The 57,671-nt window shown below is 57.9% G+C and carries 51 protein-coding genes, 4 tRNA genes and 1 pseudogene (1 of these 56 cut by a window edge); 11 read left to right on the forward strand and 45 right to left on the reverse strand.

The window, feature by feature from the left end; genetic code table 11:
- Positions 1-313: pseudogene (locus tag NV64_RS24050) on the reverse strand (alpha/beta fold hydrolase); the annotation flags it as partial.
- Positions 314-426: 113 nt separating this feature from the next.
- On the opposite strand from NV64_RS24050, the gene rhtB reads away from it, so the two are divergent.
- Entirely contained in the window at positions 427-1,050 is a 624-nt protein-coding gene (gene rhtB, locus NV64_RS12695) for a homoserine/homoserine lactone efflux protein (protein WP_056234792.1), read from the forward strand.
- Between the two features lie 81 nt (positions 1,051-1,131).
- Here the strand turns inward: rhtB and recQ are convergent, their stop codons facing one another.
- Both recQ and pldA read right to left on the reverse strand, forming a co-directional pair.
- Complete coding sequence (gene recQ / locus NV64_RS12700) at positions 1,132-2,964, reverse strand: ATP-dependent DNA helicase RecQ (protein ID WP_101506057.1); 1,833 nt, start codon at positions 2,962-2,964, stop codon at positions 1,132-1,134.
- 306 nt (positions 2,965-3,270) lie between these two features.
- On the reverse strand, positions 3,271-4,149 hold the full coding sequence (gene pldA / locus NV64_RS12705) for a phospholipase A (RefSeq protein WP_056234787.1): 879 nt from the start codon (positions 4,147-4,149) through the stop codon (positions 3,271-3,273).
- A gap of 173 nt (positions 4,150-4,322) precedes the next feature.
- Here pldA and NV64_RS12710 point away from each other — a divergent pair, with 173 nt between their 5' ends.
- Positions 4,323-4,793, forward strand: a complete 471-nt coding sequence (locus NV64_RS12710; protein ID WP_056234867.1) for a thioesterase family protein — start codon at positions 4,323-4,325, stop codon at positions 4,791-4,793.
- Positions 4,794-4,856: 63 nt separating this feature from the next.
- The gene (rarD, locus tag NV64_RS12715) at positions 4,857-5,756 is read left to right on the forward strand and encodes an EamA family transporter RarD (protein WP_056234786.1); all 900 of its coding nucleotides are present in this window, start codon (positions 4,857-4,859) and stop codon (positions 5,754-5,756) included.
- Between the two features lie 127 nt (positions 5,757-5,883).
- On the opposite strand, the gene corA is transcribed toward rarD, so the two are convergent.
- From corA to NV64_RS12790, 15 genes are all read right to left on the reverse strand, one after another.
- A complete protein-coding gene (gene corA, locus NV64_RS12720) occupies positions 5,884-6,837 on the reverse strand; it encodes a magnesium/cobalt transporter CorA (RefSeq protein WP_056234783.1) in 954 nt (317 codons plus the stop codon).
- 293 nt (positions 6,838-7,130) lie between these two features.
- Complete coding sequence (gene uvrD, locus NV64_RS12725) at positions 7,131-9,293, reverse strand: DNA helicase II (RefSeq protein ID WP_056234781.1); 2,163 nt, start codon at positions 9,291-9,293, stop codon at positions 7,131-7,133.
- 54 nt (positions 9,294-9,347) lie between these two features.
- A complete protein-coding gene (yigB, locus tag NV64_RS12730; protein ID WP_056234779.1) occupies positions 9,348-10,064 on the reverse strand; it encodes a 5-amino-6-(5-phospho-D-ribitylamino)uracil phosphatase YigB in 717 nt (238 codons plus the stop codon).
- Positions 10,064-10,972, reverse strand: a complete 909-nt coding sequence (xerC, locus tag NV64_RS12735; protein ID WP_101506058.1) for a tyrosine recombinase XerC — start codon at positions 10,970-10,972, stop codon at positions 10,064-10,066. The genes yigB and xerC overlap by 1 nt, the downstream gene beginning before the upstream one ends.
- On the reverse strand, positions 10,969-11,685 hold the full coding sequence (locus tag NV64_RS12740; protein ID WP_101506059.1) for a DUF484 domain-containing protein: 717 nt from the start codon (positions 11,683-11,685) through the stop codon (positions 10,969-10,971). The genes xerC and NV64_RS12740 overlap by 4 nt, the downstream gene beginning before the upstream one ends.
- A complete protein-coding gene (dapF, locus tag NV64_RS12745; protein WP_056234864.1) occupies positions 11,682-12,506 on the reverse strand; it encodes a diaminopimelate epimerase in 825 nt (274 codons plus the stop codon). The genes NV64_RS12740 and dapF overlap by 4 nt, the downstream gene beginning before the upstream one ends.
- Positions 12,507-12,533: 27 nt before the next feature.
- Complete coding sequence (locus NV64_RS12750; RefSeq protein WP_101506060.1) at positions 12,534-12,728, reverse strand: lipoprotein; 195 nt, start codon at positions 12,726-12,728, stop codon at positions 12,534-12,536.
- 89 nt (positions 12,729-12,817) lie between these two features.
- Positions 12,818-13,786 (reverse strand): hypothetical protein, encoded by a 969-nt coding sequence (locus tag NV64_RS12755; protein WP_056234768.1) that lies wholly within the window; start codon positions 13,784-13,786, stop codon positions 12,818-12,820.
- Positions 13,787-13,843: 57 nt separating this feature from the next.
- On the reverse strand, positions 13,844-14,479 hold the full coding sequence (locus NV64_RS12760; RefSeq protein WP_072166333.1) for a hypothetical protein: 636 nt from the start codon (positions 14,477-14,479) through the stop codon (positions 13,844-13,846).
- A 2-nt stretch (positions 14,480-14,481) separates the two neighbouring features.
- Entirely contained in the window at positions 14,482-15,018 is a 537-nt protein-coding gene (locus NV64_RS12765) for a hypothetical protein (protein ID WP_101506061.1), read from the reverse strand.
- On the reverse strand, positions 15,019-15,513 hold the full coding sequence (locus NV64_RS12770; protein WP_101506062.1) for a hypothetical protein: 495 nt from the start codon (positions 15,511-15,513) through the stop codon (positions 15,019-15,021). It abuts the gene before it with no gap.
- Positions 15,510-16,202 carry a pilus assembly protein gene (locus tag NV64_RS12775; protein ID WP_101506063.1) on the reverse strand — a complete coding sequence of 231 codons (693 nt, stop codon included), beginning with the start codon at positions 16,200-16,202 and terminating at the stop codon, positions 15,510-15,512. Before NV64_RS12775 ends, NV64_RS12770 begins: the two co-directional genes overlap by 4 nt.
- Positions 16,203-16,204: 2 nt before the next feature.
- A complete protein-coding gene (locus tag NV64_RS12780; protein WP_158239895.1) occupies positions 16,205-18,430 on the reverse strand; it encodes a TcfC E-set like domain-containing protein in 2,226 nt (741 codons plus the stop codon).
- Between the two features lie 122 nt (positions 18,431-18,552).
- Positions 18,553-19,092: a CS1 type fimbrial major subunit gene (locus tag NV64_RS12785; protein WP_056234753.1), complete on the reverse strand. Its 540-nt coding sequence runs from the start codon at positions 19,090-19,092 to the stop codon at positions 18,553-18,555.
- Between the two features lie 528 nt (positions 19,093-19,620).
- The gene (locus tag NV64_RS12790; protein WP_101506065.1) at positions 19,621-22,173 is read right to left on the reverse strand and encodes a class I adenylate cyclase; all 2,553 of its coding nucleotides are present in this window, start codon (positions 22,171-22,173) and stop codon (positions 19,621-19,623) included.
- A gap of 301 nt (positions 22,174-22,474) precedes the next feature.
- Between NV64_RS12790 and hemC the strand changes: the two genes are divergently transcribed.
- The 4 genes from hemC to hemY are packed head-to-tail and all read left to right on the forward strand — an operon-like array spanning position 22,475 to position 26,563.
- Positions 22,475-23,416: a hydroxymethylbilane synthase gene (hemC, locus tag NV64_RS12795; protein WP_056234749.1), complete on the forward strand. Its 942-nt coding sequence runs from the start codon at positions 22,475-22,477 to the stop codon at positions 23,414-23,416.
- Positions 23,413-24,159: a uroporphyrinogen-III synthase gene (gene hemD / locus NV64_RS12800; RefSeq protein ID WP_056234746.1), complete on the forward strand. Its 747-nt coding sequence runs from the start codon at positions 23,413-23,415 to the stop codon at positions 24,157-24,159. Before hemC ends, hemD begins: the two co-directional genes overlap by 4 nt.
- Positions 24,160-24,185: 26 nt before the next feature.
- A complete protein-coding gene (hemX, locus tag NV64_RS12805) occupies positions 24,186-25,370 on the forward strand; it encodes a uroporphyrinogen-III C-methyltransferase (protein WP_101506066.1) in 1,185 nt (394 codons plus the stop codon).
- A 2-nt stretch (positions 25,371-25,372) separates the two neighbouring features.
- A complete protein-coding gene (hemY, locus tag NV64_RS12810) occupies positions 25,373-26,563 on the forward strand; it encodes a protoheme IX biogenesis protein HemY (RefSeq protein WP_101506067.1) in 1,191 nt (396 codons plus the stop codon).
- Between the two features lie 1,032 nt (positions 26,564-27,595).
- Here hemY and NV64_RS12815 read toward each other — a convergent pair.
- The 16 genes from NV64_RS12815 to trxA form a co-directional block, all read right to left on the reverse strand.
- Positions 27,596-27,672 (reverse strand) — tRNA-Pro (locus NV64_RS12815).
- Between the two features lie 35 nt (positions 27,673-27,707).
- Positions 27,708-27,794, reverse strand: a tRNA-Leu gene (locus NV64_RS12820).
- A 28-nt stretch (positions 27,795-27,822) separates the two neighbouring features.
- A tRNA-His gene (locus tag NV64_RS12825) sits at positions 27,823-27,898 on the reverse strand.
- A gap of 78 nt (positions 27,899-27,976) precedes the next feature.
- Positions 27,977-28,053 (reverse strand) — tRNA-Arg (locus NV64_RS12830).
- A gap of 180 nt (positions 28,054-28,233) precedes the next feature.
- The gene (gene wecG / locus NV64_RS12835; RefSeq protein WP_056234737.1) at positions 28,234-28,974 is read right to left on the reverse strand and encodes a lipopolysaccharide N-acetylmannosaminouronosyltransferase; all 741 of its coding nucleotides are present in this window, start codon (positions 28,972-28,974) and stop codon (positions 28,234-28,236) included.
- Positions 28,975-29,002: 28 nt separating this feature from the next.
- Positions 29,003-30,370, reverse strand: a complete 1,368-nt coding sequence (wzyE, locus tag NV64_RS12840) for an ECA oligosaccharide polymerase (protein WP_056234735.1) — start codon at positions 30,368-30,370, stop codon at positions 29,003-29,005.
- On the reverse strand, positions 30,367-31,443 hold the full coding sequence (locus NV64_RS12845) for a TDP-N-acetylfucosamine:lipid II N-acetylfucosaminyltransferase (RefSeq protein ID WP_101506068.1): 1,077 nt from the start codon (positions 31,441-31,443) through the stop codon (positions 30,367-30,369). The genes wzyE and NV64_RS12845 overlap by 4 nt, the downstream gene beginning before the upstream one ends.
- Positions 31,440-32,690, reverse strand: a complete 1,251-nt coding sequence (gene wzxE, locus NV64_RS12850; RefSeq protein ID WP_101506069.1) for a lipid III flippase WzxE — start codon at positions 32,688-32,690, stop codon at positions 31,440-31,442. Before wzxE ends, NV64_RS12845 begins: the two co-directional genes overlap by 4 nt.
- Position 32,691: 1 nt before the next feature.
- Positions 32,692-33,822 carry a dTDP-4-amino-4,6-dideoxygalactose transaminase gene (gene rffA, locus NV64_RS12855; RefSeq protein WP_056234727.1) on the reverse strand — a complete coding sequence of 377 codons (1,131 nt, stop codon included), beginning with the start codon at positions 33,820-33,822 and terminating at the stop codon, positions 32,692-32,694.
- Positions 33,819-34,514, reverse strand: a complete 696-nt coding sequence (rffC, locus tag NV64_RS12860; RefSeq protein ID WP_056234725.1) for a dTDP-4-amino-4,6-dideoxy-D-galactose acyltransferase — start codon at positions 34,512-34,514, stop codon at positions 33,819-33,821. Before rffC ends, rffA begins: the two co-directional genes overlap by 4 nt.
- 27 nt (positions 34,515-34,541) lie before the next feature.
- Entirely contained in the window at positions 34,542-35,804 is a 1,263-nt protein-coding gene (gene wecC / locus NV64_RS12865; RefSeq protein ID WP_056234722.1) for a UDP-N-acetyl-D-mannosamine dehydrogenase, read from the reverse strand.
- Entirely contained in the window at positions 35,801-36,931 is a 1,131-nt protein-coding gene (gene wecB, locus NV64_RS12870; RefSeq protein WP_056234719.1) for a non-hydrolyzing UDP-N-acetylglucosamine 2-epimerase, read from the reverse strand. Before wecB ends, wecC begins: the two co-directional genes overlap by 4 nt.
- Before the next feature lie 49 nt (positions 36,932-36,980).
- On the reverse strand, positions 36,981-38,009 hold the full coding sequence (gene wzzE, locus NV64_RS12875) for an ECA polysaccharide chain length modulation protein (protein ID WP_056234716.1): 1,029 nt from the start codon (positions 38,007-38,009) through the stop codon (positions 36,981-36,983).
- A 39-nt stretch (positions 38,010-38,048) separates the two neighbouring features.
- Positions 38,049-39,137 carry a UDP-N-acetylglucosamine--undecaprenyl-phosphate N-acetylglucosaminephosphotransferase gene (wecA, locus tag NV64_RS12880; protein WP_056234714.1) on the reverse strand — a complete coding sequence of 363 codons (1,089 nt, stop codon included), beginning with the start codon at positions 39,135-39,137 and terminating at the stop codon, positions 38,049-38,051.
- A gap of 240 nt (positions 39,138-39,377) precedes the next feature.
- Positions 39,378-40,637: a transcription termination factor Rho gene (gene rho, locus NV64_RS12885; protein ID WP_056234711.1), complete on the reverse strand. Its 1,260-nt coding sequence runs from the start codon at positions 40,635-40,637 to the stop codon at positions 39,378-39,380.
- A 361-nt stretch (positions 40,638-40,998) separates the two neighbouring features.
- The gene (gene trxA, locus NV64_RS12890) at positions 40,999-41,328 is read right to left on the reverse strand and encodes a thioredoxin TrxA (protein WP_056234709.1); all 330 of its coding nucleotides are present in this window, start codon (positions 41,326-41,328) and stop codon (positions 40,999-41,001) included.
- A gap of 132 nt (positions 41,329-41,460) precedes the next feature.
- On the opposite strand from trxA, the gene rhlB reads away from it, so the two are divergent.
- Both rhlB and gppA read left to right on the forward strand, forming a co-directional pair.
- Positions 41,461-42,753 (forward strand): ATP-dependent RNA helicase RhlB, encoded by a 1,293-nt coding sequence (rhlB, locus tag NV64_RS12895; protein WP_056234707.1) that lies wholly within the window; start codon positions 41,461-41,463, stop codon positions 42,751-42,753.
- A 6-nt stretch (positions 42,754-42,759) separates the two neighbouring features.
- On the forward strand, positions 42,760-44,244 hold the full coding sequence (gene gppA, locus NV64_RS12900; RefSeq protein WP_056234705.1) for a guanosine-5'-triphosphate,3'-diphosphate diphosphatase: 1,485 nt from the start codon (positions 42,760-42,762) through the stop codon (positions 44,242-44,244).
- A 44-nt stretch (positions 44,245-44,288) separates the two neighbouring features.
- Here the strand turns inward: gppA and NV64_RS12905 are convergent, their stop codons facing one another.
- The 9 genes from NV64_RS12905 to NV64_RS12945 form a co-directional block, all read right to left on the reverse strand.
- Complete coding sequence (locus tag NV64_RS12905; RefSeq protein WP_056234702.1) at positions 44,289-45,671, reverse strand: SGNH/GDSL hydrolase family protein; 1,383 nt, start codon at positions 45,669-45,671, stop codon at positions 44,289-44,291.
- 132 nt (positions 45,672-45,803) lie between these two features.
- On the reverse strand, positions 45,804-47,822 hold the full coding sequence (rep, locus tag NV64_RS12910) for a DNA helicase Rep (RefSeq protein ID WP_056234700.1): 2,019 nt from the start codon (positions 47,820-47,822) through the stop codon (positions 45,804-45,806).
- Between the two features lie 149 nt (positions 47,823-47,971).
- Positions 47,972-48,553, reverse strand: coding sequence for a DoxX family protein (locus tag NV64_RS12915; protein ID WP_056234696.1), 582 nt, complete (start codon positions 48,551-48,553; stop codon positions 47,972-47,974).
- Between the two features lie 9 nt (positions 48,554-48,562).
- On the reverse strand, positions 48,563-49,267 hold the full coding sequence (locus NV64_RS12920) for a putative DNA-binding domain-containing protein (RefSeq protein ID WP_056234692.1): 705 nt from the start codon (positions 49,265-49,267) through the stop codon (positions 48,563-48,565).
- Entirely contained in the window at positions 49,227-50,096 is an 870-nt protein-coding gene (locus NV64_RS12925; protein ID WP_101506070.1) for a DUF692 domain-containing protein, read from the reverse strand. The genes NV64_RS12920 and NV64_RS12925 overlap by 41 nt, the downstream gene beginning before the upstream one ends.
- Entirely contained in the window at positions 50,084-50,398 is a 315-nt protein-coding gene (locus tag NV64_RS12930; protein ID WP_072166331.1) for a hypothetical protein, read from the reverse strand. Before NV64_RS12930 ends, NV64_RS12925 begins: the two co-directional genes overlap by 13 nt.
- 10 nt (positions 50,399-50,408) lie before the next feature.
- Complete coding sequence (locus NV64_RS12935; RefSeq protein ID WP_056234859.1) at positions 50,409-51,344, reverse strand: MBL fold metallo-hydrolase; 936 nt, start codon at positions 51,342-51,344, stop codon at positions 50,409-50,411.
- Positions 51,345-51,480: 136 nt separating this feature from the next.
- Positions 51,481-51,573 (reverse strand): cytochrome bd-I oxidase subunit CydX, encoded by a 93-nt coding sequence (gene cydX / locus NV64_RS12940; RefSeq protein ID WP_072166330.1) that lies wholly within the window; start codon positions 51,571-51,573, stop codon positions 51,481-51,483.
- Positions 51,574-51,669: 96 nt separating this feature from the next.
- Positions 51,670-53,229: a cytochrome ubiquinol oxidase subunit I gene (locus NV64_RS12945; RefSeq protein ID WP_101506077.1), complete on the reverse strand. Its 1,560-nt coding sequence runs from the start codon at positions 53,227-53,229 to the stop codon at positions 51,670-51,672.
- Positions 53,230-53,813: 584 nt separating this feature from the next.
- Here NV64_RS12945 and ppiC point away from each other — a divergent pair.
- The gene (ppiC, locus tag NV64_RS12955) at positions 53,814-54,095 is read left to right on the forward strand and encodes a peptidylprolyl isomerase PpiC (RefSeq protein WP_101506072.1); all 282 of its coding nucleotides are present in this window, start codon (positions 53,814-53,816) and stop codon (positions 54,093-54,095) included.
- 67 nt (positions 54,096-54,162) lie between these two features.
- Here ppiC and ilvC read toward each other — a convergent pair whose 3' ends face one another.
- Positions 54,163-55,638: a ketol-acid reductoisomerase gene (gene ilvC / locus NV64_RS12960; protein WP_056234682.1), complete on the reverse strand. Its 1,476-nt coding sequence runs from the start codon at positions 55,636-55,638 to the stop codon at positions 54,163-54,165.
- Positions 55,639-55,803: 165 nt separating this feature from the next.
- Between ilvC and ilvY the strand changes: the two genes are divergently transcribed.
- Positions 55,804-56,685 (forward strand): HTH-type transcriptional activator IlvY, encoded by an 882-nt coding sequence (ilvY, locus tag NV64_RS12965; protein WP_101506073.1) that lies wholly within the window; start codon positions 55,804-55,806, stop codon positions 56,683-56,685.
- Here ilvY and ilvA read toward each other — a convergent pair.
- Positions 56,682-57,671 carry the 3' portion of a threonine ammonia-lyase, biosynthetic gene (ilvA, locus tag NV64_RS12970; protein ID WP_056234676.1) on the reverse strand. It continues 555 nt past the right edge of the window, so 990 of the gene's 1,545 nt are visible here — the last part of the coding sequence; its start codon lies off the right edge, out of view; it ends in the stop codon at positions 56,682-56,684. The genes ilvY and ilvA overlap by 4 nt on opposite strands.

The following is a 57,671-nucleotide window of genomic DNA, read 5'->3' on the forward strand; positions in this document are numbered from 1 at the left end:
CAAGATGGGAATCGTCCAACAGCCGACCCGATCGTCCCTGGCCACGATGATCGATAACGATCACGTCGTAACCGCTGTGGAACAGATCCCAGGCCAGCTCCGGGTACTTGACGTAGCTTTCGATACGCCCGGTGATCAGCAGGATAACCTTGTCATGTTGCGGATCGGTGAAGCGCACGTAGCGGATCGGCACGTTGGCCACGCCGGCAAATTCGCCCTCTTCCCGCCGCTGCCAGAAATCCAGCAAAGGGCCGGTCGCGAAGGCCGAGAAGGCAGCTTCACGCGTTAACCAGCTGTGTTTGCGATGTTCCATCAGACCTTTTCCAGAAGAGAAGCCGCTGTCGGGGGCGGACTATTGTTACCGATAGCACAACATTCAACAATGACGTATTGTGTCACAAATAAGCGTTTTCCGGGAGTTTTACCATGACCATCGAATGGTGGCTGACCTATCTGTTAACAACCAGCATCCTGAGCCTGTCGCCGGGATCGGGCGCCATCAACACCATGAGCACCGGCATCAGCCACGGCTATCGCGGCGCGGTGGCCTCTATTTCCGGCCTGCAGGTCGGGCTGTCAATTCATATCCTGCTGGTGGGTATCGGCCTTGGCGCGCTGTTCTCCCAGTCGCTGCTGGCGTTTGAGGTGCTGAAATGGGCCGGTGCAGCCTACCTGATCTGGCTGGGGATCCAGCAGTGGCGCTCTGCCGGCGCGATTGATCTGAATGCGGTAGCCCAGGCGATGCCGCGCCGTAAGCTGTTTCAGCGGGCGGTGCTGGTCAACCTGACCAATCCGAAGAGCATCGTGTTTCTCGCCGCCCTGTTTCCACAGTTTATCATTGCCCATCAGCCACAGGCGATGCAGTACCTGGTACTGGGCGTCACCACGGTGGTGATGGATATCATCGTAATGATTGGCTATGCCACCCTGGCCACGCGCATCGCCGGCTGGATCAAAGGCCCGCGCCAGATGAAGCTGCTGAACCGCATCTTTGGCGGCATGTTTATGGCGATTGGCGCGGTGCTGGCCACCGCGCGCCGCGCGGCCTGAAAACCGTTTTGTCACGATAAGCCGGGAGTCGGGGCGTACTGCCTGCCGCACCCCGGCTAATCACAGCCCGGTTACGGGACGTTATTCATCATCGTCGCCGTCGACGTGCTCTTTAATCATCACCAGGAACGGCTTACCGAAGCGCTCCAGCTTCTTCTGCCCGATGCCGTTGACGCTCAGCATCTCAGATGCGGTCAGCGGCATCTGTTCCGCCATTTCAATCAGCGTGGCGTCGTTAAAGACCACATACGGCGGCACGTTCTCCTCATCTGCAATCGCCTTGCGCAGCTTACGCAGTTTGGCAAACAGCTTACGGTCGTAGTTACCGCCGTAGGACTTCTGACTGGTATGACGCGGTTTAAGGCTCGGCAGGCGCGGCACCGCCAGCTGCAGCGGCAATTCGCCGCGCAGCACCGGCCGTGCGGCTTCGGTCAGCTGCAGGGCGGAGTGCATGGCGATGTTCTGCGTCACCAGCCCCAGGTGGATCAGCTGGCGCAGCACGCTGGTCCAGTGCTCGTGGCTGTGCTCGCGGCCGATACCGTACACCGGCAGCTTGTCATGCTGGAAGTCACGGATGCGCTGATTGTTAGCACCGCGCAGGATCTCCACTACGTAGCCCATACCAAAACGCTGGCCGACGCGATAAATGCAGGAGAGCGCCTTTTGCGCCTCCACCAGCCCGTCGTAGCGGCGCGGTGGATCGAGGCAGACGTCGCAGTTACCGCACGCCTGCTGACGGCCTTCGCCGAAGTAATTAAGCAGCACCAGACGGCGGCAGGTTTGCGCTTCGGCAAAGGCCCCCATCGCGTTCAGCTTGTGGCGTTCAATGTCCTGCAGCGGCCCCGGCGCTTTCTCTTCCAGACAGCGGCGCAGCCAGGCCATATCGGCCGGATCGTACAGCAGCATCGCTTCCGCCGGCAGGCCGTCGCGCCCGGCGCGGCCGGTCTCCTGGTAGTAGGACTCGATATTACGCGGGATGTCGAAGTGCACCACAAAGCGCACGTTGGGCTTGTTGATACCCATACCAAACGCCACGGTGGCGACGACGATCTGCAGATCGTCGCGCTGGAAACCTTCCTGCACCTGCGAGCGGTGGGCATTATCCATGCCGGCGTGATAGGCACCTACGCTCAGCCCCTTACTCTGCAGACGCGCGGCGGTGTCTTCCACCTTGGCGCGGCTGTTACAGTAGATGATGCCGCACTTGCCGCCCTGATCCTGCACGTAGCGCAGCAGCTGCTCGGTCGGCTTAAACTTTTCCACCAGCGTGTAACGAATATTCGGGCGGTCAAAGCTGCTGATCTGAATCAGCGGATCTTCCAGCGCCAGCAGGCGCACGATATCGTTACGGGTGGTTTCATCGGCGGTGGCGGTCAGCGCCATCACCGGCACCTGCGGCAGCCGTTTTCTCAACTGGCCCAGCGCGCCATATTCCGGACGGAAATCGTGGCCCCACTGCGAAATACAGTGCGCCTCATCCACCGCCAGCATCGCCGGGTTACACTGGCTCAGCCGGTCAATGAAGTTGTCCATCATCAGGCGTTCCGGGGCGATGTACAGCAGGCGCACGCGACCGTTGCGGCAGCCCTCCATCACCTCCTGCTGCTGCTCCCGCGTCTGCGTGGAGTTCAGGCACGCCGCCGCCACGCCGTTAGCCAGCAGCTGGTCGACCTGGTCTTTCATCAGCGAGATGAGCGGCGACACCACCAGCGTCAGGCCCTCGCGCACCAGCGCCGGGATCTGATAACAGAGTGACTTACCGCCGCCGGTCGGCATCACCACCAGACAGTCACGCCCGTTCAGCGATTCCTGAATGATAGTCTGCTGTCCCGGACGAAACTGCTGGTAGCCGAAGGTATCGCGCAGAACCTGCAGTGCCAGCGTTTCCTGATTGATTACTGCTGCCGTAGACACGTTGTCCCCAAATTCGAAGTGGTGTGAAGCGCAACCGGACGTGAAAGACCCGGTCGGGTGTGGCCAAAAACGGTGGCTGAGCAAGACTCAACCAGGCTGCGATGATACCCGATGTACCGGGGGAGATCAGGATTATCGTGAGCTTTTTCTCTTTTCCGGAAGGTGTTACGCAGAACGGTGCAAGCAGGCGGCGGGCCGGACAGATAACTCTGCGCACGGCCGCAGGCGCTGCCGGTGGGCTCACCCGTGGCTCAGCACGCCCCTGTCTGACCGCTGTCACCGGGCTTCCCTGCCCGCCAGTTAAGGTCAGAACAGATCGTTCAGCGTGACGCCAACGCCGACGCGGGTCTGCTTGTGATTATAGTCAATCAGCGATTCGCCATAGCCGCTGAACACCTGAGTGTAGAAGCGGACGTGCTGGGTGATCGGGTAGCTCCAGCCCAGTTCAGCGCCGCCATAACCGCTGTTCCAGTTGTAGTTGCTGCGCACGCTGAAGATGCTGTCGCCTGCCTGGTAGCCCAGCGTCAGACGGTAGTAGCCCATGTACTTGGTGATATCCGGGTTATCATCATTGCTCTCGCTCTCCGGCAGGCGATACCAGGGTTTTACCTCCACCAGCCAGTTGCCGTTCTCCGCCATCAGCCGCGCATAGACGCGGTTCCAGCTGCGCGAGGTCGGTTCCGAACGGCCGTTAGACTGGTGGTTAAAGCCGGTTTCCACATCCCGCAGCGTCCAGCCGCCCAGGCTGTAGTCGGTAGACCAGCCGAGGAAAATCTGCGGCTCATAGTCCGTTTCGCGGAACGGCGAGGAAGCACCACGGTTAGAGAGCTGCCAGAAGGATTTTTGCGTATAGGAGGCAGCCAGCACCGAGTTGTCACCGAGAATACCGCGCCACAGTGGGAACGCCAGGCTCAGCTGGAACTTCACCTCATCGTGCTTGGCTTTATCGGCCCAGTTGTAGGACGCGATCGCGTCTTTATTGATGTCGCTGGTCCAGGTATAGAGCAGATAGTTGTTTTCATACGGATAGAGCACAAACGGATTGTCGTGCTTCTCCAGCAGGTTGGCAATGATGCTGCCAGGCACGTCCGGGCGGTCGTGGACCTCTTTAACGGTGGCTTCCTGTGCCAGTACTAACGTGGGAAACAGGAGCGCCGTTGCCAGCCACCCTTTCAGCAGAGCCATAGTGTTCTCCAGGGAGAAAAATTAAGGGAAGGAAAAGAGCGCCATTTTACACATAAAGTGCTGCCATCATCAGCGCAGTTTTCCGAAAGTGGAAAGCGCGGGCCGCCCGGCATAAACTAGGCGCTCTGTTAACCTTTTGTTTACCTCTTAGCGACGTATCAGGACCCTTCATGATGTCAGCTGTACCCCTTGATCAGGCGGCCGCGCGCCGGCTGCTCGGTGAAATTTTTGTCTATCATATGCCGTTTAACCGGGCGCTCGGGCTGGAGCTGGATCGGCTGGATAACGACTATGCCGAACTCAGCCTGAGCAATCAGACCATGCTGGTCGGCAACGCCGCCCAGAAAATTTTGCACGGCGGGGTGATTGCCTCGGTGCTCGACGTCGCGGCAGGGCTGGTGTGCGTCACCAGCGCCCTGACCCGCCATGAGAGCATCCCGGAAGAGGAGCTGCGCCAGCGCCTGTCGCGTATGGGCACCATCGATCTGCGGGTGGACTATCTGCGGCCGGGGCGCGGTGAGCGATTCATCGCCTGCAGCAGCCTGCTGCGCGGCGGTAACAAAGTCTCCGTCGCCCGGGTAGAACTGCATAACGAGGCCGGCCTGCATATCGCCAGCGCGCACGCGACCTATATGGTGGGTTAATTCACGTCACGCCGGTGCCGGGTTCAGGCCCGGCCATCGTCTGACTTATTGAGTACTTGCACAATGAATGCACAAGAGACGCGCCGGGGCATCCTGTTCGCGCTGGGCGCCTATTTTATCTGGGGCGTGGCCCCCGCCTATTTCAAACTAATCCAGCAGGTGGCCGCCGGCGAAATCATGACCCACCGGGTGATCTGGTCGTTCTTCTTTATGCTGATCCTGCTGACCGTCAGCCGTAACTGGCGCAGCGTCAGCGCGGTGCTGAGACAGCCAAAGAAGGTGCTGCTGCTGGCCCTGTCAGCGGTGCTGATCTGCAGTAACTGGCTGCTGTATATCTGGGCGGTGAATAACCACCATATGCTGGAGGCCAGCCTCGGCTACTTTATTAATCCGCTGCTGAACGTGCTGGTGGGGATGGTGTTTCTGGCGGAACGTTTCCGCCGCCTGCAGTGGCTGGCGGTGGCGCTGGCGGCCTGCGGGGTGCTGGTGCAGCTGATCACCTTTGGGTCACTCCCGCTGATCGCGCTCGGGCTGGCAATCAGTTTCTCGTTCTATGGCCTGCTGCGAAAGAAGATCGCCGTCGATGCCCAGACCGGGATGCTGATTGAGACCTGCTGGCTGCTGATCCCCGCCGCCGTCTATCTGTTTGGCGTTGCGGACAGCAGCACCAGCCATCTGGGCAATAACCCGCTGACGCTCAACCTGCTGCTGGTGGCGGCCGGAGTGCTGACCACCGTGCCGCTGCTGCTGTTTACCGCCGCCTGCGCGCGGCTGCGCCTCTCCACCGTCGGCTTCTTCCAGTATCTCGGCCCGACGCTGATGTTCCTGCTGGCGGTGCTGTTCTACGGCGAGCAGATGACCCCGGATAAGGCGGTGACCTTTGGCTTTATCTGGGCGGCGCTGGCGCTGTTTATTATCGATGCGCTGTTCAACCTGCGCCGGTCAGGTTCGCGCGCAGGCTGACAATTTACCCAAGAGTCGAGGCCCGATCCTGCGGCAGCGCCAGCAGGGAAAACCGCTAATTCACTGCTGGTGGTAACGTAAAATAAAAAACCCCGCCGGTGAGGCGGGGCATGCTGCTTTCATCGCCTTACAGCCAGTTCTTACGCTTAAAGTAAGCGTACGGTGCCAGACCGGCGAGGATCATCAGGCCAATCGCACCCGGATAACCAAAGCTCCACTTCAGCTCCGGCATAAACTCAAAGTTCATGCCGTAGCTGGAGGCCACCAGCGTTGGCGGCAGGAACACCACCGAGACCACCGAGAAGATTTTAATAATCCGGTTCTGCTCGATGTTGATAAAGCCCATCGCCGCCTGCATCAGGAAGTTGACCTTCTGGAACAGCGATTCGTTGTGCGGCAGCAGGGATTCGATATCGCGCAGGATCTCGCGGGCCTGCTCCAGCTGGTTGCCCGGCAGGCGTGCCTTGCGCACCAGGAAGTTCAGCGCGCGCTGGGTATCCATCAGGCACAGGCGCACCTTCCAGCCGATATCTTCCAGCTCCGCCAGCGTCGACAGCGCCGAGTCAAACTCGTCACCCTGCTGCCCTTCCATAATCACCCGGCTGAGCTTTTCCAGGTCGCTGTAGATGTTTTCGATCTCGTCCGCCAGCTGTTCAATTTTGGTTTCAAACAGATCGAGCAGCAGCTCGTAGGCGTTACCGTCGGTAAGCACCTGGTTGCGGGCGCGCATACGATAGAGGCGAAACGCCGGCAGTTCGCGCTCGCGCAGCGTGTACAGGCGCCCTTCGCGAATGGTGAAGGCCACGGTGGAGTTACCGGCGTGATCGTCGGCATCTTCATAAAAGAAGAAGGAGTGAATATGCAGGCCATCTTCGTCTTCAAAGAAGCGCGCGGACGCCTCAATGTCTTCCAGTTCAGGACGGGTGGCCAGGCTCTGGCCCAGCTCGCTCTGCACCCGATCGCGCTCGGCTTCTTCCGGTTCGATCAGGTCGACCCAGACGGAGGCGGTCATCGCTTCGCCGGGTTCATCCAGCTCAAGACGGGTCAGACGGCTCTGGTCCAGTTTAAATGCGCTCAGCATAGCAGTACTCCCAATTCACAGTAACAATCGGGACAAAGCGCTTGAACACGGGAAACATGCGTTTCAGTCAGCGAGCAACACTGACTCAGAGCGACGGGGAGTAATGCGGTCGCCAACAACCTCGAAGGCTATCGGCAAAGGAGGATAGCCTTAGGAGTTGTACCTGGGATCCAGGTCGTTGAGCCAGTATGTACTGGGTGTGTCCAAGGCGAATGTCCTCTTAGGGTAATGGTGGGCGCATGTTACGCTGAGACGAAAAAGGCGTCAAGCGGGGCCAGGCGCCCACCGGCGGCTCAGAGCGGTTCGAGCCTGGCGTAGGCGGCGACCAGCCATTTGATGCCCTGCCCCTGGAAGGCGACCTGCAGCCGGCTGTGTTCACCGCTGCCTTCCATATTGACGATGGTCCCCTCGCCGAATTTGGCATGCTGCACCCGCTGGCCCAGCGTGAATCCGCTGTCGTTTTTCGTCACCGGCGTGCCCATCCGCTGATGGTTAACCGGGCGGCTGACGCTGGCGCGCAGGCGCACCTCCTCCACGCACTCTTCCGGCAGTTCGCCGATAAAGCGCGACGGCCGGTGATACACTTCCTTACCATAAAGTCGCCGGGTTTCGGCATAGGTCAGGGTCAGCTTTTGCATCGCGCGGGTGACGCCAACGTACGCCAGACGGCGCTCCTCTTCCAGCCGTCCGCCTTCGTCCAGCGACATCTGGCTGGGGAACATTCCCTCTTCCATGCCGACGATAAACACCTGGCTGAACTCCAGCCCTTTCGCCGAGTGCAGCGTCATCAGCTGCACGGCGTCCTGCCACTTGTCGGCCTGGCCTTCACCGGCCTCCAGCGCGGCGTGGGAGAGGAAAGCCTGCAGCGGCATCAGGTCTTCGTCTTCATCCTGATAGCTGTACTGCCGCGTGGCGTTGACCAGCTCCTCAAGGTTTTCCACCCGCGCCTGGCCCTTCTCACCCTTCTCCTGCTCGTACATTAACCACAGGCCGGAGTCTTTGATTACCCGGTCGGTCTGTACGTGCAGCGGCAGTTCGCTGGTCTCTACCGCCAGCGCGTCAACCAGCTCGGTAAAGCGCTGCAGCGCCGACGCCGCCCGCCCGGCCAGCGCCTTCTCCTGCAGCAGCGCGCGGCTGCTTTGCCACAGCGTCAGCTGGCGTTCACGGGCGGTCTGGCGCACCACGTCCAGCGTACGATCGCCGATGCCGCGCGTCGGGGTGTTAATGACCCGTTCAAACGCCGCATCGTCATTGCGGTTGGCAATCAGCCGCAGGTAGGCCAGCGCGTCTTTGATCTCCTGGCGTTCGAAGAAGCGCATGCCGCCGTAAATGCGGTACGGCAGGCTGGTCTGCAGCAGCGCCTCTTCCAGCACGCGCGACTGGGCGTTGCTGCGATAGAGAATGGCACAGTCGTTGAGCGCACCGCCGTTTTCCATCCACACCTTGATGCGGTTGACCACAAAGCGCGATTCGTCCAGTTCGTTAAAGGCACAGTAGATGGCAATCGGTTCGCCGTCGCTGCCGTCAGTCCACAGCTCTTTCCCCAGACGGCCGTTGTTGTTGGCGATCAGGGTATTCGCGGCCTTCAGAATGTTGTTGGTTGAGCGGTAGTTCTGCTCGAGACGGATGGTTTCCGCCCCCGGGAAATCGTTGAGGAAGCGCTGGATGTTCTCCACCTGCGCCCCGCGCCAGCCGTAGATCGACTGGTCGTCGTCGCCAACGATAATCACCTTGCCGGTGTCGCCGGCCAGCATGCGGATCCACGCGTACTGGATGTTGTTGGTATCCTGGAATTCGTCCACCAGAATATTGCTGAAGCGCTCACGGTAGTGGTTGAGAATATGCGGCTTGTTCAGCCACAGCTCGTGGGCGCGCAGCAGCAGTTCGGCAAAGTCCACCAGACCGGCGCGATCGCAGGCTTCCTGATAGGCCTGGTAGATACGCAGCCAGGTCTGTTCCACCGGATTGCCGTAGCTTTCGATGTGCTTCGGCCGCAGCCCTTCGTCTTTTTTGCCGTTGATGTACCACATCCCCTGACGGGCGGGCCACTGCTTCTCATCAAGGTTCATCGCTTTGATCAGCCGCTTGAGCAGGCGCAGCTGGTCTTCGCTGTCGAGGATCTGGAAGTCCTGCGGCAGGCTGGCGTCCAGATGGTGTGCCCGCAGCAGGCGGTGCGCCAGCCCGTGGAAGGTGCCGATCCACATGCCGCCCTGGCTGGTGCCGATCAGCTGCTCAATACGGTGACGCATCTCCGCCGCCGCCTTGTTGGTGAAGGTCACCGCCATCACTGAATAAGGAGAGCAGTTCTCAACCGACAGCAGCCAGGCGATGCGGTGCACCAGCACGCGGGTTTTACCGCTGCCGGCACCGGCCAGTACCAGCAGGTTACTGCGCGGGGCGGCTACCGCGTCGCGTTGTTTGTCATTCAGGCTGTCGAGCAGATCAGAAACGTCCATAGGCACCGTTGAGTCGCGAGCGGCATGCGCTCTACTGGTTATTTAACCAGCTTATTATATCAGCGCGGTCAGCGATGCCAACCGTGAAATTTCCAGCGTCGGTAACAGGCGCGCATCGTTGATGTGCATCAGGTTGCCTTCACGCAGGTTGATCCAGCACGCCTGCAGGCCAGAGCGCACGGCACCGGCCACGTCGGTGGTCAGGTCGTCACCGACGTGCAGGATCTGCTGGGGTGCCAGATTGAGCCGTTTGGCCGCCAGCTGGTACATGTCCTGATACGGTTTGGCGCGGCCGTCCGGGCCGGCACGCAGGATAAACTGAAAGTACTTATCCAGCCCGAACAGGTGCGGTTCGGCATTGCCGTTGGTGACGGCCACCAGCGGCAGGCGCTCCGCCAGCGCGGCCAGCGTGCGGTGGGTCTCATCCGCGATTTCAATCCTGCTGCGCCACTGCGCAAAGATCGCCATCACCTCACGCGATCCCCGGGCGGCCTGCGGGGCGGCAATGCCGGCATCCAGCATCACCTGCTCAACGGCACGACGACGCCATTCGCTGACGTCGTGATAAATTTCCGGCTCGGCGGCCAGCAGGCGGTTACGCACCTGCTGATACTGCGCCGGAGTGACGTCCTGCAGCGACGGGTGCCAGGCCTGCAGCGCGGCGTGGGACTCAATGGCGGTGCGCCTGATCACCGGCGCGTTGTCATACAGGGTATCGTCGAGATCGAAGGTCATCGCGGCGATCGGGCGTAGCGGTCGGTAGAAGTGCATCAGGATTTTCCTCGTTTCGCACGGGGATGGGCGGCATCGTAAACCGACGCCAGGTGTTGAAAGTCGAGATGGGTGTAGATCTGGGTGGTGGTCAGATTGGCGTGGCCTAACAGCTCCTGCACCGCGCGCAGATCGCCGCTGGATTCCAGCATATGCGTGGCGAACGAGTGGCGCAGCTTGTGCGGATGCACGTGGCTGGCCAGCCCCTGCTTAATGCCCCACTCGGCGAAGCGCTTCTGCACGTTGCGTGCGGAGATGCGTTTACCCTGCTTCGACAGAAACAGGGCGTTATCCTGTGGAACAAACAGCTCGCGCAGCGCCAGCCAGTTCTCCAGCCAGCTGACCGCGGTGCGCCCCACCGGCAGCCGGCGCTCTTTGCTGCCCTTACCGGTCACCCATACTTCGCCGGAGGCCAGCTCGAGATGGCCAAGGTCGATGCCGACCAGCTCGGAGAGACGTAAACCGGCACCGTACATCACTTCCAGCATCGCGCGGTCGCGCACCGCCAGCGGATCGTTGAGGTCGATATCCAGCAGGCGATTGACCTCATCAACGTCAATATTCTTCGGAAGATGGCGCGGCGCGCGCGGCGTGGCCACGCCCTTAGCCGGGTTGGCGACGATCGCGCCCTGGCCAATCAGCCAGTCAAGAAAGCTGCGCAGCGCGGAGAGGCGCAGCGCAAGGCTGGCGGGCTTCAGACCGTTACGGCTGCTGCGCGCGGCCAGCGCGCGCACTTTGGCCGCATCCAGCTGCGCCCAGTCGCCGAGCTTCAGTGCATCCAGCAGCTGGACGATCGCCTCCAGCTGGCGACGATAGTTAATCTGCGTCAACGGGCTGAGCTGCCGCTCCACCCTGAGGTAACGCAGAAAGCCCTCAACAGCAGGCAGCAGCGGCGAGTCGCTGGTCACGCCCGTTCCACCCAGTTTTCCAGCAGCGGCGGCAGCATCAGCGACAGGTGCTGAAGCAGGGTGGTGCCCATGCCGGTCTGGTAGTGCTGGCTGTCCCGGCTGCTGAAAATCAGCACGCCAAGATCGCCACGTTCGCCCAACAGCGACATCGCCACCGAGCCGATCGCTTTCGCCTGCGGCAGCAGCAGCAGCAGTTCCGGGCCATTCAGGCTGCCAAGATAGTGATTCTGTTTGCCCAGCCGCTGGATGCGCACCGGCTCAAACGCCTGCCGTGGCAGCGCCAGCTGGGTGAAATCAGACGGCGCGCCGATGCGCCACTGCTCGCTGAACAGACGCACGTTAGCCCCAGCCAGCCCGAGGTCGCGCGCCCAGCGATGCAGGCGGTTGAGCATCTCGTGCAGGCTGGGGGCTGACGCCAGCCGCCCCTGCAGATCAAACAGCCGGTCGAACAGCTGCTGGTTAGCGCTGGCCTGCTGCATCAGCAGGGTAATCTCTTCTTCCAGTTCCTGGATGTGATTACGCTGACGCGCCAGCTGCCACTCGACCAGCGACACGGTGCCACGGACCGGGTGCGGCACGATCATCTGCTCAACCTGGCGGGCGTTGCGGATAAAGAAGTCCGGGTTCTGCAGCAGGTATTCGCTGACGCTGCGATCGTCCGGCAGCATTTCGCCGCCGGCGCTGGCCTGCTGTGGCTCACCGACCGTTTTCATAGGTGGATAAATCCGTCATAAACGTGAGTGGCCGGGCCGGTCATAAACAGCGGCTGACCCGGGCCTTGCCAGGCGATATTCAGCGAACCACCGGGCAGGTCGACCCGCACGGTGTCCGCCAGCAGCCCCTGCTGGATGCCCACCGCAACCGCCGCACAGGCACCGCTGCCGCAGGCCTGGGTCTCGCCGGCGCCGCGCTCATAGACGCGCAGGCGGATATGTTCGCGGCTGACCACTTCCATAAAGCCGACGTTGACCCGCTCCGGGAAGCGTTCATGGCTTTCAAGGACCGGCCCCAGCGTCTCCACCGCGGCGGTTTTCACACTGTCGACCTGCAGCACGCAGTGCGGGTTGCCCATCGACACCACGCCGCACATCACCGTCTGTTCGGCCGCGCGCATCAGGTAGATATTTTCCGCTTTATTGGCGCGGAACGGCACCTGAGAAGGCTCGAAGTTGGGTTCGCCCATATTCACACAAACCCGCTCATCCTGGCTGACGCTCAGCACCATGCGGCCGGTTTGCGTGCTGACGCGGATGTCGCTCTTGTTGGTCAGCCCTTTTAAGCGCACGAAGCGGGCAAAACAGCGCGCACCGTTGCCGCACTGCGCCACTTCACTGCCGTCGGCGTTAAAGATGCGATAGTGGAAATCAAGGTCGGGATCGTAAGGCGGTTCGACGATCAGCAGCTGATCGAAACCGATCCCCAGATGCCGGTCAGCCAGGCGGCGGATCAGCTCAGGGGAGAAATAAACGTTTTGGGTGACGGCATCGACCACCATAAAGTCATTGCCAAGGCCGTGCATTTTCGAGAACTGCATGTTCTGCTCCGCCGGGTACGTCATCGTTTACTGGGCCGCTGGCACACTCTGCCCCGGGGACGTGACGGCTGCCTGCGGGTTGTTCGCGGTAGCGCTCGCCGTCGTGGCGGTTTGTGGCTGGGTTGGTTCATCTTTCGGGAAGTAGAGCGGCCCCTTCAGGCCACATCCCGCCAGGCTGGCCGCCGCCAGGATCAGCGCCAGTCGGCATATCTGTGTCTTCATTCGCATTCTGCTCAATAGTGATGCCTGTTTGCTCTCTATAATCGCAGGTGAAGTATGAAAAGCAACAGGAAAAGCAGGCGGTTTCCGGCTCAGGTTGGGGTGACCACGGTAAAGGTCAGCACGTCGCTGTAGTCACCCGGCTGGATAGTTTTTGGCGCAAAGGTACGAAACAGCGGGCTGAAGCAGGTCTTCCCTCCCTTATCCAGTGGGATTGAGGCAGAGCTGTTGTTGGGCAGTAGCACCTGTCGGCTGCCATTCTCCAGGATCAGCTCGTAAGGTATGACCTGCGAGCTCTCTTGCAGGTTTTTTAACTGATAGCGACCGTCAGCCATGCCGTTCTGATTGCTGGCGTTAATAATAAACGGCTTGCCCGACGTTTCGCTGTCGGTATATTTCAGGCAAAGCCGATCCTGGCTGGTATCGAGCGGTATCCTCTGCATGCCGGTATCGATTTCGCCCAGATCCCAGTCCGGAGCATCAACAGTAATATTGATATCAAAAGGAGGGGGAGTCACCGGATCTTTGACCAGCCTGCAGCGGCCATTAGCCTCTGCGGTGATGTAGGCTCCGCCAATCATGGCTGCCACTTGATTCTGACCGGCAACATAGTTAGCGGCACGGATGAAAACGGCAGGCCAGTCAGCCATTGCTCCGTTATGGAAATTGACCGTGGCTCGCGCATGCAGGGCCTGATCGTTATCCCACGCTCCCACCATGCCACGAACCAGCACGTAGCCCGCGTTGATTTCTTTATCCTGGCTTGCCTCACCATCCAAACTGGCAGAAACAGAGGAGGCACCCTGCGGAACACCATTTTTATCGTACAAATTGAACAGTAAACCGCGACTTAAGAAAATATCTTCGTTGGTATTGTTCTCTGCAGGGTTAAAATCAATAGTCACCGAGGCAGTACTGGTACCGTTACCGTTGTCCACCAGCGAGCATTCGCTATAGCGGCTCGCCACGTTTGCCGTAGCTATGCCGGATGCCGAAGCACTGCCTTCAGCCAGCGCCCACAACGATAGCGCTAACAGCGCGGTTACCGTTTTTTTTTTCATCTTATTTACCTGAGTATCGGAACAACCCACGGCGACAGTAGCTATGGGTTGATGTGGTTAATGGCACACAACTTTTCCATCGACGACGGCGTGGTGGCCGGCGATCGCGACCGGTGTGCCGGGATACACGTTAAACGTTTCCAGCGGCACGCCATCCACCGTCATCCCTTTAACCGGAAAGCGGGTGGTGCCGGTCGCCGTTAAGGTGATGCGGTTCGCACCGCAGAGGTGCTCAATCGCACGGGTCTGTTTTTCCGGCAGCTGGCGCACCAGCGTGCTGAAGCTGAGGTTAACGGCGACCCCACCGCCCAGGGTTTCCTGCGTACTGCCTGAGAGCGCCGCCACGGAGGTGATGTTCAGCCGCCACACCGTCTCCTGCTGCACTGCCGACAGGGGTTGCAGCGTGATGGTTTTCGACTGCCCTTTCGCCAGCGACAGCCGGAAAGGATAAGCATAAAGCTGCGGCGTGCGCGCCTGACCCACCGGCTCCAGTCGCTCTTCCCCCCAGGGTACGCCCGGATTCAGCAGCCGCGATAACGCCACGCTGACAAACTCCGGGTGGTCGCTACGGTTGATCACCGTCACCGCGGTGCGCGTTATTCCCTGCACCTCAATCAGCTTAGGCAGCACATCGATCGTGGCTACCGCCTGGCTACAGGACAGCGTTACCAGAAGAAACATCACCGTTTTCATTATCATTCCAGCACCGGCTCAAACGTCAGGGACAGCACCCCGCTGTACGTTCCTGTCACCGTGTTAAACTCGCCGGCTGGCGGCAATGCGGTAATACTGAGCAGGAAATCACCTACGCTATCCTCCCCCTGCGAAGCGGCTGGCGGATTGCGGAACACCTGGCTGGTTAGCGTCAGCGTCTGCTGGGTGTCATCCGTTGCGCCCATTTTCACCTCCGCAGGGCGAAACTGCAGCGCAGGCCGATCCTGATGCTGCAGGATCAGCGGGCTGTCCAGGCGTACCTGAAACACCCCGGAGCTGGACGTCACCCGCAGCGGCAGTGTGACTTCATAAGGGGAGTTGAACGCCCCGGACTGGCGCATTATCACCCCCTGTTCATACCAGCTCCCGTGGTCATCGGTAACCAACAGCGTATTCGCCCTGACCACGTGACCACTGACTGTGCTGCTGGTTTTACCCTTAAGTATCACCTGAGCCGTGCACAAAGCCGGCAGCAGGCACAGCAGCAGCAAGGCATTTTTACTTACTAAAGCCATCATTTATGTTCCCTGTGCCGCCGGAGCAGCGGAGGCGCTACCACGCTGATAAATCACCACGCCATAACCTACGCTGATCAGTATCGGTGCCTGCGCCCGCGCATCGCCGATCGGCTGTACCCGGTGCCGTTCACGCGGGCGAAAGGTGACGCGCCAGATCTGTTGCTCACGCGGCTGGCGTACCACGGTGACATCCAGCAACCGTTTCTGACCGGGGCGCAGTACCAGACGCGGCGGATTAACCAGTAATGAAGGGTTCGGCACATTGCCAACCGGCAAACGCACTTCGGGCTGGCCGAGCGGCACCTGCACCCACTCCTGGCTGACCTCCAGGTAGAGTGGTGAATCACCGGTGTTCTCCACCTCCAGCTTTTCCGCTGGTCGCGTGCCCTCCACGCTGATCGCGCTGTGCGCCAGCCTGAGCACGCCCGCCGCGCGGGCTCCGGTCACCGGCAGCGCGGCGCTGAGCGCGGCAAGCAGGATCGGCAGGCGGTTCACGAACAGCTCACCGTCACCGGCTGGTCATCAACGTTCATGGTTATTTTGCTGGCGTTGAAGCGCTGCGGCATGCCGGGAAACAGACCGATCGCACTCTGCGGGCTGTGACCGCCGGGCAGCAGCTGCATTTCTGACAGTCTGAGACGCACATTGCCGGTATTGCTCAGCGCAATCTGATTATTGTCACACCGATACGTCCAGCTGTTTTTTTGCCGTTCCGGAGCGGGAAGATGGCGCACCAGCACACCGTAACCCACCGCAAATGACATGGGGGCGGCAATCCTTTCCTGCGGTGCGTCGGTAACGCTGAAGGCGTTGACCGGCGTAATGTATAAGCGGTAAAGCGCTTCCTGCTCTGGCTCTTCAAGGGATTTCAGATGGATTTCCCGGCTCTGATTCGGTCCCAGCACCAGCTTTTCGGGGGTTGCCAGCATGCCGGGATGGGGAAGATCGCGCAGCATCAGTTTATGCTCAGGCACCAGGCCCGGATTACTGACCTGGGCCAGGTTGATCGCCAGATACAACGGGGCATCGCCGTCGTTACGCACTTTTATCGTCTGTTCCTGAGCATGGAGCACACGGGTGCTGGTAGGCAGCACCAGCAACTCCCCGGCCGCAAGCGCAGGGAGAGAAGAGCACAGCATGATGGTTGCGGTGGCCAGCATCGCCAGCCCGTTATTTAAATTCATCGTTATTTCCTGATTATGTTCTGATTTAGTGCCTGACACGGGTAGTCCACGCCGCCAGGCCGGGTGAGATCGCAAAGATAACGCCCTGTAGCACTGCGTACGGTCACCTGCGACAGCAGGGTCTTACTGGTGATGGAGAACAGACCGTTGGCATAGACGGCATCACCGGTCTGCTCAATGCTCCCGCTGACAGGTTTGCCGAAACGATCTTTCATAAAGCCGTGATACAGCAGGCTGACATCCACCGAAGCCCGTGCGCTGTAAACCTGGCCCGGGTGCGCGCGAACGATATTGGCCGGGACTTCAACATTGATGTCCATGTCGCGGCTCTCGCTGACCACCTGCGCAAACGGGATATCGGCATAGGTTTTCAGCGGCACGGCGTAACGGTGCCCGCCGGTTACCGGCGTATTCTCGACGCTGAAGCGATAGGGCAATCCCCCCGCTGTCGGCGTTTCCAGCAGCATAGCCGCACCGCTGTCGCTGTAACTGCCCAGCGCCATCCCCTGTGAGCTGGCCGCCACCATGCCGCGATAGTTAAAGTCTGCGTGCGCAATGCCTTCACTCTGCCCGACATTCAGTGACGTACTGCCACGGGCGCCTGAACGGCTGGCATAGAGACTGGCGCTGGTATGGCGATCGGTGCGGCTCACGGTGGCCCCCGCCGTGGTTTCCCCGAAGTCATCGTGGAAAGTGTTACGGTAGTCGCCGCTCAGCTGCGTCTCTCCGCCAGATCGCGCGGCGCTGAAGCTGGCCTGGGCATCACTCAGGCTCCAGCTGGTATTGAAATACAGGCCATAGTTACCTGATGACAGCTGGTAGCCACCGTTCTGGATACCCAAAGAAAATGTCGCCCACACGCCGCCCGGACGGTAATTCCAACGCGCCTCCACCTGCTGCTGACGGCTGGAGACATAACGCAAATAGCGGTAGCTGAGCGTCACGTCACCCAGCTGCCTGCTGTAAGAGAGGCTGGTGCTGGCGGATCCCTGGTATAATCCGGAGACCCGGTTGTTGAGGTAGTGGCTGACCGTCAGTGAACCGGCCGTCGCACTGCTGGTGCTCAGGCTGGCATAGCCACCGCTGTGCGCTTCACCGCTCAGCAGGCCCAGCGTCGGCGTCAGTTGACGATCGCCAACCGGCATTGGCCGGGTCAGGTTGACTTCCCCTGCCCATTTACCGCGCTGCCCGCTTAACAGGGAGCTGTTCATAAAAAACCAGTGCATATCGTGACTCAGGGAGGCCCGCAGCAGGGAAAGACGGGTTTGTGCTTCCTGCCCCACCGTCAGATTCCAGGCTTGTTGTCCGCTGCCAAACTGGATATTGCTGACTTCCTGTATGTCGGTATTGATCAACCGCCCGTCACGGTCCACCAGGCGGATCTCCAGCGGGTAATAACCGCCCGGCAGATCGGCATAACTGATTTCGTTACGCCCCAGCACGGCATGCCTTTTGAGGATCATGCGCCCCTGTCGGTAGAACTCGTAGTTACCCTCGGCGGCAGAAAACAGCACCAGCGCCCCCGACTCATCCTGGTTTTGCAGATACGTCTGGCTGCCCAGCGTCGCAAACAGATCAAAGCCGGGAGTCAGCAGCGTGGTAATCGTGCCTGCCGCGAAATCGGCACTGCTCTGCTTACCCGCGCGCAGATAGTAAGCCTGGAAATTTTTCTGCAGGTACCAGGAGGACACACCCTGCGTCTGCGTACGCTGACGATCGCGGGTGGTGCTGCCGCTATACCAGTTCAGATAACCGAAAGCACGCGAAGGCAGACCCAACCAGGCATTGCCATTCAGATTCATCGCACGATAGCGATCGGAAGACGCGCGTAAATCGACGGACTGGTTATGCACCAGGCCAAAATGCGTGTCGGGCGCCACAAAATCACTGTGGCTGTCGTGAACAGCCAGGGTACGCCGGAGTTTATCCAGTGCGATACGGTACCCCGCCAGAGTGACGTCACATCCCCGCTCGCAGTCTGAGTAATCAAACTGCGTTAGCAGGCTCTTCAACGTCGCAATATCTTCCTCCGCCACACCATTATCGGCATATTTTTGCCGATCAAAGGTCAACCGGTCATTGCCCGGCGTGGGGGTGATAAAGTCCGGCAAAGTCACTCCATTAAAGGTTCCCAGATAACGAGCACCCTCGTCCAGCTCTGCCGGGCTAAAGCCCTCCGGCACACCGTAAGAGATATTCATCTGGGCGAATGAATTTGCAGAACTCACTGCGAAAGCAATAACCATCCACCCCTTACCAACCGATAACGGGTTTTTGCGGTGCCTGGTTTTCATATTTTTTTGCCGAAATACGCCAGTCAAATAACCCCGACAGCGTCGGGGTTAACACATCAGAACTCTACGCCGGCAGAGGGTTCGAACAGCATGACCAGATCGCCACTGTAGCTGCCATTTGTGGAAGGGCTGCCCTTGACCGCTTCAGGTGGTGCATCAACATCAATACTCAGGTTATAGACGCCGTCAAAGCCCCCTTCGCTGCTGGCGACCTGAGTCACGGTCTGCGCACTGCCATAGGTCACATTGAGATCGCCCTGCGGGGTAGCCAGGGTAACTTTCGGGTTCTGCATCTCATAATGACCGCTGGATAAGGTCAGCGGCTGAGCCAGAGAAACGGTGAAGTCTTTGTTTTTAGACCAGACACGTACCGGCAGCATTTTCGAGAAATGTTTCTGTTTATTATCGTCAGCTTCCAGCTCTTCGGTGTTATACCAGCTTGAACCATCCGGCTTTGACACATAGATACTGTCACTAATCTGGGCAGTTAGCGTGATTTTTTTGGATACACTACCGTCCGTTTTATTCGCCGCATTGGCGGAAGCACAAGCTAATAAAGACAGTGACAGTACTGCTGCAATCTTACTAAAATTCATATTCTAACCCTATAACAGAATAAATCATCGAAAGGATGACAATATTTAAAATATCCCACTACACAAAGCGGGAAGAAAGCTACTGGAGATTACTCACTCTTAATCTTCATGAATTAACAAACGTCAGGCAGACCAAAAGTGCGGGCTATATTTCCAAAATATTAAGGCCATAACAAATTAAAATAAGACCGATAACCTGAAAAAGCAGAATGCATTGAAAAACTCGAACAAAAACCTAAAAAGCAGCATAAAACACCACCTAATCATCTAAATGTGGATTTAAACACCATTAAATTGAACATTAATGATTTAAAGAAACCACTTATTAATCCATTATTAATAACTTTAAGGCTTGATTTTATTTTGCCATAAGCGATTTTTAGAAAATAATGGGAAATGAGATAGCCGCGTGGCGTCAGCAAATGAACGTTCTTACGTGGGGGAATAGCGCAGATTTGATATGTGCCAGGTACGGCAAGATGACCGCATTAAACCCGGCGCTTTCATTACGCGCCAGGTTCTGCCGGGTTAATGTGTCTGGTACAGGCGGGTAACCTCTTCACGTTCATCATCACCCGACACCACGCGCAGCGAATTTAACACCTGGTTGCGGAATGGGATAACCTGAAAACGTTCCTGTTCCTGAACGATCTGATAAAACTGCGGCAGATTAAAGTTGATAAAACTTGAACCGTAGGTGAAACGATCGTGTGAGGAAGAATAGAAGCGGCTGACGTCACGCACCAGTTCCTCTTTACTGCCCTCACAGTGGTGATAGACCTCAACCCGGTTACTTTCATCAAGGATATAGATATTGAAGCCGTGATCGTCTTCGGTATCTTCAAAGAAGAACTGAATAATGCCTTCACTGGCGTACCCGTCGACCACCGCCGGCAGGCGGGTCTGGTTGGTTTCCACCTTCAGCGACAGGCCGTGCAGTTTATTATTCGAGATGGCACCGTAAAATTCGACCGCATTCTCCAGCTTCTGCACGGAGACGCTCAGGCGCTCGAAGAACAGCCCCCAGGTTTGCCCCGCTACGCGCAGCGCCTTAAAGCGCCCCGGTTCCTGACGGGTGCTGGAGAGCCGTAGCTCAATGCATTCAGAGACCAGCTGTTGCACACGGGTACGAATTAAACCGCGCAGATGCTGGCTGTAGCAGAACACTTCGACGGCATCCGGCGGAGAGGCATCCTGATGCATTTTGCCAAGAATGGTTTTCAGCGCTTCAATCATCGCCTGCTCGCCGTTGAAGTGCAGGGTACGCACCTCATTCCACGAGTTGCGGTACAGCAGGTCAATGCTGCCGACCAGGCACTGCTGCTGCTGACCGAAGCTGAACACATCAAGCTTGCGGAAATCGAAATGCACCACCTGATTGCGGAACGCCATCGTCGGGTCATATTCCAGGTTGACGATGATCGCCAGATGGCGAATTTCGCACGGGCTGTAGAGCGCTTTCGGCGTCGGTGACGGCAGACGCAGCGGGAAATGGTGCGACACGTCGGCAACCAGCTCCTGTAACCGCGCCAGGTCGCAGACGGCGTTGCCTTTAATGTGCAGGCGCGTTTTGCTGGTCAGCAAACCGTTGAACCACGCCCACGCCACCAGCTTATTCAGGTAACGGTTATACTCCAGCGGCTGATGGCTGACGATCGAACTCATATCAGGTGACTGGTTATACAGGTACCAGCCGGCACGGTTGGCGCGGCCGTTTGGCACGTGAATAAAGGTCAGATGCTGTTCAGAGAGATCCGGTGAGATCTGCGGGTTAAGCAGCGTGACTTTACCGGGTAGCGCCTCAAAAGCGGCATACAGTTTACGCGTCAGCACCCCGATATCCTGCGGGCTGGCGCTGACGCTTAAATTGTTGCGGCGGGCAAAGCGGATCAGGTTGCGATAACTCTGCATCATCGCATCCAGCAGTTCATTATGCGCCTCGCGCACCTGGGCAATTTTCCAGTCGGCACGGCTGTCGAGCACCGCCAGACGGGCGGCATCCCAGCCCCATTCGGCCACCAGCTGGCTGAGGATTTCACGTCGCCACCCCGGGGTTTCACCCGTCTGCGACAGTTTTTCACACACCTTCAGATAAAAGCAGCGGCGCACCAGATCCAGCCGGGCATGGTCATCAATGCTGGTCAGATAGTGGGTAACCCTCTCCAGCATCATGCAGTAGGCATCCAGGCCATAACAGACGATCTCACCGTTGTGCAGGCGCTGTTTAATATCCATCGCCAGCAGGCGGGTAGCAGGATACTCCCACGAATAGGCTTCCAGCAGCAGCGTTTTCAGCACCGCCTTATAGGGCGAATCGATGCTTTTATACAGCTGCCACAGGCTGGCGCCGAAGTACTCTTCGGCGGACAGCGTGCCGAGCCCGCCAAGATCCAGCCACTCGTTCGGCGTCAGTACGCCCTGTTGCCAGAGCGACATTACGTAGTCGTCGTAATGTTCTTCTTCCTCGCACGGCACCATATTCCACAGAATACGTTTACCGGCCAGCCGCACCGCGGTACGGTAAAACTCGTCCAGCAACAGGATGTGCTGCGTAGAACCGCAATCCTCACCGCCGAGGCTGCCGCTTTCATTGTGACGGAAGCGGTTTTCATCGATCAGGAAGAAGCTGACCTCCACGCCCATCGACGCGCACCATTTCTCAAGCCGCGTGCATTTTTTCTGCAGGTTCAGGCGTTCATCGTTGTCCAGCCACGAATGATGGCAGACCCAGATGTCGAGATCGGAGGTGCTGTTCTGCCCAACCGAAGAGGTGCTGCCCATCGAGTAGACGCCGGTGATCGGCATTTCACCCTGCGGAGGCAGTGCCGCAGGTGACGTTGATTCTTCTTCTAAATCAGCAAGATATTTCTTTTGATTATCATCAGGCGTGTAGAAGCTGATGCCATGTGGAACGCTACCCTGAAGGTAACCCGGCATCAGCGGATGATGATAATGTAATAAGGTTGGCAGCAGACTGTAAACCTGCTGGAAAGCAGGTCCCATCGCAGCCAGTGCGCGGTCTACGCGCAGCTGGTTAATGGCATCCAGTCTCTGTTTCAGTGTCTCAATGTAGAGGTACAAGACGTCTCGCCTGATTATCCCAGTGCTTCTACCCTTCGGGCCTGCAAAGGTAGTCAAGAACCCTGTTTCCGCCGTCTGCCACTTATTTTAGAGTGAGTTGTGCAGAATATTGCTGGAAACGTGATCAATCTAACATCAGAGAGATTGACCGTAAAGAAAGTTGCGCTAGCTAACAGTTTAGCACGTTTTACCGTCACCCTGACCAGCTGTATGTTGCCAGAAGGTTAAAAAAGGCGAATCCCTCACGCCGACGGCGGTTCTTTGGTAGGATATTCGGTGAGCAATCAAAACGGTATCAAGCATGTCAGATAAAATTTTAAGAATCGCCACCCGGCAGAGTCCGCTGGCGCTGTGGCAGGCCGAGTATGTCCAGCAACGTTTACTCAGCTGCCATCCCGGCCTGCGCGTGGAACTTGTGCCGATGGTCACCCGTGGTGATGTGATCCTCGACACGCCGCTGGCGAAGGTCGGAGGCAAAGGGCTGTTCGTTAAAGAGCTGGAACAGGCGATGCTCGACGGCCGTGCCGACATTGCCGTGCACTCGATGAAAGATGTGCCGGTGGCGTTCCCTGAAGGGCTGGGGCTGGTGACCATCTGTGAGCGTGAAGACCCACACGATGCCTTTGTTTCTCATCACTATGAGTCAGTGGATGCGCTACCGCAGGGCGCGATTGTGGGCACCTCAAGCCTGCGCCGCCAGTGCCAGCTGAGCGCCCGCCGCCCGGACCTGGTGATCCGCTCGCTGCGTGGCAACGTCGGCACGCGCCTCGGCAAGCTGGATGCCGGCGAGTACGATGCGATTATTCTGGCGGTGGCAGGCCTTAAGCGGCTGGGTCTGCACGCACGCATCCGTCAGGTGATGCCGGCTGAAGAGTCGTTACCGGCCGTTGGCCAGGGCGCGGTAGGTATTGAGTGTCGCCTGGATGATGCTGATACCATCGCGCTATTGGCGGTGCTGAATGACAAAGATACCGCCTGCCGCGTGCGCGCGGAGCGCGCGATGAACCTGCGGCTGGAAGGCGGTTGCCAGGTGCCGATCGGCAGTTATGCAATCCTGGAAGGCGATCGGCTGTGGCTGCGTGGCCTGGTCGGCTCTCCGGACGGCAGCCAGATGATCTGCGGCGAGCGCCGTGGCCCGCGCGATGACGCGGAAAAAATGGGTATCTCGCTGGCGGAAGAGCTGCTGGAGAAAGGCGCGCGCGACATCCTCGCCGAGGTTTATCAGGGAAATCCCCCGGCATGACCATTCTGGTCACCCGCCCGGCACCGGCCGCCGACGAGCTGGTTAGTCGTCTGCGCGGCCGCGGGCAGGTTGCCTGGGCCATGCCGCTGATTGAATTTACCCCCGGGCAACAGCTGAGCAGCCTGCCAGCCCGGCTGGCCGCGCTGACGGCAGGGGACCTGGTTTTTGCCCTCTCCGGACAGGCGGTGCATTATGCTCATCCTGCCGTTATTCGCGCCGGGCTCACCTGGCCCGCCAGCCTGAACTATTATGCTATAGGGCGCAGCACCGCACTGGCGCTGCATGCGGCCAGCGGCCATCAGGTCACCTGGCCGCACGAGCAGGAAACCAGTGAGGTGCTGATACAACTCCCCGCTCTGCAGCAGGTGGCTGGCCGCCGGGCGCTGATCCTGCGCGGTAACGGAGGCCGCGAATTGCTGGCGGAAACCTTGCATAGCCGTGGCGCTCAGGTAGAGTTTATCGAGTGCTATCAACGCTGTGCTAAGCACTATCAGGGGGCCGAAGAGGGTCGCCGCTGGCGCGATCGGGCGATCGATACGCTGGTGGTTACCAGCGGCGAAATGCTGCAACAGCTGTATATGCTGTTCCCGCCGGTTGACCGTGACCAGTGGTTGCTGCACTGCCGGCTAGTGGTGGTCAGCGACCGTCTGGCAGGACTGGCCAGCCAGCTTGGCTGGAAAACGATTGAGGTTGCCGGGGGCGCCGATAACGACGCGCTGCTGCGCGCGTTACACCCGCACTAACACACTTAAATATGGGATGAGCCACAATGACGGAACACAAAGATTCCTCCGCCATGGTTGAAGAGACCACCCCTGCGGTCGAAAAAGAGACGCCGGTGACGCCGCCGCGGCCGCTGAAAAACAGCGATGCCCGGCAGAGAAACAGCGGAGCCCTGTTAGGGGGAGTGGCGATTGCTATCGCGCTGGCGCTGGGTGTCGGCCTGTATCTGAACGACAAACATCAGGCCGCACTGCAGACAGAGGCCAGTGAGGCGCTCACGGCACAGCTGGCAGAGCTGCAACAGCAGTCGGTCGGCGATCGCCAGTCGCTGCTGAAACAGCTCGCCACCCAGGCCAGCGCGCTGGAGACGGCGCGTCAGCAGCAGAGCGCCTTAAGCCAGCAGCTTGACGAGTTAAAAGAGAAAGTCACCGCCATTTCAGGCAGCGATGCGCAAACCTGGCTGCTGGCCCAGGCCGACTATCTGGTTAAACTGGCCGGACGCAAACTGTGGAGCGATCAGGACGTCACCACGGCCGCGGTGCTGTTAAAAAGTGCCGATGCCAGCCTCGCCGATATGCACGATCCCAGCCTGATCGACGCGCGCCGCGCCCTGACTGCCGATATCAGCACGCTGTCCGCCTTAAGCCAGGTGGATTACGACGGCATTATTCTTCGCCTCAACCAGCTGTCTAACGGCATCGACAACCTGCGTCTGGCCGACAACGATAACGACGATGAACCGATGGATACTAACAGCGGCGAGCTCTCCTCCTCGCTGCGCGAATGGCGGCAGAACCTGGTAAAAAGCTGGCATAACTTTATGGATGACTTTATTACCATCCGCCGCCGCGACGCCACCGCTGAACCGCTGCTGGCACCAAATCAGGACGTCTATCTGCGCGAGAACATCCGTTCGCGTCTGCTGATCGCCGCTCAGGCGGTGCCGCGCCATCAGGATGAGATCTACAAGCAGTCGATCGACACCGTCTCCGGCTGGGTGCGTGCCTGGTATGACACCAGCGATGCCAATACCAAAGCCTTCCTCAGCCAGCTGGATGAGCTGAGCCAGCAGAGCGTGTCGATGGACGTGCCGGATGCGCTTGAGAGCCAGCCTGTTCTCGACAAACTGATGCAGACCCGCGTACGTAACCTGCTGGCGCAGCCGGCCGGAAGTGCGGCAGCCCCGTCTGCCAACGCGGCACCTGCGTCACCACCGGCACAGGAGAAATAATCATGTTAAAAGTTCTCCTGTTATTTCTGCTCCTGATCGCCGGCGTGGTGCTGGGTCCGATGATTGCCGGCCACCAGGGCTACGTACTGATCCAGACCGACAGCTGGAACATTGAGACCAGCGTTACCGGACTGGCGATCGTCCTGATCCTGTCGCTGCTGGTGATCCTCGGCATCGAATGGCTGCTGCGCCGCCTGTTCCATACCGGAGCACGCACCCGCGGCTGGTTTACCGGTCGCAAGCGCCGCAGCGCGCGTCGGCAAACCCACGCCGCGCTGGTTAAGCTGGCCGAAGGTGACCATCAGCAGGTTGAGAAGTTGCTCTCCCGCCACGCCGATCATGCCGACCAGCCGATGGTAAACTACCTGCTGGCCGCCGAAGCCGCACAGCAGCGCGGCGATGAGAAGCGCGCGGACCAGCACCTGGCCCGCGCCACCGAACTGAACGACGGCGACCCGCTGCCGGTCGAGATCACCCGGGTACGCATCCAGCTGGCGCGTGGTGAAGACCACGCGGCACGGCACGGCATCGACCGCCTGCTGGAGATCGCTCCGCGCCATCCTGAACTGCTGCGTCTGGCGGAACAGGCCTATATCAGAACAGGGGCCTGGAGCGCGCTGCTGGATATTCTGCCGGCGATGGAGAAAATCAGGCTGGGTGATGAAGCGCATCGCCTGGCGCTGCAGCAGCAGGCCTGGCTGGGCCTGATGAACCAGGCAATGGCCGATCAGGGCAGCGAGGGCCTGAAGCGCTGGTGGCAGCAGCAGAGCCGCAAAACGCGCCACGAGATCCCCCTGCAGGTGGCGATGGCGGATCACCTGATCGTCTGTGACGATCATGACACCGCCCAGCAGATCGTCCTCGACGGCCTGAAACGCCAGTATGATGAACGCCTGGTGCTGCTGATGCCGCGCCTGAAGGGCGGCAATCCGGAACAGCTGGAGAAAGCGCTGCGCCAGCAGATCAAACAGCACGGTGCCACCCCGCTGCTGCACAGCACGCTGGGGCAACTGCTGATGCAGCACGGCGAATGGCAGCAGGCCAGCGAGGCGTTTCGCGCCGCGCTGCAGCAGCGCCCGGATGCCTTCGACTACGCGTGGCTGGCAGATACCCTCGATCGCCAGCATAAGCCGGAAGAGGCCGCACAGATGCGCCGCGACGGGCTGCTGCTGACGCTGAAAAACAACGCCTGACGGCTCACCTCTGGCCACTCAGCAACATCTTTCAAACCGGGCTTAGCCCGGTTTTTTTCGCACTGCCCCCCCTGCCAGACAGACACGCATCAAAGAACCGCTACATCAGAGCAGATAGTGAGTAAACGAGGAAGTAAGAGAGCAAGAGAGCAAGAGAGCAAGAGAGCAAGAGAGCAAGAGAGCAAAGCAGTGAAGCAGTGCTAAGCCAAAAAAAAACCTGCCACAACAGTGGCAGGTATAAGTATCAGGTCGGTCAGACAACCGATTGGTACCCGACTCAACGGTGTGCCCTGTATTCCTGTAAGGCGTAAGCGATACAGGCTGGCTGGACAACGGGTACCTTAAAGTGGCTCTGCGTCATTCCTGGGTTTATGAGGCCGAAGCGAACATAAGAGGTGGAATGAGCATCTACCTCTAAATTGTTGCACAGGACATGCCAGAATGAAACTTCACAAATTCCTAAATTACATCTGATTAATTTTTAAGGAAATTTAAACGCCTGAATCCTCTCCCCGGCCAACCCAAAACGTCGCTAAACCCCAACAACACCCCACTCCAACTGTCGCAAAACAGCGACACCCAACGCATAGTTAAGTAAAACGTCCTAAATACAACAAATTACACGTCGCCAGACAGCGACAAATCCACAAAAAACGCCATCACGACTGAAGGAACACCCAGGCAATTGCGAAGCCACTATCAGGGAGGGCAGCGGGATGAGCCCGGAGCGGGGTAACCCGCGCAGGGTCGACCGCATGACCGCCAGGCACTCTCAATCAACCAGCCAACGCGCCCTTAAAGAAGCAGCAGGCAACCACCAGGCCAACTATCAGGGAAGGCAGCGGGATGAGCCCGGAGCGGGGTAACCCGCGCAGGGTCGCCCGCTGACAGGCCCGAGGCTCTCGATCCCCCAGACAACGAGCCCCCAAAGAGGCACACAGGCAACAACGAAGCCCATTATGAGGGAGAACAGCGGGATGAGCTTTTCTACAGACGAAAAAAAACCTGTCTTTTCAGACAGGTTTCTTAAATTGGTCGGCGAGAGAGGATTCGAACCTCCGACCCACTGGTCCCAAACCAGTTGCGCTACCAAGCTGCGCTACTCGCCGAATACTACGGCACTGCTATTCACATCTGGATTTTGTGGTGCGAAGAGAGGGACTTGAACCCTCACGTCCGTAAGAACACTAACACCTGAAGCTAGCGCGTCTACCAATTCCGCCACCTTCGCATTCTACAAAATCACATACTACAAAATCTGGGGTGGCTAATGGGACTCGAACCCACGACAACTGGAATCACAATCCAGGGCTCTACCAACTGAGCTATAGCCACCACTACTTTACCAGATACTACTTTTACTGCCTGACAAGCGGTATATCTTACCACCGCAGCTCTTGCGCACAAACTTAATGGCGCGCCCGACAGGATTCGAACCTGAGACCTCTGCCTCCGGAGGGCAGCGCTCTATCCAGCTGAGCTACGGGCGCGTAGCGCCGTTGCGGATGTGCATACTACGGACAGGAGCCTTACCTGTCCAGTGCTTTTTTCAATAAAAAACCGCGTTTGCTTATGCTTTGTGCAGTTCGTCTAAACTCGCAGCAATTTAGACGCTTATCGCGCACAAAAAGCACTTCCCACGCGGCTTACCGCCGGACAAAAGGTAAAAATTAAAGCTCGCCACGCCAGTGATAGTTCAGGTATTTCAGCAGCCTGAGCTGGCGGCCAAGACGTGAAGGCTGCGAAAGCAGGCGATACAGCCACTCCAGCCCCATATTTTGCCAAATCTTTGGTGCCCGCTTCACATGGCCGGTAAACACATCATAGGTACCGCCCACGCCCATATAGAGCGCATCAGGGTTAGCCGCCTTGCAGTCACGCATCAGGATCTCCTGACGCGGTGAGCCCATCGCCACCGTCACCAGCCGTGCGCCGCTGGCCTTGATGCGGGCGAACAGCGCGTCGCGATCGGCCGGGGCGAAGTAGCCATCCTGTTCACCGACGATATTCACGTTCCACTGCCGGCGCAGCTTATCGACGGTCTGCGCCAGAATCTCCGGCTTGCCGCCAATCAGAAACACCGGCGTGCCCTCGCGCCCGGCGCGCTCCATCAGCGCTTCCCAGAGATCGGCCCCGGCGATACGCGATACCTGCGCCTGCGGATACTTCTTGCGGATCGACCGCACCACGCTGATACCGTCGGCATATTTATACTCGGCGGCCGCGAGCAGCTGAAACACCTCGGTATTCTCCTCCGCCGTCAGCACCTTCTCGGCGTTGATCGCCACCAGCGTACCGCTCTTCAGCTCCCCACCCTGGTTCAGGTAATCGACAAACTGTGCCCTGTCGCGGAAGCCGGCCAGCGACAACCCGCGAATCTGATACTGCGGAACTTCTTCAGAGGCATGCATGGCAAATCCTTCAAATAAAACTCAATAATCAAAGCGCACCGGGCGCGGGACCACCCCGCACGGCCAGCGATGTTCCCGCGCGCCGCGCGCGTATCAGCCCGGCACTGTCAAACAGCCAGTAAAGCAGCTTAGCCACCACCACGCAGGCGACAAAAATCACGCAGAAGAACACCACCCGCGAGGCAAAGGCATCCAGCCCTTCACGGGCCAGCACGATCATATTGAACACGGCACCAAAGCAGAAGCTTTGCAGGATCGCCGCCTTATAGCGGTTCTGTTCCCGGCGGCCCTTCTCATACAGCCAGTCAAACCATTTAACGATCAGCCCCACCGCCACCGCGCCAAGCGGGATAAACAGCGCACCGCCCATCACCACCAGCGAACCAATCAGCGTGGGCGAGATCGCCAGCCCGGAGTGGTTATCCAGCACCTCCCAGGTGAAGTAGTTAGCGCTGTTCAGCACCAGCGACGGCCGTCCGTGCCACAGCCAGCTGGGAATAAACACGTAGAAGTCACGCACGATCGGGGCCAGGCCCTGGAAGTCGATGCGGTCATAGTTCTGCAGCAGCAGACCGAGGTTCTCCCACGGTGAGAAGGTATCCCGCGTCAGATAGAGGAAGGTATAGAAGGCTTCCGAACCGTTAACATCAAGGTTATAGCGCTTCAGCGCCAGCCAGAACATGCCGACCACGCCACCCGCGCCGGCCACGACCAGCATCCACAGGGTTATCCAGCCGCGGATAATGCCGATAAACAGGAACAGCGCAAACGCGATGATGATATTGGCGCGCGTGCCGCCGACGATGGCGTAGGTAAGGAAGCCGAACGCCACCGTGCTGACCAGGAACAGCAGCCAGCGGCGGAAATCCTGCTTCATAAAGTAGACCACCAGCATCGCCGGGATAAAGAAGTAGAAGAAGCGCTTCAGCGCCACGCCGGAGACCTCCGCCGAGAAGATCTGGCTGTAGCTGTGCAGCTTAAACAGCAGAAAACCGTTGTGGGCAAAGAACACGCTAACGGTGCCCAGCGCCACCAGCGCCAGCAGCAGCCAGCTCAGATGGGCCTCTACGCGGTTAATGGTAAAAGCCGGGCGCGAGGGCACATGGCTGCGCGCCCGCAGCCGGGTTTTGTAGCTTACGTAGTAAATGGCGTAAAAACACCCCGCGGCCAGCATCGCCTGCAGCAGATACTCTGCCGGCACCACCTCAACGTCGAAGCCAAACACCAGCACGCTGGTAAACGGGAAGCCGAAGAAGAAGGTCAGCAGGAACAGCATCGAGAACAGCACGTTAAAATTGAAGCGTACCCGGCGAAACTCGCGCCAGGTCAGCGTCAGGATCATACCGCCACACAGCAGGTACACCAGCAGCAGACCGGCAAACTGTAACAGCGTCATGCGCCTTCCCCTTCCACCTGCCGCAGCGCCTGCTGCCATCCTGCCAGATAACCCGGCTCGAAAAATGCCACCTGCTTTAAATCCAGCTGGGTCAGCTGGCGTCGCGCCTCGGCCACCGTGGCGGCATCCAGCGCATCGCCGCTGAACAGCACCGGCACCTGCTGTTCCGTCAGGTCCTGCCAGAACGGATTACGCCGGTTGAGCACAAAGGGCACGCCCGCCTGCATCAGCAGACACAGGGTGCCAATCCCCTGCTGACGTTCAAAGATGAAGTAACCCAGCTGGCAGCGGGCGATCAGCGCCATATAGTCGGCAAACGCCAGCTTTTCGGTCAGGATCTGCACCTGACCCGGCGCAAAAAGCGCCCCCGCGGCCTGACGCACGCTGGCGATGTAGTCCTGATTATTCGACGGATAACCCATCGGCACCACCACCTGTACCTCGCTGCCAAACTGCCGGTGGATCTCCTCCAGCGCCTGAATATGGCGGTTGCTGGCGTCACCCGAGTTGCCCAGCAGCACGGTCAGCGCGCCGTCAGCGGACTGACTCAGCGGGACATCCTGCGCCAGGCGGGTGGGGAAATAGAGCAGCGAGGCCGGCACGCGCGGGCAGCGCTGCTGAAAATGGCTGATGTCACCACGGGTGGCAAACACCTGCGCCACGCGCTTTTGCGCCTGCCGCCGCAGCAGGTAGAACAGCCGGAACTTGAGGGCGGTGGCATCTTCGTACAGGTCCGCTCCCCAGATATGCCAGTAAAACTGGCGGCGTTTCAGCTGGCCGGACAGCAATGCCAGCCACAGGCGCGGGTTAAACTGGCCGTGGCAGAAAAAGCGCGTGCTGCGCTGCCGGCGGCCTTCAGCGATCGCCGCCGCAGCTAACGCCCCCTTGCTGGCGAACACCCGAACCGCCAGCTGTGGGAAGCGCGAAGCCAGATCGGGCTCTGCGCTCACCACCCAGAACGGGCGCGGGGCGGCCGTCGGTACCGCATCATGCAGCACCTGATTGAAAAAGCTCAGCACCGTCTGGTTATGGTGCGGTATGTCTGAGCCTAAGAGATGGATTACTGTGGTCATACGCGTCTACGGTAAAGTGTAAAAATGCCAGCACAAAGTGCGAAATAAGCGACGTAGGTCGCCAGATACGCCTGAGCCGCGCCTGCTGCACCGTGCAGCGGGATAAGCCAGCGGGAAAAACCCATCAACAGTACAAACTGGCTGACTTCAGCCAGCAGATAGAAGCGCAGTGACGCTTTGGCAATCACCAGATAGCCAAACACGTAGCAGCCGACCTTGAGCACGTCCCCGGCCAGCTGCCAGACAAACAGATCGCGCATGCCGGTAAACTGGCTGGAAAACAGCAGCCAGATCGCCACATCGCGCAGCAGCCAGACGCAGAAGCTGACCGCCGCTACGGCAGGTAACACGAAGCGCAGCGCTTTCAGGACCTCGCGCGCAATCTCCTCTTTATGCTGCAGCCTGGAGAGCGTCGGCAGCAGCCAGACGGTAAAGGAGGCGGTGATAAACTGCAGATAGGCGTCAGAAATGGTGCTGACCCCCTGCCACAGCCCCACCTGTTCCCAGCCAGCCTGTGCCGCCAGCTGGTTACGCATCATCATCCACGCCACCGGCAGCGTCACCGAGGTGATCAACGCCATCACAGTGAACTTGCCCAGCTGGCGGGCGAACGCCGGCTGCCAGGCGGGCAGCAGGTAGCCTAAGGGCAGGCGACCGCGACGCCACAACACGATGATGGCCGGGATCACCAGCAGCGCCGGCACCAGCGCCAGCCCGATCAGCGCACCGCTGTAGCCGCCCAGCCGGTAGCAGACAAACCAGCCGGCGACGCCGATCAGGCTGCCGCCGATCAGCGCGGCGGCGTTGCCCGCCGCGTCGCGGAAGCCTTTGACGATCGCCAGCAGCAGGTTGGCCCAGGCGATGCCAAACTGCAGGAACGCCACCGCGCGGATCACCTGCTGGTACTCCTCGTGGCCAAACAGCGCGCGACTAACCGGCGCGGCAAACAGCAGAAAAACCAGCGCCAGCAGCAGCGAAAAGCCGAGCACCATCGACGAGGCGGTGCCGGTCACCGCGCGCAGCTGCGCCGGGTCCTGCTGGTACTCAGCAACGTATTTGGTGACGCCGTTGAAAATCCCCGCGCCCGCCAGCACGCCTAACACGGTCACCAGCTGACGAAAGTTCCCCGCCTGCCCGACGCCGGCTGGCCCGAAGGCCAGCGCCAGCATTTTTACCACCAGCAGTCCGGCGGCAATTTTTACCAGCGTGGACGCGGCGGTCCACACCGAAGCTTTTGCCAGTGACATATCAGGAGAAGTAGCTCAGCAGAGAGCCGATCACCGTCTTCTGATTATTGTCGGTCAGGTTGTAAAACAGCGGCAGCCGCAGCAGTCGCTCGCTTTCAACGGTGGTAAAGCGGTCTTCGCCGTGGAAACGACCAAAGCGCTGGCCCGCCGGTGAGCTGTGCAGCGGGATATAGTGGAACACCGACAGGATCTCCGCCTCTTTCAGCCAGGCAATCAGCGCGCCGCGGTCCTCGCTGTCGCGCAGCCTGAGGTGGAACATATGCGCGTTGTGCGCGCAGTCGGCCGGAATATTCGCCAGCGTAATCCGCCCGCTGGCGGCGATCGGCTGCAGCGCATCCGCGTAGTTCTGCCACAGGCGCAGGCGCTGCTGGTTGATCTGCTCTGCCGCCTCCAGCTGTGCCCACAGGTAAGCCGCCTGCAGGTCGGCCATCAGATAGCTGGATCCGACATCGCGCCAGGTGTACTTATCCACCTGCCCGCGGAAGAACTGGCTGCGGTTGGTCCCCTTTTCACGGACGATTTCCGCCCGCTCGACCAGCGCCGGATCGTTGATCAGCGTCGCGCCGCCCTCGCCGCCGGCGGTATAATTCTTGGTTTCATGGAAGCTGAAGCAGCCGATATGGCCAATCGTTCCTAACGCACGCCCCTTATAGGTGGACATCACGCCCTGCGCGGCGTCTTCCACCACCCACAGCTGATGTTGCTTCGCCAGCGCCATAATGGTGTCCATCTCGCAGGCCACGCCCGCATAGTGCACCGGCACGATGGCTTTGGTTTTGTCGGTGATCGCTGCTTCAATCAGCGTTTCATCAATATTCAGCGTATCCGGACGCACGTCGACAAAGACGATAGTCGCGCCGCGCAGCACAAAGGCGTTGGCGGTGGAGACGAAGGTGTAACTCGGCATAATCACTTCATCGCCGGGCTGAATATCAATCAGGATCGCGGCCATCTCCAGCGAGGCGGTGCAGGAGGGGGTCAGCAGCACCTTGCGGCAGTGAAAGCGCTGCTCCATCCACTGCTGGCAGCGGCGGGTAAAGCCGCCGTCGCCGCACAGCTTGCCGCTGCCCATCGCTGACTGCAGGTAGTCCAGTTCGGTTCCCACCACCGGTGGTGCATTAAACGTAATCATGATGTTTTCCTGTATAACCAATAGGCGGTGCGTTCAATCACGCCACCGCAACGAAGGTAGAGCCGTAGCGCGGCAAGGTTGCCCAGCTGCGTTGCAACATGAAGCCGCTCCAGACGCCGCGCGCGGCTCCAGTCGCTGGCGGCCGCCATCAGCCGCTGGCCAACCCCCAGCCCCTGTGCCGCGGGCAGCACCGCCAGCAGGCCAATCCGCGCCGAGCCGTCGGCCAGCTCGCGCAGCGAGACAAATCCCTGCATCGCGCCCTGTTGATCCACGGCCAGCAGGCACTGGTGGTCGAAGGTGCCCAGCACCGCCTTCTCCGCCCACTCGGCGTACAGGCGACCGCTGTCGCCGGCGGCAAACCACGGCGTACGAAAACGGCTGAAGGAGAAGGCTTCCGCGGCCATCTGGCGCAGCGCGGGGATATGCTCCGGCCGGGCAATGCGGACGCCCTCCGGGCGGCCGGTAGCGGCAATGCCCAGCACGCAGTCCACTTCGGCTTCCACCAGCTGGAAGCCGAGTGCGTTTACCGCATCCAGTTCGGCGCTCTGCTGCGCCGGCAGTTTCACCTGGACGAGATCGTAGTCATCCAGCCTCTCGGGCAGCAGCAGAGTCTCCCCCTGCAGCTCAAGCAGCGCGCTGTTATGATCAAAAAAGGCGTTTTCCCACGCCAGTGGTTTAAGCGTGGCAAACACAGATTGCCTCCAGAGTGATAAGCGGCATCATCGCCAGACGCCTTTGGTATCGACAATCCACGGCTGGCGGACAGTTTCTGCTGCCACCGCCTTAAACTGGCGGTGATCGACCAGCATCACCAGCACGTCGGCCTGCTGCAGCGCCTCGTCCAGCGACAGCAGCGTGGCCTTCTGCGCCAGGCGCGCGGGCAGCTGCTGAATATGCGGCTCTACCACCAGGGTACTGCCCTGATGCCAGTCCGCAATCATCGCCGCCACCTGCATCGCCGGGCTTTCACGCAGGTCGTCGATATCCGGCTTAAAGGCCAGACCGAAGCAGGCGATTTTCAGCTCGCTGGCGCGCCGGTCGCTGGCCTGCAGGCACTCTGCCACCTGCTTTTGCACCTGTTCAAGCACCCGGTACGGCTTGCCGTCGTTAACCTCACGGGCGGTACGTATCAGTTGCGCCTGTTGCGGGTTTTGCGCCACGATAAACCACGGGTCGACCGCAATACAGTGGCCGCCGACGCCGGGGCCGGGCTGCAGGATATTGACGCGCGGATGGCGATTGGCCAGGCGGATCAGCTCCCAGACGTTGATCTGCTGCTCGGCGCAGATCAGCGACAGCTCGTTGGCAAAGGCGATATTGACGTCACGGAAGCTGTTCTCGGTGAGCTTGCACATTTCGGCGGTGCGGGCATTGGTCACCACGCACTCCCCTTCGAGGAACAGGTTATACAGGTCGCAGGCGCGCTGCGAGCTGGCCGCGCTCATACCGCCAATCACCCGGTCGTTCTTAACCAGCTCAACCATTACCTTGCCCGGCAGCACCCGCTCCGGGCAGTAGGCAATGCGGATATCAGCCGTTTCACCCACCTGCTGTGGGAAGGTCAGATCGGGTCGCTCAGCGGCCAGCAGGGCGGCCATCTGCTCGGTGGCACCGACCGGCGAGGTGGATTCCAGAATCACCAGGTCGCCGGCTTTCAGTACCGCGGCAACCGAGCGCGCGGCGGCCTCAACCCAGGCCATATCCGGCTGATGCTGCTCTTTAAACGGCGTCGGTACCGCAATCAGAAAGGCGTCCGCAGGTTCAGGCACGGTGGTTGCGCGCAGGAAACCGCCTTCTACCGCCGTTTTCACCACCCGATCCAGATCCGGCTCAACGATATGGATTTCGCCGCGATTGATGGTTTCCACCGCGTGGGCGTTGATATCAACGCCAATCACCTGCTTCTGGCAGGAGGCAAACGCCGCTGCGGTCGGCAGGCCGATATATCCCAGGCCAATGACTGAAATAGTATTGAAACTCATAATGTTATCCGGTTATTTTTCAGAACTTCTACGATGCGCTGGCAGGCCAGTCCGTCACCGTACGGATTGTGGGCATGGCTCATCGTCTGCCACGCCTCGTTGTCGTTTAGCAATCGCGTCACTTCGCTGACAATTTTTTGCTGGTCGGTCCCCACCAGTCTGACCGTACCGGCGTCGAGTGCCTCCGGCCGCTCGGTGGTATCACGCATCACCAGTACCGGTTTCCCCAGCGACGGTGCCTCTTCCTGGATACCACCGGAATCGGTCAGGATCAGCCAGGCGCGGTCCATCAGCCAGACAAAGGGCAGATACTCCTGCGGCTCGATCAGTACTATGTTGTCAATACCGCGCAGGATGCGGTTCACCGGTTCGCTGACGTTAGGATTGAGATGTACCGGGTAGACAATCTGCAGCTGTGGGTGCAGACGGGCGATCTCCGCCAGCGCGTTACAGATGCGCTCAAAGCCGCCGCCGAAGCTTTCGCGACGATGACCGGTCACCAGCAGCATTTTCTTGTCTGCATCAAGGAACGGATAGCGTGCCGCCATGCTGTTGTGCAGCGCGGCGTCACTCAGAACCCGGTCACGCACCCAGAACAGCGCGTCAATCACCGTGTTGCCGGTGACGAAAATACGCGAAGCCGGCACGTTCTCCCGCTGCAGGTTCTGTTGTGAGCGCTGCGTCGGTGCAAAGTGATAGCTGGCGAGGTGCCCGGTCAGCGTGCGGTTGGCCTCTTCCGGCCACGGCGACCACAGGTCGCCGGTACGCAGTCCCGCTTCAACGTGACCGACCGGAATGCGGTGATAAAACGCCGCCAGGCTCGCGGCCAGCGTGGTGGTGGTATCGCCGTGCACCAGCACCACGTCGGGAGTAAAGTCGGCAAACACCGTTTTCAGCCCCTCAAGAATGCGGCTGGTGATTTCAGTCAGTTCCTGGCCCGGCCGCATGATGTTCAGGTCGTAATCCGGTACCAGAGAGAACAGATGCAGCACCTGATCGAGCATTTCACGATGCTGGGCGGTCACGCACAGGCGTGATTCGATCGAAGCGTCCTGAGCCAGCGCGTGGACCAGAGGTGCCATCTTGATGGCTTCAGGGCGTGTGCCGAAAACTGTTAATACTTTCACCGTTGCTCTCTCTGTCGTTCCATTGTTGAACTGCATTCGCCGGGCATCCTTAGCCACGGCGCCGTCTGACCAGCGCCGTACCTGCACCGATCAACACCCCTACCGATCCCCACATGATCATCAGCAGCAGACGGCGCGGGCTGTCACGCGTCACCGGCTCTTCCGGCGTGCGCAGGTAGCGCCAGGCCTTAAAGGAGGAGACCAGCGTCGGCCCAACGTTCAGCGTCGCCAGCATGGCACGGTTTTGATCGTATTCGAGGTCGTAGTCCGGGCCACTGGCGCGCAGGTTTTCCAGCCGCGCCTGCAGCATAGGCCGCCCCAGCAGGTAGAGCTCAGAGTCCGGCAGCTGCTCAGACGGCGTAGCGGTATGGGCCTGCTCCAGCCCCTGGGTCTGGGCGATTTTCAGCGCCTGCTGGACGCTGTTGAGCTGGCGATCGTAAATCGCCTTCGCCACCGCTTCCTGACGCTTAATCTGCGCTTTTAGCTGGATGGTGCGTGCGGCCCAGGCCCCGGATAATGCATCATTCAGATGCGCGGTAGCCCGGGCGTTGGCAAAGGCCACGTACTGACGCAGCAGCGTGTTGGCTTCCGCCGAAGTCTCTGCCACCAGTTTCACGGTGTCATTGGTTTTTTTGAGGCTGTCCGCCGGCTGATACTGAATACTGGCAATCAGCTTATCCAGCAGTACCGCGTCATCCGCCACTTTGCCGACCTGCCGCTGTTTGTAGTAAGCAGACTGCAGCCAGAAGTCACGCCGGGTATCCCATGCGGAGAGCTGCATGACAAACTCCTGGTAGGCTTCGTCCATCACGTTCGGCAGCGTGGCGTTAGGATTACCGTTACGCAGGTCCAGATTATTAAGGAACTGCTGCTGTGAGTAGTAGCCGGCGAGGGTATTGACCGTTGGGCGGTCGGTAATCGCCGTCGTGCTCCACTGTGGCGTTACCAGCAGCGACCAGACCAGCGCCAGCAGGGCGAACAGCGCACCACCACCGACGATCCACCCTTTACCGCGCCACAGCGTGCAGCACAGGCCCCGAATATCCAGTTCGTTATCTGCAGCGTCAGGATAAGTCATGCATCATTTCCTTGTTGTCGGACATCATCGTTCAAAAAGTCAGCGGTCGTTCTCGTTATTACGCAGGCGACGCTTCAGGCGTTTAATCATCCGCGCCACGCGCCACGCACGTTTAATACAGTAGCCGTACAACATAAAGGCCAGTAAAAACAGAACCAGCATTACCCATTCGGGAGTGAAGCTCAGGTACTCACCCAGCACGCCCACCAGCGCCAGCACGGCGGCCGCGAGGGTGATCAGCACAAAAGCCTGACGCGAGGTGAACCCGGCACGCATAATCAGGTGGTGAATATGCTGGCGATCCGCAGAAAACGGGCTCATACCCTTACTCAGACGCCGGTACATGATCGCCACCATGTCCATCAGCGGAATGGCAATCAGCCACAGCGCCGTCACCGGCGTAATCGGGTGGCTCTCTCCCTGGGTGGTCTCCAGCAGGATCCAGATAATGGTGAAACCAATCAGCGTGCTGCCGGCATCGCCCATAAACACTTTGTTGTGGCGGCCGAACACGCCGAGGTTCAGTAAAATATAGGGCAAAATCGCCGCAATCATAGTGAAGCACCACATTGCCAGGCTCAGCTGACCGTCGGACAACAGGATCATGCCCATCGCGAAGAAGGTGACGCAGGACAACCCGCCCAGCAGGCCATCGATGCCATCGACCATATTGAACGCGTTGATCGCCGCCCAGACGGCAAACAGGGTCAGCACGTAGCCAAACGGGCCGACGATCAGCTCCCAGGGGCCGAAAATATAGCCAAGGCTGAGCAGATACAGCTTCGCCTTGACCATCATCACCACCGCCACGCCGGCCTGAACCACCGCGCGAATTTTTACGCTGATATCGAAGCGGTCATCCAGCGCCCCGACCAGCACCAGCGCGGCGGCGCAGCCCAGATACAGCAGAAAATGGGGGACATAAAAGTCGGTCATCAGCCAGGCAAAACAGCTGCCGGCAAATACCGAAATACCCCCGACCAGCGGGATGGTTCCCTGGTGGCGTTTGCGGTAGTTAGGCTTGTCCACCAGGCCGATTTTTATAGCCACCTTGCGGGCAAAAAACAGGAACGCCAGTGAAAATAAAAAAATCAGGGCAAGTTCTGTACTCATATTGAGTAAATTCACATTAACCAGCTCTCAGCTAAGAATTAGCGCAATGTTATAAGCAATTTTGGTGCCATAATCATTAGTGTAATTCAGATTTTATTGGTCAGGCCCCGCACAAGCAACGTATCAGACACGTTAATTTGCACGAACTTGCAGGTGCACTCCCGCGTGTAAAACAGCGTATAGAGCAGAAACGAAAAACGCCACGACTATGCGTGGCGTTTCCCGAGTTTAGAACACAGCTGTGACGGTTGACCGTTACGAACGCTTCATCATGTCGAAGAAGTCATCGTTGGTTTTGGTCATCGCCAGCTTGTTGATGAGGAATTCCATTGCGTCGATCTCACCCATCGGGTGGATGATTTTACGCAGGATCCACATCTTCTGCAGCTCTTCCGAGGTGGTAAGCAGCTCTTCTTTACGTGTACCAGAACGGTTGTAGTCGATAGCCGGGAACACACGCTTCTCAGCGATTTTACGCGCCAGGTGCAGTTCCATGTTGCCGGTACCTTTGAACTCTTCGTAGATCACTTCGTCCATCTTCGAACCGGTATCAACCAGCGCGGTGGCGATGATGGTCAGGCTACCGCCCTCTTCCACGTTACGTGCCGCACCGAAGAAACGCTTCGGACGGTGCAGGGCGTTGGCATCCACACCACCGGTAAGTACCTTGCCAGAGGCCGGTACCACGGTGTTGTAGGCACGCGCCAGGCGGGTGATGGAGTCCAGCAGGATGATCACGTCTTTTTTGTGCTCGACCAGGCGCTTGGCCTTTTCGATCACCATCTCAGCAACCTGAACGTGGCGCGATGCTGGCTCATCAAAGGTAGAAGCAATGACTTCGCCTTTAACCAGACGCTGCATCTCGGTCACTTCTTCCGGACGCTCGTCAATCAGCAGCACCATCAGCACGCAGTCAGGATGGTTATAAGCAATGCTCTGCGCGATGTTCTGCAGCAGCATGGTTTTACCGGCTTTAGGCGGTGCCACGATCAGACCACGCTGACCGCGACCAATTGGCGATGCCAGGTCGAGCACGCGGGCCGTCAGATCTTCCGTTGAACCGTTACCGCGCTCCATACGCAGACGCGAGTTAGCGTGCAGCGGCGTTAAGTTCTCAAACAGGATCTTGTTACGGGCATTTTCAGGCTTGTCGTAGTTAACTTCGTTAACTTTCAACAGCGCAAAGTAACGCTCACCCTCTTTTGGCGGTCGAATCTTGCCAGAGATGGAGTCACCAGTGCGGAGGTTAAAGCGGCGGATTTGGCTAGGGGAAACGTAGATATCATCGGGACCGGCGAGGTAGGAGCTGTCTCCAGAACGGAGGAAACCAAATCCATCCTGCAATATCTCGAGTACGCCGTCGCCGAAGATGTCTTCGCCACTTTTCGCGTGTTGCTTGAGGATGGCGAAGATAATGTCCTGTTTGCGCAAGCGCGCCAGGTTTTCCAGCCCCATATTTTCGCCGAGAGTGATCAGGTCAGAAACCGGCGTATTTTTTAATTCGGTAAGATTCATAATGGTGGGTTCTTAAACTCGGGGTAAAACTTGAACTGTTTGTCGTCAATGGTATGGCTAGAGATCCATGCCTGTTTAATGGCGGTCTGTTCCCGGGTCCACTCGATGATCGCATGCAGGATAACGCAGATCTGAGACGAGGAGACGGTAAGGAAAGTGCCGGAATTCAGTTGATACTAACCGTCAGATTGCTGAATGTCTGTAAAACTGTGATGAATACAGCGTTCAACAAGGAAAAAATCTAAAGATGCAAACTAGCAAGGTAAGTTCGTCGTGCAGTGAATTTAACTTAGCACGCCTAAAGCCGGGCGTCCAGCGGTCAGAAAAAAAATCCGCAGCGCAGGACGCCGGTATCGTGTGATTAGCCCAGGTTCGCGTTCAGGAACTCTTTCAGCTGACCTTTAGACAGTGCGCCCACCTTGGTGGCTGCCACTTCGCCGTTCTTGAACAGCAGCAGGGTTGGGATACCGCGGATGCCGTATTTAGGGGCAGTGGCCGGGTTCTCATCGATGTTCAGCTTGGTGACGGTCAGTTTACCTTCGTACTCTTCTGCCACTTCATCAAGAATTGGCGCGATCATTTTGCACGGACCACACCACTCGGCCCAGAAGTCGACCAGGGTCACGCCTTCAGCTTGCAGAACTTGCGTTACGAAGCTGTCATCTGTCAGGTGAATAATTTTATCGCTCATGTTTACTCCAGGAGATTATCTTTACCTAAATGATGTAGCAGGAAGCAGCATCAGGTTAGCGTTATTTCACTCGCTTTTATTTCAACGGATATGCTTTCGTAAAGCAATACTAAGCTGATATTCTACCACACTATGAGCAAAACACACTTAACCGAAAAGAAGTTTTCCGACTTCGCCCTGCACGCTCAGGTGATTGAAGCCCTTGAAACTAAAGGCTTTCAAAATTGCACGCCTATTCAGGCGCTGGCATTACCGTTTACGCTCTCCGGGCGTGATGTAGCAGGTCAGGCGCAAACCGGTACCGGCAAAACGATGGCGTTTCTGACGTCAACGTTTCATCATCTTCTCTCTCACCCCGCTCCGGAAGGTCGCCAGGTTAATCAACCGCGCGCGCTGATTCTGGCTCCGACCCGCGAACTGGCGGTTCAGATCCATGCGGATGCAGAGCCGCTGGCGCAGGTAACCGGACTGAAACTCGGTCTGGCTTACGGTGGCGATGGCTACGATAAGCAACTGAAAGTGCTGGAAAGCGGTGTTGATATCCTGATTGGCACCACCGGCCGTTTAATCGATTACGTCAAACAGAACCACGTTAATCTGGGCGCGATCCAGGTGGTGGTACTTGACGAAGCCGATCGCATGTTCGATCTCGGCTTTATTAAAGACATCCGCTGGCTGTTCCGCCGCATGCCTGCCGCCAACCAGCGCCTGAATATGTTGTTCTCCGCCACGCTGTCATTCCGCGTGCGTGAACTGGCTTTTGAGAACATGAACAACGCGGAATACGTAGAAGTCGAGCCAGAGCAAAAAACCGGACACCGTATTAAAGAAGAGCTGTTCTACCCTTCCAACGAAGAAAAAATGCGTTTGCTGCAAACGCTGCTGGAAGAAGAGTGGCCGGATCGCGCCATCATTTTTGCCAACACCAAGCACCGCTGTGAAGATATCTGGGGCCACCTGGCCGCCGATGGTCACCGCGTGGGTCTGCTGACAGGCGACGTGGCGCAGAAAAAGCGCCTGCGTATCCTGGAAGATTTCACTAAGGGTGATGTCGATATCCTGGTGGCGACCGACGTGGCCGCGCGTGGTCTGCATATCCCGGCCGTGACGCATGTCTTCAACTACGATCTGCCTGACGATCGTGAAGACTACGTGCACCGTATTGGCCGTACCGGCCGTGCCGGTGCCAACGGTCACTCAATCAGCCTCGCCTGTGAAGAGTACGCGCTGAACCTGCCGGCGATTGAAGAGTATATCGGTCACAGCATTCCGGTCAGCCGCTATAACAGCGATGCGCTGATGAGCGAACTGCCGCCGCCGAAGCGTTTAACCCGCAACCGCACCGGTAACAACCTGCGTCGTGGCGGCAACAACAATCGCCGTGGCAGCGCGCCGCGCAGCCCCAACCGCAAACGCCCGGGTTAAGCCACCATGCTGAGCGCGTCATCACTTTATGCTGCCATCGATCTCGGATCGAACAGTTTTCATATGCTGGTGGTGCGCGAAGTGGCTGGCAGTATCCAGACCATTGCCCGCATCAAACGCAAGGTGCGCCTGGCGGCCGGGCTGGACAGCCAAAGCCAGCTCTCTGGTGAAGCCATGGAGCGCGGCTGGCAGTGCCTGCGGCTGTTTTCCGAACAGCTGCAGGATATCCCGTCGGAACAGATCCGCGTGGTGGCGACCGCCACCTTGCGTATCGCCGCTAACGCCGGCGAGTTCCTGATCGCTGCTCAACAGATCCTCGGTTGCCCGATCAACGTGATCAGCGGTGAAGAGGAGGCGCGCCTGATCTACCAGGGGGTGGCCCACACCACCGGTGGTGCGGATAAACGTCTGGTGGTGGATATCGGCGGCGGCAGCACCGAGCTGGTTACCGGCAAGGGCGCGCAAACGACCGCGCTGTTCAGCCTGTCAATGGGCTGCGTCACCTGGCTGGAACGCTATTTCGCCGATCGCCACCTTGGCCGTGAGAACTTCGCTCAGGCAGAGGCCGCCGCCCGTGAGATGATCCGTCCGGTGGCCGCGGTGTTGCGCGAGCAGAGCTGGCAGATCTGTGTCGGCGCCTCCGGCACCGTGCAGGCGCTGCAGGAAATCATGATGGCGCAGGGCATGGACGAGCGGATTACGCTCGGCAAGCTGCAGCAGTTGAAGCAGCGCGCCATTCAGTGCGGCAAGCTGGAAGAGCTGGAGATCGAAGGCCTGACGCTGGAGCGGGCGCTGGTGTTCCCCAGCGGCCTGTCGATCCTGATCGCCATCTTTATCGAGCTGAATATCGAGAGTATGACGCTGGCCGGTGGCGCGCTGCGCGAAGGCCTGGTCTACGGCATGCTGCACCTGCCGGTGGATCGCGATATTCGCAGCAGGACGCTGCACAACGTTCAACGCCGTTTTACGATCGATGCAGAACAGGCCGAGCGCGTCCGCCAGCTGGCCGAGAGTTTCGCCCGCCAGATTAGCCAGAACTGGAAGCTGGATGACATCAGCCGGGAGCTGCTGGACAGCGCCTGTCTGATCCATGAAATTGGGTTGAGCGTCGATTTCCGTCAGGCGCCACAGCATGCGGCCTATCTGGTGCGCAATCTCGATCTGCCCGGCTTTACTCCGGCCCAGAAAAAACTGCTGGCAACCCTGCTGCAGAATCAGCGAAACGGCATCGATCTGGCGTTACTGAGCCAGCAAAATGCCGTGCCGCCGCGGGTGGCGGAACGTCTTTCGCGCCTGCTGCGGTTGGCGATCATTTTTGCCAGCCGCCGCCGCGATAATACGCTGCCTGCGGTGCGCCTGCTGGCGGAGGAAGACACCCTGACGCTGACCCTGCCAGCCGGCTGGCTGGAAGCCCATCCGCTGCGCGCCGAGCTGCTTGAGCAGGAAGTGCACTGGCAAAGTTATGTGCACTGGTCGCTGACGATTGTCTGAACATTAAACCGGAAGGCGATGTATGTCACCTTCCGGTATCTTTATTACTCTTCGATAGTCAGATTGTAATGCTGAATAATGGCTGCCATTATCTTCGTTGAAATCAGTTCATGGACATAGGTTGTTGGATGCACGTTATCCCAGAACAGGTGAACCTTATCATGTCGACATGATGGCGAAGGTTTGAAATTAAAAATATAATCCGGCAAGGGTAAAATGTTGTTGATGTCCAGGCAGGCATGTTTTACATCATCAATGCCATGCTCCCCCGGATTTTTCACCAGGTCATTGAAGATTTTCTCAACATCAATAAGATAAATATCAACGTTACCTCGGTTACGGTATTCATGGCGTTTTACGCTCTCTTTTATTCCGTTGTTAAGGACGCGTACGTAATCCTTTAACCTGAGCCTTTCGCTATCAGACTTATCCTGCATCCCCGGCACCAGAGAAACATCAGGTGCCGTCATTACGATGATGCTCTTCGCTCCCAGGCTCGTCAGCCGGGAAATCCCCTTATCGATATTAGATATCATCTCTTCAGGTTCAATATCACCATTCATCAGATCATTACCACCGGCCATGATTGAAAAGAGCGATTTCCCTGCATTGTAGTTTTTGTCTTCATTCATATAGGAAACGAAAGAGTCGATCTGCTTGTCAATTCCAGGGATCTTAATCAGCCCCAGTACAGAGGTATCTTTTGTTTCAGCCCCTCCCACCGCCCAGTTGTAGGAATGAATCCCCAGATTTCCAGCCAGATACTCGTGCCAGACATAGCCATTACTGAAATGTCCACGATACCAGGTCTTTGAATTCGGGGCTTTCCACATTGAGGCATTGAATACGTTGCTGTTGTCAGTCAGGCTGTCACCAAAGGTTATGATACGTTCGAATGCGCCATTTTTCCTCAATCCTTTAGCATCATAATTCATTGACCAGATCGTGTGGTCAAAAGACTGACTATTATCCGCAGCATATATTTCCAACTGTCTGACATTTACCCCCTCACTGGCCAGCGTTTTCCTGCAAATTTCTTCCAGCTTTTTATATGGCGTGTCAGTGTAGAACATATTCTTCCACTGCATTATAAAATTCGACCACCAGTGGCCATTGAGTTTATAGTATCCGCTGCCAGACTCATTTTTTGCCCAGTACCAGGTGCTTCCGGGGTGAGCCTGATTATTGTCCAGACGAGTAATGCATCGCATGTAGGTATAGGTTGACTTTTGCCCTAAAAAAACCCTTTGCGAAGGACGATCATTATTATCAAAATCAGTTTTTATCAATGGCGTTTCGCCCAGATAATTATCCAGCTCTACCACCGGGAATACACTTTTCTCATCATCCTCACTTGCGAGCGCAACGGATGATAACGCACCACCTAATAGCACCAATGAAATAGAAAACAGAATATTTTTTTTCACAAAAAAACCTTTAGACGTCGAAATAAATTGAACGTCAAAGGATAATCACTATCGAAAAAAATTATGACTTTTGAAAGCTTAAAACCCATTTAATTTATTAATACAGGGCAGCCAGGTAACTGAAAGAACCCCTTATTTTCTTGCTTTATCCAGCATTGCTCTTAATCCCGCCACCCGGCTCTGCCCGGTCTGCATCCGCTCTTCGGCGCTGACCACTTTACGCTCACTTTCCCAGTTCACATCGTCCTGCGGTAGCTCAAGCAGGAAACGGCTTGGCTCCGGGCGCACCAGCTCACCGTACTGGCGGCGCTCGCGGCACAGGGTGAAGGTCAGCTCTTTCTGTGCGCGGGTAATCCCCACGTAGGCCAGACGCCGCTCCTCCTCGATATTGTTCTCATCGATGCTGCTCTGGTGCGGTAACAGCCCCTCTTCCATGCCGACCATATAGACATAGGGAAACTCCAGCCCTTTGGAGGCGTGCAGGGTCATCAGCTGCACCTGATCAAGCTCCTCGTCACTTTCACCGCGCTCCATCATGTCGCGCAGGGTAAAGCGCGTCACTACCTGGGTCAGCGTCATCGGTTCATCAATGTCGCTGCCTTCCAGCATTTCGGTCATCCACTGGAACAGCGTGTTGACGTTTTTCATGCGCATTTCGGCGGCTTTCGGGCTGGCCGAGGTTTCAAACAGCCAGCTCTCATAGTCAATACCACGGATCAGATCGCGCACTGCGGCGACCGGCTCGCGTTCCGCCAGCCGTGCCACCTCCTGCAGCCAGCTGGTAAAGCGCTGCAGGGATTCCAGCCCGCGTCCGGTCAGCGTCTGGCTGAGACCCATATCGAAGCTGGCGGTAAACAGGCTTTTATTACGCTGCATTGCCCACTCGCCGAGCTTTTGCAGCGTGGCGGCGCCGATCTCACGGCGTGGCGTGTTAACGATGCGCATAAAGGCGCTGTCATCGTCAGCGTTGGTCAGTACCCGCAGGTAGGCCAGCAGATCTTTGATTTCCGGGCGCGAGAAGAACGAGGTGCCGCCGGAGATGCGGTAAGGGATACGGTTCTGCATCAGCATCTTTTCAAACACGCGCGACTGATGGTTTCCGCGGTAGAGGATGGCATAATCCTTGTACTGTGTTTTATTAATAAAGTGGTGGGCGATCAGCTCGCCGATCACCCGCTCCGCCTCATGATCCTCATGGTTGGCGGTCACCACCTTCAGCTCAACCCCGTAGCCCAGCTCGGAGAACAGTCGCTTTTCAAACACGTGCGGGTTGTTGGCGATCAGGATATTGGCTGCCTTGAGAATACGTTCGGACGAACGGTAGTTCTGCTCCAGCTTGATCACCTGCAGCGCCGGGAAGTCCTCTTTCAACAGCACCAGGTTCTGCGGCCGTGCCCCGCGCCAGGAGTAGATTGACTGGTCGTCGTCACCCACCACGGTAAAACGCGCCCGTGCACCCACCAGCAGCTTCACCAGCTCGTACTGGCTGGTGTTGGTATCCTGGTATTCGTCAACCAGCAGATAGCGAATGCGCTGCTGCCAGCGTTCACGCACCTCCAGGTTGCGCTGGAACAGCAGCGTCGGCAGCAGGATCAGATCATCGAAGTCCAGTACGTTGCAGGACTTCAGATGCCTGTCATACAGTGCATAACAGTGGGCGAACAGCTTGTCGCGCTCCGACTGTGCGCCTGCCGCTGCCCGCGACGGATCCAGCAGATCGTTCTTCCAGTTGGAGATCGTCGAGATCAGCTGCTGCAGCAGGTTTTTGTCGTTCTCCAGCCACTCTTCGGTGAGATCTTTCAGCAGCGCCAGCTGATCCTGATCGTCAAACAGTGAAAAGTTGGATTTCATCCCCAGCGCGGCGTACTCGCGTTTAATAATCTCCAGCCCGAGGGTATGGAAGGTCGAAATCATCAGCCCGCGCGCCTCTTTACGCCCCAGCGTCTGCGCCACGCGCTCTTTCATCTCGCGCGAGGCCTTATTGGTGAAGGTCACCGCGGCGATATGTCGCGCCTGATAACCGCATTCGCGGATCAGGTGGGCGATTTTATTGGTGATAACCCGCGTCTTACCTGAACCGGCTCCGGCCAGCACCAGGCAGGGCCCGGTGACAAATTCGACGGCATGTTGCTGACCAGGATTAAGACGCATAGCTTGAAAATTCCACAGGTATAAACAGGCGGGCAGTATACCCAAAGATGCCCGGACTGTGGAGAAGGGATAGGATCGAGGCCCCGTAAAGGGGCCAAAAAAAACAGGCAGAGGCAGCCGGACGCGCTCTGCCTGAATGCATGACAGGCTTAGCCCAGCTTCTTGCGCAGCCAGTAGTCGACGCTGACGTAACGCCCACCGCCCCAGAACAACAGCACCAGCAGCATCACAAAATAGGTGGTCGAAAACTCCATCCCGTTGTTGAGGATCACCGGGTCACCGAGTTCGGTAATATAGTTGTAACGGCCGGGGAAGTTCGCCTGCAGCCACTGCAGGAAAATCGCCAGGCGCTGGCTGGACTCCATCGTATTACTGGCAATGGCCAGCCACCCGTGCGACCAGTGCACCATAGAACTGGCCACGCTCATCAGCACGATCATCGGGATAGAGATAATCCGCGTAAACAGACCCAGCGCAATACAGACCAGCCCAATGACCTCTGTCCCGGTGGCCAGTAGCGCCATCAGCCAGGGAAACGGCAGATCCAGCCCACCCTGGGAGGCCGGCGTGGAAAACCAGGCCACCGTACCGCTGAAACCCACCACTTTTGAGTGTGCCCCTTCGTAAATCACCGGCAGCAGATACAGGCGAATGGCCAGCAGGGCGATAAAGTCTGCCTTCCGGCACTTTGCCACCACCTGATCGTACAGTGAAAGAAGTTTGTTTTTCATAGAAGGTCCTTATCGTGTTTGCAGCGAAATAAAGTCAATTTCCTGGTTACGGTTAAGCCATTCCCCCAGATAGCGGGCATCGCTTGCGTTTAGCGCCTGTTCCAGACTGGCAACAAGACAGAGCTGTTGATCAACAATCAAATGCAGCATCTGGCCATCAAAGGCGGTCAGCCGTTTTTTCACCACCTTGTGATGGCGGTTTCTGAAAATTCCGCAGGGGAGTTGCCCCTCATTAATCTGATAACCGCCTTCATCAGAAAAAACGCCGGAGAACTGAATGCAGTTCAGCGTTGGATTGATCGTGACCGCCAGAGGCGTAGCCGGGTCATGGTGATCCGCGCTTTGCAACGGTATTTCCGCCGGATCAATTTCCACCGCCAGCAGCACCCACTCGTATTCAATCAGCTGACATTCAGCACGACTGACGGCGTGAGTACGGTGGATAAAATGGACAAATTCTGTCGCAATGTGGTGGAATTCAGCCTCCTCTGCGCCATGCTCCTCCAGAAAACGTGCGGCGAGCTGCTTAATGCGTTGCGGACCCGCCTGCTGACTGAACTGCGGGAACGAACTGCCGATCACTTCACTCACACTGCCGCGTAAAAACGCGCGGTAGTTGCGTACGGCAGTGGGAAAAACCTCGCCCTCTTTCTCCCGTAACTGTGCGGAGAAATTACGAATAAGCTGCGCGATGCGTCTGGGTGGCTGGCTCATGTTCGCTCCTTGCCTGATGAATAAACTCAGTAACCGTGACCAGTTCCTCGCACAGCGTGTTCAGGGGGGGGACATGGTTATCACGCTCCAGCAGCAGCGGCCGGGTGCCGTGAAAACGAAATGTCTCCCGCGCCAGCCGCAACACATCGTCATCTACCGGCATGCCGTGGGTATCCAGCAGGCCGCTGGGGGTGTGCAGGTGTCCGGCAATGTGGTAATAACGAATTTTCTCACCGGGTAGCGCACGTATATAGCTCAGCGCGTCATAACCATGATTCTGTGCATTGACCCAGACGTTGTTGATATCCAACAACATTTCGCAGGGGCTTTTTTCCAGTAACGCCAGCCAGAACTCGATCTCCGGCATTTCGCCGGCATAACCGTGATACCAGGAGATATTTTCCAGCACCAGCGGGCGATCGAGGATATCCACCACCTGACGAATGCGTCCCGCCAGATAATCGATATTCTCCGCGAAGCGGGGTACCGGCAGCAGGTCATAGAGATACCCTTGTTCATCGCGGCAGAAGCTAAGGTGATCGCTGTAAATGGCAATCTGGTACTCATCCAGAAAGCGCCGGATATTGGCCAGATAATCAAGATTAAGCGGAGAGAGATCGCCAATCGACAGGTTCAGGCCGTGAGCAACCAGCGGATAACGGCCGGCGATATCATCCAGCATGGTGCGCCGTGCGCCGCCGATATCCATCCAGTTATCCGGCGCCAGCTCCAGGAAATCGATGTGCGGGTGCCGCGGCTGCCCGCACAGATCGGCAAGGTGATCGCTCCTGAGTCCAATTCCCTTGCTGTCAGGCGCTATTGACCACATACGCCGCTGACCAGATTCGTGCCACAGGCTTTTTCCACCCCATCCGCTCTTAATCCACGCGCATGGGTGCCGCATTTACCGTCACGGGTTCTGACCATCAGATCCTGCGGGTTATGCTTAATTTCCGCCTTGCCGTAGATCTTCTCGGTACCGCATTTACCGCTGGCACATTTTCCCCCCGAGGTCGGGGCTTTTGCTACCGACGTTTCCGTGGCAGCTGTTTCAGTCTGGGCATGGGCAGCCGCCCCGGTCAGACCAACAAATGAACTCAAGGCGATGGAAAGCATCAGTTTATTTTTCATCACTATCTCCTTAACGCGCTAAGCTAATCGGAAAGCAGGACAGATCGCGGCTGGCGTAAACCTTGCCGTGATAGTATTTTTTAACGATATCAAGCGTGTCTTTTTTCAGAACCAGGCTCTTGCCCATGAAATGGTTCAGAACCAGGATTTTGGGCTGGACTTGTGCGGCAATTTTTCCCACTACCGATGGTGGCGCATGCATGAACTTCGATTCTGCATCGGCGTTTTCATCGATCGCCGCAGGCATAACCAGAATGTCGGCACCTTTAGCAAAATCGATAAACGCCTTGTTGGAGCCATTCTGATCGGCAGATACCACAATGACGCCTTCCGGACTTTCAATGCGGTACGCCAGGGTAGGTACATCGCCATGAGGAATACCTAACGCCGTAACCTTCAACCCATCCGCGTCATACACCGGCTGAGGGGTGGTAGATTTGTTATCAATATCTTCCAGGTTAACTTTCAGATTGATGCCGTCAGTGGCGTTGTACAAACCGGAAAGATAGGCGTAAGCGCCCTTATCTTTCGAGAACTGATCGGCAAAGTAGTCGGTCATTTTTGGGAAACCTGCGCCGCCCTCCGGCCCGGACAGCAGCACTTGCTCTTTATTACGCAGGAAAAATCCGCCTTTCAGGATGGCAGCGAGGTCAGCAACGTGATCGGTATGCAGATGCGAAATCCCGATCAGTTTCAACTCTTCCAGCCGGGCGCCGGACTGACCAAAGCGTAAGAAGGTGCCGCCGCCAGCGTCAATCAGAATACGTGATTTACCTTTGTACCAGATGACTTCGCCGGAAGAGGCGCGCTTATCATCACTTATCGGCCCGCCTGAGCCTAACAGCTGCAGCGTGTAATCTTTACTTTGGCACTGTAATTCTGCCGCCAGCGTGCTGCCGGTAAAAACCAGCGCGGCGGAAAGCAGAGTGAGTTTGATTAATTTCATTTTCAATTCCTACTCCTTATGAATCAAAAAACCAGGTTGAATCAGAAATAACATTATTGATGGCGGAGCTATATAACCTTCGCAGTCAGCGAATAGCCGGTCAATAGTGAAAAGCATCGATTAAGAACGAGTAAGGTTATGACTCGATCTCAGATGAGTAACTTAGCCCGGCAATAATTCCGCAGGAACACGCCAGCAGCACCCCCAAAAACCAACAAAAATACCACATACTCCCTCCTTATTTTACGGCGCAGCAAATAGACATCCTGCTTTCCAAAAATATTTCTGAATAACAGAGACAGCGATTACCCCCCCCCCATTTCAGTTACGGCGAATGATGCTTCAGGGATTGATTGTTTTCCGCCTTTAAGCCATCCGGACCTTTACGGGCGAACCTTAACATCAGGAATATTTCGGCAATAAAGAACAGCGTATAGAGCGAACACACCAGAATCATTGAGAATAAGACATCGCCCCGGCTGAGTTCAGAACTGGCGGCGAAGGTGGGTAACACTTCACCAATCGCCCACGGCTGGCGGCCGTACTCAGAAACAAACCAGCCGCTCTCCATTGCCAGCCACGGCAACGGTAACCCGTACAGTGTCGCACGCAGCAGCCAGCGCTTCTCACCGACCCGACGGCGAAGAACGCTCCAGAAGGAGAGGAAAATAATCAGTACCAGGCCACATCCACAAACCACCATAATGCGGAATGCAAAAAAGAGCGGTGCCACCTGCGGAATAGAGTCTTTCACTGCCTGCCGGATATCAGCATCGGAGGCCCGGGTGATATCACTCATATAGCGTTTGAGCAGCAGGCCGTAACCCAGATCCTTTTTAACCGCATCAAACTCTTTGCGGACTTCCGGCGCGGGTGATGCGGGATCCCGTTGCAGCTTTTTCAGCAGCGCCCATGCCTTAATGCCGTTGCGGATCCGCACCTCATGTTCGTCCATCAGCTGGTTGATTCCCGCCACCGGCGTGTCGAATGAGCGGGTCACCATTAATCCCATCAGCCAGGGAATTTCAATGGCAAAATGGTTAGTCTGCCGTGCCTGATCGGGAATGCCAAACAGTGTAACGCTGGCTGGGGCGGGCTGCGTCTGCCACTCGGCTTCAATAGCGGCCAGCTTGGTTTTTTGTACGTCGCCCATCTCATAACCGGACTCATCGCCAAGCAGGACGGTGGCCAGCACCGCCGCCATACCAAACCCCGCCGCCACGATAAAGGACATTTTGGCAAACTGCAGATTACGCCGCTTCAGTAAATACCAGGCGCTGATGGCCAGCACGAACATCGCACCGGTGGTGTACCCTGCGGCGGCCGTGTGGACAAACTTGACCTGCGCTACCGGATTAAAAATCACGTCAGCGAAGCTGTTCATCTCCATGCGCATGGTATCCGGGTTGAAGGTCGCACCCACCGGATTCTGCATCCAGCCGTTGGCCAGCAGGATCCACAGCGCTGACATGCTGGAACCGAATGCCACCAGCCAGGTGGTCATCAGATGCTGTACCCGGCTCAGACGATCCCAGCCAAAGAAGAACATGCCGACAAAGGTTGATTCCAGAAAAAAGGCCATCAGCCCCTCCAGCGCCAGCGGTGCGCCAAACACATCGCCGACATAATGGGAATAATATGACCAGTTAGTGCCAAACTGAAATTCGAATATTAATCCAGTGGTCACGCCCATCGCAAAGTTTATACCAAACAACTTCCCCCAGAACTTCGTCATCTCCTTATACAGAACTTTTCCCGTAATGACGTACAGGCTTTCCATAATTGCCAGTAAAAAAGAGAGCCCCAGCGTCAGGGGAACAAACAAAAAGTGGAACATCGCGGTTAACGCGAACTGTACCCGAGAGAGGGTGACCACATCCATTATCACGCTTATTCCTCCACAAAATGATCTTCCTGCCAGGAAATCAACCACCCACAATGATGCATTACCTGACGAGGAGAACGTTAACACGGGGGAAGTTATAGCGCGTAACTCATTATTTACTTGTTACTTACCTTTTTTTTAGATATTAAAAAACAATCACCATCAACTTCAGGTGAAAAACCTTTTTTACCTTAAAAATCACATACCCGATAATTAAGATAAAACTTATTATTCCCCTGGTACTCCATCTCACATCAATCCGTCCAGAAATAATATACTGCTCAGTAAAACAATGGTATGCGTTCCCGGCGAGACGGGCTTGCGTCACCTGCTGATACATCCCCTCATCATTTTCTGCCTGACCGCGCTGAATACGGACGCCGTCATCCCTGTTCTCCTGTTTCGGCCATGATGCTTTCCGTGTCTGTTCACGGCGATTGCCGGGCAGGCGATCGCGTGTTCATTATTTAGTCCGCGCGGCAGAAAGGCATTTAATGCCTCCTGTCGCGTGCCGTACGCTGAACAGGTATAGTAGCGCCATCCTGGCCACTGGCCTGAACTGACTGAACGATTCGGAGAACAACATGGCGAAGACCGCAGCAGCACTGCATATTCTGGTAAAAGAAGAAAAACTGGCTCAGGAGCTGTTAACGCAGCTGCAGCAGGGCGCCGACTTTGAGAAGCTGGCGAAGAAGCACTCTACCTGCCCGTCAGGTAAGAAAGGCGGTCATCTGGGCGAATTCAAACAGGGTGCGATGGTGCCGGCGTTCGATAAAGTGGTGTTCTCCTGCCCGTTGATCGAACCCCAGGGCCCGCTGCACACCCAGTTCGGTTACCACATCATCAAAGTGATTTACCGCAACTAAAAAAAAAGACGCCCGCAGGGGCGTCTTTTTTTGTGGGCGGCACATCAGCCGCCCCGCGTCTGGCTGATTAGCCCGCAACCGCGATACGTTTCATATCGGTCATGTAGCCACGCAGCTTGCTGCCCACGGCTTCGATTGGGTGGTTACGAACCGCTTCGTTCACGTCACGCAGCTGTGCGTTATCCACCGCGTTGCCTTCGGTGCCCTGGCCCAGGTCGCCTGGCTGCAGGGTGGTCATGAACTCTTTCAGCAGCGGAACCGCAGCGAAGGAGAACAGGTAGTTACCGTACTCGGCGGTATCAGAGATCACCACGTTCATTTCATACAGACGCTTACGCGCGATGGTGTTGGCAATCAGCGGCAGCTCGTGCAGCGACTCGTAGTAAGCTGACTCTTCGATGATGCCTGCGTCAACCATGGTTTCGAACGCCAGCTCAACGCCCGCTTTCACCATCGCAACCATCACTACGCCTTTGTCGTAGTAATCCTGCTCAGGGATCTTGCCTTCGAACTGTGGTGCGTTTTCGAATGCCGTTGCGCCGGTCTCTTCGCGCCAGGTCAGCAGGTTTTTGTCGTCGTTAGCCCAGTCAGCCATCATGCCGGAAGAGAACTCACCGGAGATGATGTCGTCCATGTGCTTCTGGAACAGCGGTGCCATGATGGTTTTCAGCTGCTCAGACAGCTCATAAGCGCGCAGTTTCGCCGGGTTAGACAGGCGATCCATCATCAGGGTGATACCGCCAAACTTCAGTGATTCGGTGATGGTTTCCCAGCCGAACTGCAGCAGTTTTTCAGCGTAAGCCGGGTCAGTACCTTCCGCCACCAGCTTGTCGAAGCACAGCAGTGAACCGGCCTGCAGCATACCGCACAGGATGGTCTGCTCACCCATCAGGTCAGATTTCACTTCGGCAACGAAGGAAGATTCCAGCACGCCCGCACGGTGACCGCCGGTTGCCGCAGCCCAGGCTTTAGCAATCGCCATGCCTTCGCCTTTCGGATCGTTTTCCGGGTGAACGGCCAGCAGCGTTGGCACGCCGAAACCACGCTTGTACTCTTCACGCACTTCGGTACCCGGGCACTTAGGCGCAACCATCACAACGGTGATATCTTTACGTACCTGCTCGCCAACTTCAACGATGTTAAAACCGTGCGAGTAACCCAGCGCTGCGCCCTGCTTCATCAGCGGCTGTACCGCCTGAACAACGTCAGAGTGCTGCTTGTCCGGCGTCAGGTTAACCACCAGATCCGCCTGTGGGATCAGATCTTCGTAGGTGCCAACGGTGAAGCCGTTTTCGGTCGCTTTACGCCATGAAGCACGTTTTTCTGCAATGGCTTCAGCACGCAGGGCGTAGGCGATGTCCAGGCCGGAATCGCGCATGTTCAGGCCCTGGTTCAGGCCCTGAGCACCACAGCCAACGATGACGACTTTTTTGCCTTTCAGGTAGCTGGCTTCATCCGCGAACTCTTCGCGCGCCATAAAGCGGCATTTACCTAATTGCGCTAACTGGTTGCGCAGGTTCAAAGTGTTGAAATAGTTAGCCATGGGAAACTCCGTATCAGGTTGTGGTGCATGATGTTTGGTATCAGGGCCGTTCATTGCCAGCCCTTACTATGCCCCCATCATATGACAGGAAATGCATTGCTGAAATTGATATATTAACAAGATGATATTGCATAATCTGCAACGTGAAACAGAGGCCTGAAACAGATGGACTTACGCGATCTGAAACTCTTTCTGCATCTGGCGGATAGCCGCCATTTTGGCCGCAGCGCGCGGGCGATGCACGTCAGTCCGTCAACGCTCTCAAGGCAGATCCAGCGGCTGGAGGAGGACCTCGGCCAGACGCTGTTTTTACGTGACAATCGTACCGTTACCCTCACTGACGCCGGCGAGCGGCTGCGCCTGTTCGCTCAGCAGACGCTGTTGCAGTATGAGCAGATGCGTCACGCGCTGGGGCAGAACGGCACCTCGCTGAGCGGTGAGCTGAAGCTGTTCTGTTCGGTGACCGCGGCCTACAGCCACCTGCCGCCGATCCTCGACCGCTTTCGCGCCGAGCATCCGCTGGTGGAGATTAAACTGACCACCGGCGATGCCGCCGATGCGATGGAGAAGGTCCAGTCTGGTGAAGCGGATATCGCCATCGCCGGCCGGCCGGAATCCCTGCCCGCCAGCGTCGGCTTTATGCCTCTGGGGCTGATCCCGCTGGTGCTGATTGCCCCTGCGCTGCCCTGCGCGGTGCGCAGCCTGGCGACACAGCCGAAGCCCGACTGGGCGCAGATCCCGTTTATTCTGCCCGACCAGGGGCCGGCGCGCCGCCGCATCGATTTGTGGTTCCGCCATCGCCGCATTGCCAATCCGCAGATCTACGCCACGGTATCCGGGCATGAGGCAATCGTCTCGATGGTCGCGCTGGGCTGTGGCATTGCGCTGCTGCCGGACGTGGTGCTGGAGAACAGTCCGGAGCCGATCCGTAACCGTATTCTTGAACTGGAGGATGTGGAGATGGTGGCGCCGTTTGAACTGGGCGTTTGCGTACAAAAAAAGCGGCTCACCGAGCCGCTTATTGATGCCTTCTGGAAGCTGCTTTAACCCTTGAGGAAGAAGCGGAACGCCGGGTTATTGCTCTCGTCGTGGAAATCATAGCCCAGCGCCGTCAGGTGCTCTTCAAACTGCGGTTCGCTGTCGCTCAGTTCAAAGGCGGCCAGCACGCGACCATAGTCGGTGCCGTGGCTGCGGTAGTGGAACAGCGAGATATTCCAGTGGGTGCCGAGCGTCTGCAGGAAACGCAGCAGCGCGCCGGGCGCCTCCGGGAATTCGAAGCTGAACAACCGCTCGCGCAGCGGCTTCGACGGCCGCCCGCCGACCATATAGCGCACGTGCAGCTTGGCCATCTCATCATCTGAGAGGTCGACCACCTGATAGCCGCCGTCGCTCAGCAGTTCGAGGATCTCCCGGCGCTCTTCCAGCCCGCGCGTCAGCCGCACGCCGACAAAAATACAGGCGTCTTTTTCATCGGCATAACGGTAGTTGAACTCGGTGACCGAGCGGCCACCCAGCAGCTGACAGAAACGCAGGAAGCTGCCCTGCTGTTCCGGGATGGTCACCGCCAGCAGCGCTTCGCGCTGTTCGCCCAGCTCGCAGCGTTCAGAAACATAGCGCAGGCCGTGGAAGTTGACGTTGGCACCCGACAGCACGTGCGCCAGGCGCTCACCCTGGATCTGGTGCTGCTGGATATACTTCTTCATCCCGGCCAGCGCCAGCGCGCCCGAAGGCTCCGCCACCGCACGCACATCGTCAAACAGATCCTTCATCGCCGCGCAGATCGCGTCGCTGTCGACGGTGACGATGTCGTCAAGATACTCCTGGCACAGACGGAAGGTTTCACTGCCGATGCGCCTGACCGCCACGCCTTCGGCAAACCCGCCGACGCGCTGCAGGTCGACCGGATGGCCGGCGTCCAGCGCCGCTTTCAGGCAGGCTGAATCCACAGCTTCCACCGCAATCACCTTGATCTGCGGCATCAGCTGCTTGATCAGCACCGCCACGCCCGCCGCCAGCCCGCCGCCACCGACCGG

Origin of the sequence: Erwinia sp. B116, from assembly GCF_002865965.1 — a bacterium.
Classification (GTDB): Bacteria; Pseudomonadota; Gammaproteobacteria; order Enterobacterales; family Enterobacteriaceae; genus Erwinia.

Bases quoted from the DNA above. Each gene is read 5' to 3' on its own strand.
- NV64_RS12765 (WP_101506061.1), bottom strand. From the start codon at position 15,018: ATGATGGCTTTAGTAAGTAAAAATGCCTTGCTGCTGCTGTGCCTGCTG.
- gppA (WP_056234705.1), top strand. From the start codon at position 42,760: ATGCTGAGCGCGTCATCACTTTATGCTGCCATCGATCTCGGATCGAAC.
- rho (WP_056234711.1), bottom strand. From the start codon at position 40,637: ATGAATCTTACCGAATTAAAAAATACGCCGGTTTCTGACCTGATCACT.
- NV64_RS12935 (WP_056234859.1), bottom strand. From the start codon at position 51,344: ATGAAATTAATCAAACTCACTCTGCTTTCCGCCGCGCTGGTTTTTACC.
- dapF (WP_056234864.1), bottom strand. From the start codon at position 12,506: ATGCAGTTCTCGAAAATGCACGGCCTTGGCAATGACTTTATGGTGGTC.
- wecC (WP_056234722.1), bottom strand. From the start codon at position 35,804: ATGAGTTTCAATACTATTTCAGTCATTGGCCTGGGATATATCGGCCTG.
- NV64_RS12750 (WP_101506060.1), bottom strand. From the start codon at position 12,728: ATGAAGACACAGATATGCCGACTGGCGCTGATCCTGGCGGCGGCCAGC.
- ilvY (WP_101506073.1), top strand. From the start codon at position 55,804: ATGGACTTACGCGATCTGAAACTCTTTCTGCATCTGGCGGATAGCCGC.
- NV64_RS12845 (WP_101506068.1), bottom strand. From the start codon at position 31,443: ATGACCACAGTAATCCATCTCTTAGGCTCAGACATACCGCACCATAAC.
- hemY (WP_101506067.1), top strand. From the start codon at position 25,373: ATGTTAAAAGTTCTCCTGTTATTTCTGCTCCTGATCGCCGGCGTGGTG.
- ppiC (WP_101506072.1), top strand. From the start codon at position 53,814: ATGGCGAAGACCGCAGCAGCACTGCATATTCTGGTAAAAGAAGAAAAA.
- NV64_RS12755 (WP_056234768.1), bottom strand. From the start codon at position 13,786: ATGAAAAAAAAAACGGTAACCGCGCTGTTAGCGCTATCGTTGTGGGCG.
- hemX (WP_101506066.1), top strand. From the start codon at position 24,186: ATGACGGAACACAAAGATTCCTCCGCCATGGTTGAAGAGACCACCCCT.
- uvrD (WP_056234781.1), bottom strand. From the start codon at position 9,293: ATGGACGTTTCTGATCTGCTCGACAGCCTGAATGACAAACAACGCGAC.
- hemC (WP_056234749.1), top strand. From the start codon at position 22,475: ATGTCAGATAAAATTTTAAGAATCGCCACCCGGCAGAGTCCGCTGGCG.
- pldA (WP_056234787.1), bottom strand. From the start codon at position 4,149: ATGGCTCTGCTGAAAGGGTGGCTGGCAACGGCGCTCCTGTTTCCCACG.
- rhlB (WP_056234707.1), top strand. From the start codon at position 41,461: ATGAGCAAAACACACTTAACCGAAAAGAAGTTTTCCGACTTCGCCCTG.
- ilvC (WP_056234682.1), bottom strand. From the start codon at position 55,638: ATGGCTAACTATTTCAACACTTTGAACCTGCGCAACCAGTTAGCGCAA.
- NV64_RS12760 (WP_072166333.1), bottom strand. From the start codon at position 14,479: ATGAAAACGGTGATGTTTCTTCTGGTAACGCTGTCCTGTAGCCAGGCG.
- NV64_RS12920 (WP_056234692.1), bottom strand. From the start codon at position 49,267: ATGAGCCAGCCACCCAGACGCATCGCGCAGCTTATTCGTAATTTCTCC.
- wzyE (WP_056234735.1), bottom strand. From the start codon at position 30,370: ATGACGCTGTTACAGTTTGCCGGTCTGCTGCTGGTGTACCTGCTGTGT.
- rffA (WP_056234727.1), bottom strand. From the start codon at position 33,822: ATGATTACGTTTAATGCACCACCGGTGGTGGGAACCGAACTGGACTAC.
- NV64_RS12785 (WP_056234753.1), bottom strand. From the start codon at position 19,092: ATGAATTTTAGTAAGATTGCAGCAGTACTGTCACTGTCTTTATTAGCT.
- yigB (WP_056234779.1), bottom strand. From the start codon at position 10,064: ATGCACTTCTACCGACCGCTACGCCCGATCGCCGCGATGACCTTCGAT.
- rep (WP_056234700.1), bottom strand. From the start codon at position 47,822: ATGCGTCTTAATCCTGGTCAGCAACATGCCGTCGAATTTGTCACCGGG.
- NV64_RS12710 (WP_056234867.1), top strand. From the start codon at position 4,323: ATGTCAGCTGTACCCCTTGATCAGGCGGCCGCGCGCCGGCTGCTCGGT.
- NV64_RS12915 (WP_056234696.1), bottom strand. From the start codon at position 48,553: ATGAAAAACAAACTTCTTTCACTGTACGATCAGGTGGTGGCAAAGTGC.
- rhtB (WP_056234792.1), top strand. From the start codon at position 427: ATGACCATCGAATGGTGGCTGACCTATCTGTTAACAACCAGCATCCTG.
- corA (WP_056234783.1), bottom strand. From the start codon at position 6,837: ATGCTGAGCGCATTTAAACTGGACCAGAGCCGTCTGACCCGTCTTGAG.
- rarD (WP_056234786.1), top strand. From the start codon at position 4,857: ATGAATGCACAAGAGACGCGCCGGGGCATCCTGTTCGCGCTGGGCGCC.
- wzzE (WP_056234716.1), bottom strand. From the start codon at position 38,009: ATGACTTATCCTGACGCTGCAGATAACGAACTGGATATTCGGGGCCTG.
- NV64_RS12925 (WP_101506070.1), bottom strand. From the start codon at position 50,096: ATGTGGTCAATAGCGCCTGACAGCAAGGGAATTGGACTCAGGAGCGAT.
- NV64_RS12930 (WP_072166331.1), bottom strand. From the start codon at position 50,398: ATGAAAAATAAACTGATGCTTTCCATCGCCTTGAGTTCATTTGTTGGT.
- NV64_RS12775 (WP_101506063.1), bottom strand. From the start codon at position 16,202: ATGAATTTAAATAACGGGCTGGCGATGCTGGCCACCGCAACCATCATG.
- wzxE (WP_101506069.1), bottom strand. From the start codon at position 32,690: ATGTCACTGGCAAAAGCTTCGGTGTGGACCGCCGCGTCCACGCTGGTA.
- cydX (WP_072166330.1), bottom strand. From the start codon at position 51,573: ATGTGGTATTTTTGTTGGTTTTTGGGGGTGCTGCTGGCGTGTTCCTGC.
- hemD (WP_056234746.1), top strand. From the start codon at position 23,413: ATGACCATTCTGGTCACCCGCCCGGCACCGGCCGCCGACGAGCTGGTT.
- wecG (WP_056234737.1), bottom strand. From the start codon at position 28,974: ATGCATGCCTCTGAAGAAGTTCCGCAGTATCAGATTCGCGGGTTGTCG.
- NV64_RS12740 (WP_101506059.1), bottom strand. From the start codon at position 11,685: ATGAAAACGGTCGGTGAGCCACAGCAGGCCAGCGCCGGCGGCGAAATG.
- trxA (WP_056234709.1), bottom strand. From the start codon at position 41,328: ATGAGCGATAAAATTATTCACCTGACAGATGACAGCTTCGTAACGCAA.